This is a genomic window from Lacinutrix sp. Bg11-31 (assembly GCF_002831665.1).
In the GTDB taxonomy this organism is placed as follows: domain Bacteria; phylum Bacteroidota; class Bacteroidia; order Flavobacteriales; family Flavobacteriaceae; genus Lacinutrix.
Genome location: NZ_CP025118.1, coordinates 2,768,231 through 2,825,901, shown reverse-complemented (window position 1 = coordinate 2,825,901; position 57,671 = coordinate 2,768,231). Strand labels below are relative to the sequence as shown.

Here is a 57,671-nt window from a genome sequence, read left to right as displayed (position 1 = left end):
GATTTAGCAAAAAAGATAATTCGCCTCGCAGGATTTACACCTTATAAAGAAATAGATATTGAAGTTATTGGCCTAAGACCAGGAGAAAAGTTATATGAAGAATTGCTTAACGACAAGTCTGAGACACTACCAACATACAACGAAAAAATAATGATAGCTAAAATAGAATGCTATGATTATAACCTTATAAATAAACTGATTCTAGATTTAGAATCAATAGCAAAAGAAGGAACCAAAAATGAAATAGTACTAAAAATGAAAGACATCGTGCCTGAGTTTTTAAGTATGAATTCAGATTTTGAAAGATTAGATAAAAAAATAGTTTAGAAAAAATAAAAGTATTTTAAACGTTTCATTAATCTGAAGCGTTTTTTTTAATATAAAAAGCATACATTTTTAAATGAAAATAGCAGTAATTGGTACAGGATATGTTGGTTTAGTTACAGGAACTTGCCTCGCAGAAACGGGCAACGATGTACTTTGTATAGATATAGACGAAAATAAAGTAAAACAAATGCAGCAAGGCCAAGTGCCAATCTACGAGCCGCATTTAGATGTTTTATTCGAAAGGAACATAAAGGCAAACCGTTTAAAATTTTCAACCAGTTTGGCTGAAGGTTTAGAACATGGAGATATTATATTTTTAGCTTTACCAACACCAGAAGGCGAAGATGGTTCTGCCGATTTAAAATATATTTTAGGTGTCGCAAACGATATAGGGAAACTTATAAAAGACTATAAAGTTATAGTAGATAAAAGTACGGTTCCCGTAGGCACATCAGAAAAAGTAGAAGCAGCAATCGCAAAAAATGCAACTGTAGATTTCGATGTAGTTTCAAATCCAGAGTTTTTAAGAGAAGGTTTTGCTGTAGACGATTTTTTAAAACCAGAACGTATTGTTGTTGGAGCAAGTAGCGATAGAGCAATTAAGCTAATGGAAAAATTATACAAACCTTACGTACGTTCAGGAAACCCAATAATTGTAATGGACGAGAAGTCTGCAGAACTTACTAAATATGCCTCAAATGCCTTTTTAGCAGCTAAAATTACATTTATGAATGAGATTGCCAACTTTTGCGAAAAAGTAGGAGCAGATGTCGATAAAGTTAGAATAGGAATGGGAACCGATTCTAGAATCGGTAAACGTTTCCTTTTCCCAGGAATAGGTTATGGAGGTTCTTGCTTTCCAAAAGATGTAAAAGCACTTTATAAGTCAGGAAAAGACAATAATTATAATTTTCAAATTCTTGATGCAGTTATTAATGTAAACGCAAGACAAAAACTAGTTTTAATTCCTAAAATTGAAACGCACTTTAATAATGATTTAAAAGGAAAAAACATCACTATTTGGGGCTTAGCATTTAAACCAGAAACTGATGATATTCGTGAAGCACCTGCACTTTACATGATAGATAGTTTATTAGAATCTGGCGCAAACATTACAGCCTTCGACCCAGAAGCGATGCCAAATATAAAAAAGAATCTTGGAGATAAAATAACCTATGCAGAAGGTATGTACGAAGCTTTAGACAATGCAGATGCATTAGTAATTTGTACAGAATGGAGTATTTTTAGAACTCCAGATATAGATAAAATGAAAGCAGCAATGCAAGGACATATTATTTTTGATGGTAGAAACTTGTACGATGTTAAAGATATTGAAAACGAAGGATTTAAATATGTATCAATAGGAAGATAATGAGCTTAAAAACAGTATTAATAACAGGAGCCGCAGGATTTTTAGGATCTCATTTATGCGATCGGTTTATTAAAGAAGGCTACCAAGTTATTGGTATGGATAACTTTATAACTGGTGATAAAAAAAACCTAGCACACCTTCAAGAACATGCCAATTTTAGTTTTATTGAGCACGATGTCACAGAATTTATAAAAATTGATGGAAAAGTAGATTACATTTTGCATTTTGCATCGCCTGCTAGCCCAATAGATTACCTTAAAATACCAATTCAAACACTAAAAGTGGGTTCTTTAGGGACGCATAATTTATTAGGTTTAGCAAAAGCAAAAGGCTCTAGACTACTAATAGCCTCTACATCAGAAGTTTATGGAGATCCTTTAGTGCACCCTCAAACCGAAGAGTATTACGGTAATGTAAATACTATTGGTCCAAGAGGAGTTTACGATGAAGCTAAACGTTTTCAAGAGTCTATAACAATGGCTTATCATCGGTTTCATGGCATAGAGACGCGTATCGTTCGTATATTTAATACTTATGGACCAAGAATGAGACTTAACGATGGTCGTGTTATTCCAGCTTTTATGGGACAAGCACTGCGAGGAGAAGACTTAACTGTTTTTGGTGATGGTATGCAAACACGTTCTTTTTGTTACGTAGATGATCAAGTAGAAGGTATTTATAGACTATTACTAAGTGATTATAGTAATCCTGTTAATATTGGTAATCCACACGAGATAACAATTAGTGATTTTGCTGAAGAAATAATAAAACTTACAGGGACTACACAAAAAGTAATTTATAAAGACCTGCCTGTAGATGACCCAATGCAAAGACAACCAGATATCTCACTAGCCAAAAAACTTTTAGGTTGGGAGCCAAAAATAGGAAGAGAAGAAGGTATGAAAATTACATTCGATTATTTTAAAAACCTAAGTGAAGAAGAACTTTATAAAAGTGAACATAAAGATTTTTCAAGCTATAATAATAAGTAGCAAATGGAATATACGCGTGGAAGATTTTCATGGTTAATAAGGCCACTTTTGGTGTTTTTCGACCTGTTTATTATTAATCTTTTAGCGTATTATTTTTTCAATTTTAATGCTGAAAATCTTCACTTTTTTTCTTCAGCATTTTTCAATAATAAACATCTATTATATATAGTATATTCTGTTGTTTTTTGGATGTTTTCAACATCTTTTATTAGTTTTTATAACGTTTATAGGTATACTTCTGCTATAAATATTTTATCTCTTTTAATAAAACAGTTTCTAATTTTTTCAATTCTTGTTTATGCTTTTATTGGTGCGTTTAGAAGTGTTAATGTTCAAGCTTTTGTAACCTTTAAGTATTTAATTTCAACTTTTGTATTTATTAGTCTTGTAAAGTTTTTAAGCTATTACTTACTTAGAGCTTATCGATTAAAATTAAAAGGAAATGTACGTCGTGTCGTTATTATTGGTGATACTGAAGGAGCAAATGAATTGAAATCCATATTTAATCAAAAAAAAGAATTAGGATATAGATTATTAGCGCGTTTTAGTAATAGTAAAGCAGAAGATATTACCGGAAGCATAAAAGAAAGTTTTTCGTTTTTAGAAGACACTAGTGGTATCGACGAAATTTACTGTGCAATGGATGAACTCACAGAAAATCAAGTAAACGAATTCGTGAAGTATGCTAACATTCACCATTGTAATATTAAATTTATTCCAGAAACCAAAAAGCTCTTTTCTAAACGATTGAAAACGGATTTTTACAATTACCTTCCAGTATTATCTATACAAGAAGTAGCACTAAATCATGATTTTAATAAATTGATTAAACGTACATTTGATGTTATATTTTCTTTATTTATCATCGTTTTTATCTTGTCTTGGGTTTCTGTTATTTTATTCATTTTAATAAAATTTGAATCTAAAGGACCACTGTTTTATAAACATAAACGAAACGGGATAAACTATAAAGAATTCAACTGCTATAAGTTTAGATCCTTAAAGACAATAAAAGAAGTTCAAGGAACTTATGTGCAACAAAACGATACACGAGTGACTAAAATTGGTAAGTTTTTACGCCAAACAAGTATAGATGAAGTACCACAATTTATTAATGTACTCTTAGGTGATATGTCTGTAGTAGGACCAAGACCACACATGTTATCTTATACAGAAGAGTATTCGAAAAAAATTGATAAATACAATTTTATCTTTCGTCACCATGTAAAACCAGGTATCACTGGTTTAGCCCAAATAAAGGGTTATAGAGGAGAGATTAAAAGTGATGAAGACATTATTAATCGTATTAAATTCGATAATTTTTACATCGAAAATTGGTCAATATTATTAGATATTAGAATTATAATTCAAACCACTTTAAACATCTTTAAAGGAGAAGAAAAAGCCTATTAATTGTGAAACGAGTATGTTAAAAACGGTAGCACTCAAAGAGATGATTAATAGCGAACAGCATGTGACAATTAAAAATAATAATATATACACATGAAAGCACTCGTTTCTATAATTACACCACTTTATAATGCGGAAGCATTTATTAGCGAAACCATTCGGTCTATATTAAACCAAACTTATACCAATTGGGAGCTGCTTTTAATAGATGATTGTTCCACAGACAATACAATAAGTATAATCAATGATTTCATTTTTGAAAACCAGAATATTACCGTTGTTAAAAATGAAACTAATCAAGGAACAGCAATTTCTAGAAACAAAGGTATAATGGCTGCAAAAGGCGACTATATAGCTTTTTTAGATGCAGACGATCTTTGGAAACCCCAAAAGCTAGAGAAGCAAATAGCCTTTATGGAAAACGAAAATTGTGATGTCTGTTTTAGTAGCTACGAGCAAATAGATGAAAACGGAAAACCTTTAAACAAGTTGGTGAATGCATTACCTAGTTTAACCTACAAAAAATATTTAAAAAGTAATTATATTGGTAATTTAACAGGAGTCTATAATGCAAAAACGCTAGGCAAAATAACATCGCCTAACTTACGTAAACGTCAAGATTGGTTATTATGGTTAAGTGCTATAAAAACCTCTGGAAAACCAGCTAGAAGTGTTCAAGAATCACTAGCTTTTTATCGTGTTCGCAACAATTCAATATCTTCTAATAAAATAGAATTATTGAAACACAATTATTGGGTTTATAAAAAAGGCTTAGGTTTCTCTGCAGTTAAATCAATGTATTGTATGCTTGTATTTCTTTGGGAACATTTTTTTGTAAAAAGTAAACAAACCGTTACTCTACATAAGAAATAAACTGCTTCACTTTACCGCTTTTAGCACGTTCTAAGCTTACTTTTCTTTCAAAACTAACCGTTAAACCAGGCTCTAAATAATTATCCAAGGCTTTTTTTATGGCTAATTTTTGAACTTCAGTAAGTACATCTTCAGCAACATAGCTCATTTTAAACGTATCAAGTTTAAATTGCTCAAGCATAAACTCTTTTATTTTTGCAGCATCTTCGATAACCGTTTTTGTAACGTAATACATAGTAAGACCAGCAGCTGTTTTTCCACTTGGTAAGTTTAAAGTATCGTTAGTTCTTCCTGTTAAAGATTCTAATATCGGTTTACTTAAAGTGCTGTTTTTTGAAAGCGTGCCAATATCACCTAAATCGTAGCGAATAAAAGGATGTGCCTTGTTGTAGAGAGAAGTAATAACAATCCTTCCTTTTTCTCCATGTTTCAAAATGTTATCGTTATCGTCTAAAATTTCAACATATAAATCGTCACAATTAATAAGCCATTCGTTTTTTTTATTTTGAAAGGCAATTAATCCTAATTCCGCGCAACCATATTCATTAATTACAGGAATACCAAATTGAGTCTCTAGCATTTTTTTATCCCTTTCAAACAAAGTTTCTGCAGTTGTAATACACAATTTTAGGCTTTTGCATTTATCTTTTAAAACAATATGTTCTCGCTCTAAATATTTTCCAAAAAGTATTAATGCATTCGAGTAACCATAGAGATGTTCATAATTAGATTTACTAAATAAATTAACATTTCTTGAGAGTTGATCATCACTCATATCAAAAACCGAAAACCGAAAACGGTTACCTAACTTATCTTTTAGCCTTTCCTTATAGTAGCTCATCTTATCTAGAGGAATCCCATAAAAACGAGCTTGTTTAGAAGTGTTTAAATTTATATCATACCAACTGTATCTATCCATAAAAACTGCCCAAGAAAGCGCGTGACAAAATTTATCTTTAGCAAAAGAAAGCGGATAACCAGAAGAGCCAGAAGTGTTATTAACCTGACAGTTTTTAGCCGAATAACCTTTTGATAGTCTATTTTTTAAGGGTTGCTGTAGATCTCGTTTAGTTAAAACAGGAATATCACTCCAATTTTTTACATTAGCATTAGCTATAAACGATTTGTAAAATGAATTATGTTTTAAATGGTAATCTACAATCGTTGCTCTTTTCTTAAAAATATAATCTTCTTTTTCATTAATATTTAATGACGTAATTTTTTCCAATGCAAGCTTGGCTTTTCTTATAGGAAAGCCTTTTAATTTTAAAGAAAGGTTAAATAGATTCAAAAGAAAAAATTATAAATATGAATTTGTAAAGTAAATAATTATTTTTGCGCAAACAATCACAACTATGAATATTTTAATACTAGGTTCTGGAGGAAGAGAACATACCATCGCTTGGAAACTTGCACAAAGTAACAACTGTAGCAACTTATATGTGGCTCCAGGGAACTCTGGAACAGCAGCAATTGCAACTAATGTACCTGTTAGTGTAACAGATTTTCAAGCCATAAAAGAAATAGTATTAAATAACCATATAACTATGGTTATTGTTGGTCCAGAAGACCCTTTGGTATTAGGTATTCATGATTTCTTTTTAGAAGACGAAATGCTTAAAAACGTTGCCGTTATTGGGCCTCAAAAAGCTGCGGCAGAACTAGAAGGAAGTAAAGAGTTTGCAAAAGAGTTTTTATTTAGGCACAATATTCCAACTGCTGCTTACCAAAGTTTTAATGTAAACACAGTAGAAGATGGTTATGCCTTTTTAGAAACGCTAAACCCACCTTATGTATTAAAAGCCGATGGTCTAGCTGCAGGAAAAGGAGTAGTTATTTTAGAAGATATAGACGAAGCGAAAGCAGAATTAAAAGCCATGCTTGTTGATGCTAAATTTGGTAGTGCAAGCACCAAAGTAGTTATCGAAGAGTTTTTAGATGGTATAGAGTTGAGTTGTTTTGTGTTAACAGATGGTAAAAATTATAAGATTTTGCCAACTGCGAAAGATTATAAGCGTATTGGTGAAGGCGATACAGGTTTAAATACTGGCGGAATGGGAGCTATTTCTCCTGTACCTTTTGCAGACGACGTTTTTATGTCTAAAATAAAGGAGCGCGTTGTTATCCCAACCATTAATGGGTTTCAAAAAGATAACCTTCCTTACAAAGGTTTTGTTTTTATAGGTTTAATAAAAGTAGGAGACGATCCTTTTGTTATAGAGTATAATGTACGTTTAGGTGACCCAGAAACAGAGGTGGTTTTGCCACGTTTAAAAAATGATTTAGTTGAAGTTTTTCAAGCTGTTGCTAACCAAACTTTAGACAAAATAAATATTGAAATAGACGAGCGCGCTGCTACAACAGTTATGCTAGTATCTGGTGGTTATCCTGAAGCATACGAGAAAGGAAAAGAGATTTCTGGTATAGAAAATATTGAGGGTTCTATTGTTTTTCATGCTGGAGCTCAACTTAAAGACAATAAAGTTGTAACTTCTGGAGGACGCGTTATGGCTATTACTAGTTATGGTAAAACGTACCAAGAGGCCATAAAAAAATCTTATCAAAATATAGAAAAACTACATTTTGATAAGATGAATTACCGAAAAGATATTGGTTTCGATTTATAAGTAAGAATGCGAAGAGATGCTTTTGTCCTCTTCGTTATTGCTGTCAAATTTCTTTAATTGTAACATCCAGTAAACCATTGCTACTCCTGCAATAATTACAAATAGCCAATTAAGACTGTTTGCTGCAAACCAGTTTTCTAATTCTAATGCTCTAAGCATATCTAAAGGTGCAAATGCAACATTTACAAAAAAGTCTTGTATAGCGTAAAATAAATCTTTCATAAGAATAGTAGTGTGTTTAAAAGACAAAAATACAAAAACCGATAATGATTACAAGTATTTTTAGTAAATCTAGGCCAATTAATTTTTTAATTGTCTTTTCGCTGTCCTTATTTGCGTTACTTGTAGCTATTTATAAGCACAACGATTTTACTTTTACGCTAGTTACAGCTGCTAAATTAGCAGCTGTTTTTCTATGTTGTTTTTCATCTGTTTTGTTGGTAGACTTTATAGTTGCTAAAAACTCACTATCTGCAAAAGGTAATACAGAACTACTACTGTTTAGTGTGTTCTTACTCGCTATTCCACAAGTGTTTTTAGATTGGGAAATTGTATTATCTAATTTTTTAGTACTTCTAGCTTTAAGGAGAATTATTAGTTTAAGAACACAAAATGAGCATATAAAAAAGTTGTTTGATGCAGGTTTTTTAATTGGCTTGGCAAGCCTGTTTTACTTTTGGACGCTCCTTTTTTTTATATTAATTTTTGTTGCACTTTTATTTTATGCAGAGTCTGAAATAAAAAAATGGATTGCACCATTTCTTGGTTTACTAGCAATAGCCATGATATCGATTGGTCTTTCTATAATAATAAACGACGACTTTGTTTCTTTATTAAACATAAGTCCAGCAGTTGGCTTTAATTTTACGGCTTATAATTCTGTTCAGTTTATTGTTGTAATAACCATGTTGTTATCTTTTGGTTTATGGGCTTCAATTTTTTATTTAAAAGATATTAAAAAGAAAATGAAAACCTTTAGGCCAGCTTACAAGGTTGTATTTGTGGCCTTTGTTATTTCGACAATTTTAATTATTATCGCACCAAAAAAAGATGGAAGTGAATTCTTGTTTTTATTCGCTCCTTTGTCTATTATTATTTCAAACTATATTGAAACCATTGAAGAAAAATGGTTTAAAATAATCTTTGTTCTTTTGTTATTAGTCATTCCGTTTGTGTTATTAATGCTGTAGTTTTACACCAAAAGCCAAATCTCCTGCATCACCTAAACCAGGTACAATGTAACCTTTGCTATTAAGGCCTTTATCTATAGTTGCAATCCATAAATGTGTGTTCTCTGGAAAATTTTTAGCAACAAAATCTACACCTTCTTGCGCTCCAATTACAGCAGCTAAATGTATTTCTTTTGGAGTTCCAAATGGTTTTAAAGCTTGAAAAGTAGCAAGTAGAGATTGTCCTGTGGCAATCATAGGATCTGCAAGAATTAAAGTTTTGCCTTCTAAACTTGGACAAGCAAGATATTCTACAATAATTTCAAATGTTTCTGGATTTTCTAAATGATGTCTGTAAGCAGAAATAAAAGCATTTTCAGCTTTATCAAAATAATTTAATAAACCATTATGTAAAGGTACTCCTGCTCTTAAAATAGAGCACAATACTACATTGTTGTTTATTGCTTGTACTTCAGTTTCAGCTAAAGGAGTCGTGATTTTTTTAGAGTTATAGTCAAAAGACTTACTCATTTCGTAACCTAAAATTTCACCTACACGCTCTATGTTTCGCCTAAAGCGCATACTGTCTTTTTGAATGTTGACGTCTCGTAATTCAGAAATAAATGTATTTAAAATTGAATTTTCTTCAGATAAATTATGAATATGCATTGTTGTGAATCTAAGTATTGAATGGTAAAGTTAAATATTTATCCGTAATTTTACAGTTATAAAAATAAATCAATATGTTTTCAACTAAAGCGAATGCTATTTTTCAAGATGTAATAGCAACATACCACAAGATTAATACTGTAGACCAACCTTTTTCTAATAAGTATGAGAAATCAGATTTGTTAGAACATTTATTATACAGAAAATGTTGGATAGATACTGTGCAGTGGCATTACGAAGATATTATTCGTGATCCACAAATAGATCCAGTTGCTGCCTTAACATTGAAGCGTAAAATAGATGCTTCTAACCAAGACAGAACAGATATGGTAGAGTATATTGATAGTTATTTTTTAGAAAAATACAGTGATGTTTCTTCTAAAGAAGGCGCAACTATAAATACTGAGAGTCCAGCTTGGGGAGTCGATAGGCTTTCTATTCTAGCACTTAAAGTTTACCACATGGAGGAAGAGGCTACAAGAGTAGATGCTACTGATGCACATAGAGCTGCATGCCAAACAAAGTTTGATATTTTGTTAGAGCAACGCGTAGATTTATCTACTGCAATAGATACGTTATTAAAAGACATTAGTAAAGGCGATAAATACATGAAAGTGTATAAGCAAATGAAAATGTATAATGATGATGAGCTTAATCCTGTACTAAGAGGATTAAAGTAATTTTTTTGCTCTCATTAATTTTATAAAATACTCCTTTCCTTTAGTTTAAAGAAAGGAGTATTTTAATTTAAACAACAAAAAGTTTTAACCAAACACAGAAAAGCGATGTCAAAACCAAAACATATTTTAGTAATTAGACTCTCTGCAATGGGAGACGTTGCTATGTCTGTTCCTGTTTTGCGTGCTTTTACGCAAGAACACCCAAATATTAAGCTTACTGTATTAACACGAGAATTTTTTAAACCATTTTTTAGAGATTTAGAAAATGTTACAGTCTTTTCTCCAGATTTAAATGGAAAGCATAAAGGTTTTTTTGGACTCTATAAACTCTCAAAAGAGTTAAAAAGTTTAGGTATTGATCAAGTTGCAGATTTGCACAATGTATTAAGAACAAAGATTTTGAAGTTTTTTTTCTTCGGAAAAACATTCAAGCAAATCGATAAAGGAAGAGACGAAAAGAAGGCTTTAGTTGAAGGACGAAATTTCGAGCAACTTAAAACAACACAAGAGCGTTATGCCGATGTTTTTAGAAGCTTAGGTTATAGTGTCAACCTTTCTAATCCAAGCTTCCCTGAACAAGCAAAGCTAGATCAAAGTACACAAGAAAGCCTAGGGAAAGACAATAAAAACTGGATTGGCATTGCTCCTTTTGCACAGTACCAATCTAAAATGTATCCATTAGATTTATTAGAACGCGTTATTGCTCAATTATCTAAAACCCAAAAAATTGTATTATTTGGTGGTGGAGAAAAAGAGATTAAAACGTTAAATATTTTCCAAAGCAAATATGAGAATGTTATAAATCTAGCAGGAAAGCTATCTTTAAACCAAGAATTAAATGTTATTTCAAACCTTGATGTTATGTTATCTATGGATTCTGGAAATGCACATATTGCAGCAATGCTAGGTAAAAAAGTAATTACTATTTGGAATGTTACGCATCCTTTTGCAGGATTCGCTCCATTTAACCAACCAGAAAGTCACAGTTTACTAGCGAATAGGAGTCAGTTTCCATTAATACCAACCTCTATTTATGGTAATAAATTTCCAGAAAATTATAAGGAAGCTGCAAGAACAATTGCTCCAGAGACTATAATAAATAAGATAGAATCTATTATATAAAAAAAGCCTCACTTAAAAAGTGAGGCCTATCGGTTTTATAACGTTTTAAAATACCTACTGTTTTATCCCTTAAACTAACAAATTTTTAGCGTTACAACCTGTTAGCAAATCTATGCAGTTAATCGTTTTAATTGCGGCAAAAAAGTAGAAATATTAAACAATTCGACGAAAGGATGAAATATTCGATAAAACGTATTTTGTTTAGTTGTTTCTATTTAAACATCATCATAATCCACAACAATTTTAGAGCTTGTAGGTTGTGCTTGGCAAGTTAAAATTAAACCTTCAGCCACTTCGTTGTCTGTTAATATATTGTTTTGCCTCATGGTTGCTTGACCTTCTGTAACCCTTGCAATACAACTACTGCAAATACCACCTTGGCAAGAGTAAGGTGCATCTAAATCTTTATCTAAAGCTGCTTCTAAAATGGTTTGAGATTGAGACATTACAAAGGTTGCTTCTTCATCGTCTACAATTACTTTTATTTCGGTTTCTCCTGTATTTACAGCATTTTCTATTGCTTGTTCAGTTTTCGCCACTTTAAAAAGCTCGAATAATACTTTGTCTTTAGCGACATTGTTTTCTGTTAATACATCTTTTACAGTATGGATCATGGCTTCTGGTCCACAAAGGTAAAAGGAATCAATTGTAGTATGCTTGTATTTGTTTTTTACAATAAGATTAACTGTGCTTTTTTCAATTCTACCAAATAATGCATCTGGTTCTTGAGACTGACTAAACACAAATTTAATATCGAAACGTTCTTTATACTCGAGATGAAGTTTTAGTATTTCATCAAAAAAGATAGTGTCTTTGGTTGTTTTATTACCATAAACCAACACAAATGTGCTGTTTGGTTCTTCTTCTAAAACCGCTTTTGCAATACTTAATACAGGAGTAATACCACTACCTGCAGCAAATGCAGCTATAGTTCTGGTTTTAGAGTTATCTGGAGTAAAGGTAAAGCGACCTTGAGGTGTTGCAACCTCTAAAACATCTCCTTCTTTTAAAGTATTATTTGCGTATTTTGAGAACGTTCCATTTTCAACTTCTTTAACAGCTACAGTAATGTCTCCACTTTTTGGGGATGAACATAAAGAATAGTCTCTACGTATTTCTTTTCCGTCTATTGTAGATTTTAGTGTAATATATTGCCCAGCAGTAAAGCTAAACTTCTGTTTTAAATCTTCTGGAATATTAAAACTTAACGTCACACATTGATCTGTTTGACGTGTTATGTTTTTTATTGATAGTTTATGAAAATGTGACATCTGTTTATTTTTTGTAAAAATAGTGAACAAGAAATTAATTTCATTTTGATTGTAACAAAAACTGTATTAATATTACTAACTATTAAACCAAACCACAAACTATGTTTAAAAAATTCATGAGCCTAGAATGGAAGCAGTTTCGTCGTGCTTCATATTTTCAAAAAGGTCTTGCTATTAAAATTTTAATGGCATTTGTAGTACTTTATTTTGGAGGTATGGCCTTATTTTTTGGTGTAGGTGTCTTCTTTATTGCTAAAAAAGCAATACCAGATGTAGATCCAATAGAAACCGTTAACAAGTTTCTTATATTTTGGTTCCTGTTCGATTTGCTCTTTCGTTACTTTATGCAGCAATTACCAGTAATGAATGTAAAACCATTAATGGTAATTCCTATAAAAAGGAGTACCGTTATTCATTACTTACTTGGTAAAACTAGTCTTTCATTCTTTAATATTTTACCACTCTTTATCTTTATTCCATTTAGTATTGTTTTGTTATTTCATGGTTATCCTGTGCTAAATGTTTTAGGTTGGTTTGTTTCGGTTGTTGCTATTACACTATGTTTAAATTTTACTAATTTTTTAGTGAATAAAAATAATGTTGTGTTTTATAGTATTCTAACCGTTTTAGTAGTGTTTGTTGGTTTAGAATATTACAATATTTTCAAGGTTTCCGAGCCAATAGGTAGTGCTTTTAATTTTTTATACAACAATCCATACATTGCACTTTTACCAATAGGGATTTTAGTTTTATTATATAAAGCAACATTTAGTTTTATAAAAAAAGGATTTTATTTAGACGATGCTGTTTCTAAAAAAGTAAAAGAAGTAAATGCAACAGATTTGTCTTGGATGAATCGTTTTGGAAGCGTTGCACCTTTTATTAAAAACGATGTTAAATTAATTTGGAGAAATGTGAGACCAAAACAAGTCATGATGATGTCGTTTATGTTCTTATTCTACGGTTTGTTTTTCTTTACACAAGAAACCTATAAAGAAATGCCTGCTCTTTTGGCTTTTGCAGCTATGTTTATAACTGGTGGGTTTTTAATATCATTTGGGCAATTAGTACCATCTTGGGATAGTGAGTATTATAAAATGCTAATGAGCCAAAATATACCATACAAACAGTATTTAGAATCTAAATGGTACCTCATGGTTTTTGCTGTAATTATCTCTTTTATATTAGCAACGCCTTACATTTATTTTGGATGGGATATTTATGCCATGATTGCTGCAGGAGCAGTATTTAATGTTGGTCTAAACTCATTTATAACGTTATTTGGAGGCGCACTTAACAGAGTGCCAATAGAACTTAATGTTAAAGCTAAAGCGTTTAGTAATACAAATGGGTTTAATCCTGTTCAGTTATTAATTAGTTTACCAAAAATATTTTTACCAATGATTTTGTTTTACATTCCATACAAGCTTATTGGTTTCAACGCAGGACTTATTTCAATTGCTTTAAGTGGTGTTTTAGGCATTGTATTTAGAAAGTATATTTTCAATTTTATTGTAAATGTCTATAAAAAAGGAAAATATAAAACCATAGCAGCTTTTTCAGAAAAAAAATAACCAACAGTTAAACGTATTACAATTATGATAACAACATCGAACCTTACAAAAGCATACAACGAAGTAACCGTTTTAAAGATAGAAAATCTTGAGATTCCAAAAGGGCAAAGCTTTGGTTTAGTAGGAAATAATGGTGCAGGAAAAACAACTTATTTTAGTTTGCTATTAGACCTAATTGAACCTACAACTGGATCCATAAAAAGCAACGGTGTTTTGGTTAATGAGAGTGAAGATTGGAAACCATTTACGTCAGCTTTTATAGATGAAAGCTTTTTAATTGGATACCTAACAGCCGAAGAGTATTTCTATTTTATTGGCGAGCTTAGAGGACAAAACAAAGAAGATGTTGATGCGCTTTTAGCTCAATTTGAAGACTTTTTTCACGACGAAATTTTAAACAAGAATAAATATCTAAGAGATTTAAGTAAAGGAAACCAAAAGAAAGCAGGTATTGTTGCTGCACTTATTGGCAATCCAGAAGTAATAATTTTAGACGAACCTTTTGCAAACTTAGATCCAACAACACAAATTAGATTAAAAGGGATTATTAAAGATTTAGCACAAACTAAAGGTGTTACTGTTTTGGTGTCAAGTCATGATTTAATGCATGTTACAGATGTTTGCGAACGTATTGTAGTTTTAGAAAAAGGCGAAGTAATAAAAGATTTGGAAACAAGTGAAGCAACCTTAAAGGAGTTAGAAGCACATTTTTCGGGAGTGGCTGAGGTTTAATTTTCTTGTTGGATTATTGCTAATATTTAGTAAATTCAAAAAAGATGCTTATTTTTACGTGCTTATCTAATAGCTAACAATATTCGTATAAGTTTAAAGTTATCTAATTAGACTAAATACAACACCGTTGAAAACAGTAAAAAAACACATACTACTTATAGCAGTTTCTGCCTTAATAATAACAAGTTGCTCGCGTAAAAACGATAGTTTTATTAGTAGAAATTACCATGCTGTAACTACAGAATATAACACATTATATAATGGTTTTATTGCCTTAGAAAAAGGTCGTGAAACATTAAACGAAGCTTATAAAGACAACTATTGGGACATTTTACCAGTAGAGCGTATGCAAATTCTTGACGAAATTGTAATGCCAGGTCAATCTAAAAACGCAAACTTTACCACTGCAGAAGAGAAAGCTGTAAAAGCCATTCAAAAACATGGCATGAATATTCAAGGTAAAGAGCACAATCCGCAAATAGACGAAGCTTATCTTTTGTTAGGGAAATCGCGTTACTTCGATCAGCGTTTTGTACCAGCCTTAGAAGCTTTCAACTATATTTTATATAAATACCCAGCAAGTAGTAACATTAATCAAGCTCGAATTTGGAGAGAAAAAACCAATATGCGCTTAGAGAATGATGAGTTGGCTATTAAAAATATTAAAACACTTCTAAAGCAAGAAGAATTAGAAGGTCAAGATTTAGCAGATGCATCTTCCACATTATCTCAAGCTTTTATAAATACAAAACTTTTAGACAGTGCGTTAGCGCATATTAAAATAGCTGCACAATCTACAAAGAAACGTAACGAAGAAGGTAGATACTACTTTATAGAGGGTCAGATATACAATGCATTGCAAGATAAAGACAGTGCAAATATTGCTTTTGATAAAGTAATAGATTTACACCGAAAAATCCCACGTAAATACCTAGTAAGTGCTCACGTAGAAAAAGCTAAAAATTTCGATTACGAGAAAGGCAATAAGCTAGAGTTTATTAAGCATTTAACTAAGCTTGAAGAAGACAGAGAAAACAGACCTTTTTTAGATCAGATTTATCATCAAGTAGCACAATATCATATTAACCAGAAGCAGGATTCTTTAGGAATCGCTTATTATAACAAGTCTATACGTACAAACTCTCAGGATAAAATTCTTATGGCAAGAAACTACGAGATTCTTGGCGATATGAGTTTCGATGTTAATAACTACAAAGTAGCAGGTGCTTATTATGATAGTACAATGACCAAAATGGTTGAAAACAGTAAGCCTTATAGAACCATTAAACGTAAAAGAGAAAACTTGGACGATGTTATCTATTATGAAGGCGTAGCCGAAGTAAACGATAGTATTATGCGTTTGGTGAAAATGAACGATAATGCAAGGCATCAATTTTTTGAAGACTATGTTGCTAAATTAACATTAGAAAGAGAAGCAGAGGCAGAACGTTTAGCTATAGAAGAACAGAAAAAAGGATTGGCGCAAAATAATGCTGGGCAAACACAAAGTAGCGCCTTTAAGCCAAAAGGAGGCCTTCCAACAGCTACAGCATCAAGTTTTTATTTCTATAACGACCAAACGGTTGCTTATGGTAAAAACGAGTTTCAGCGTATTTGGGGAGAAAGAGAAAACGCAGATAATTGGAGATGGTCAGGCGGTTCTAGAGCGGCTCAAATTGTAACGAGTTCTAATTCAACTACAGAGAATACAGAAGCCGATAAATTATTAGATGTAGATTATTATATAGCACAAATCCCTTCAGAAGAGAAAGCAATCGATAGCATATCTAAAGAACGTAATTTTGCATATTATCAATTAGGGTTAATATATAAGGAAAAATTTAAAGAATACGATTTAGCAAAATCTAGGTTTACAGACTTGTTAAATAACAATCCAGAAGAACGTTTAATTCTTCCTGCAAAGTATAATTTACTTAAAATGTATGAAACTTTAGGTAGAACTGCGGAAATGAATATTCTTAAAAATGAAATAATCTCTAACTACCCAGACTCTCGCTACGCAAAAATATTAAGTAATCCAGAAGCTGCATTAACAAAAGACGATAGTAGCCCAGAAAGCATTTACGAAGACACTTATAAGCAGTTTGAAGCACAAGAATTCGAGGCTGTTATAAAAAAATGTGTAAAATACATTGGCGTTTTCGAAGGTGATGCTATGGTGCCTAAATTCGAATTGCTAAAAGCTTTTGCAAAAGGAAGGTTACATGGTTTTGAAGCTTATAAAAAAGCAATTAACGATGTTGCAGTAAACTATGCAAATACCCAAGAAGGTATACAGGCTCAGGCTATTTTAAACACCTCGATAAAAGGATTAGAAAAATCTAAATTTGAAGACGACATTAGTGCAACAAGATGTAAGGTGGTTTATAAATTCTCTAGTGCTGCGAAAGCAGAAATAGAAGCTTTTAAAAAGACTTTAGATAAAACGCTAAATGATGCAAAATATAACAACATGACAACATCTATAGATGTTTATAGTAAAGATCAAACCTTTGTTGTTGTGCATGGATTAAGAAGTATAGAAACAGCAAAAGGATTTACAAATTTATTTCCTTCAGAATTGAAGTATAAAATTGATCGTCCGTTTTTTGGAATTTCAACTAACAATTATAGAATTCTTCAAATTCATAAAAATTTACAAGCTTACACTACTAAACAATAGTATCGTCGCATAACCCTAAAATTAATAGCAATGTTTTCTGATAATAAAAAAGGCAAACAAAACGAAAGTTCTTCAATTCAAAATTTAATAGCCAAAGGCACTAAAATAGTTGGTACGTTTTCAAGCGAAGGCGATATTAGAATAGATGGTATAATAGAAGGTGATGTTATTACGCCTGGAAAAGTTGTAGTTGGCGTAACAGGTGAGATTCATGGCTCTTTAGAGAGTAGCAACGCTCATTTTGAAGGCAAATTTACAGGAAAATTAAAACTTACAGGAACACTAACTTTAAAGGCTTCTGCTCACATTGAAGGTGAAGTAATAACAGAGAAGTTAGCAGTAGAGCCAGGAGCAACATTTAACGTATCGTGCGTTATGAAATCTACAGTAAAAGATATTAAAGGTGAGCAAAAAACCAAGAAAACCGCTTAACAATTACATAAGGTTTACCACTATAGCTTTTCAAATGATTGCTACTATTGGTTTACTTACTCTTTTTGGATTATGGCTTGATTCTAAATTCCCAAATAACTATAGCCTCCACACAGTTATATTTTCTTTATTAGGAGTATTCGTTTCTATGTATCAAGTTATTAAACAAGTGACCTCAATGAACAATGAAAAATAAACTAATAGCATTCTTAACAATATTAATTCCCTTTTCTTTAATATTATTTGCACTTCAATATTTTATAGTCAATAAACTAGGTAACGACTTCTCGTTGTTTTATAGCACATGGAGTGTATATCTCTTTCATTTTACTGCTACTTTGTTGGTTTACATAGCTGTACTATTTGTAAACAAAACATTCTCAGATAAAACTGGATTTGCTTTTATGGCGTGTGGTTTAATTAAAATGATGGCTGCATTAGTGTTTTTATTGCCATTAATTCAAAACAAAGAAATAGATGCCATAAACGATGTTTTAGCATTCTTTATTCCATACTTTCTTTTTCTGCTGTTAGAAACAGTATATGTTGTAAAGATTCTTAACAAAGAAGGGCTTTTTAAAGCTTAAGAATTAATGAGTTGCATTCAAAATATTTTTTTTAAAGAATAGTTACAAAGTTTAAAGAAAAACCATACCTTTGCACCGAATTTTTAGAACTATAATTTTTTATTATAAAAGGTATGACGATAGCACAAAATCCTATCAAATTAATCGCAACGCTTGTTATAGCTATGCTTCCATTTTTTGCTTTGGCATTCGATGGAGATCAACATGGTGATGATAAAGAATTTAACGCAAGTGAATTAATTAATGGACATATTGGTGATTCTCACGAATTTCACGTAGCAGATTGGAATGGACACCCTATTTCTTTTTATTTACCTGTAATTCTTTGGTCAGACAATGGGTTAACTATATTCTCTTCATCAAAATTTCACCACGATAATAGTGGAGAACATGTTGTTGAAGCTAATGGACAAGAGTTTGTACGTCACAATGAAAGAATTTATTATAAAGATAAATTCGAAACTATGTCTCTTGAGCAAAAAGAAGCAATGGTTCCTGTTGATTTATCAGTAAGACCTCTAGATTTTTCAATTACGAAATTAGTATTCTCAATGTTAATTTCTGTAATTTTATTATTCATCTTATTTAGTGCGGTTGCACGTTCTTATAAGAAAAACGATAAAGCCCCTAAAGGGTTAGCTGGTTTCTTAGAGCCACTAGTGTTATTTGTAAGAGATGATATTGCTATTCCTAATATTGGTGAGAAAAAATACGCTAAGTATATGCCTTACCTTTTAACAATATTTTTCTTTATTTGGATAAATAATATCTTTGGATTAATTCCTTTTTTTCCATTTAGTTCAAACTTAACAGGTAACATCTTTTTTACATTTGTACTATCTTTTATCACATTCTTAATAACTACATTTAGTGGTAATAAAGACTACTGGAAACATATTTTAACACCTCCAGTGCCAAAAGCATTATATCCTATTATGGTACCAATAGAAATTATTGGAATAATTACAAAGCCATTCGCATTAATGATTCGTTTATTCGCAAACATTACTGCAGGTCACATTATTATATTAAGTTTAATATCTTTAATATTTATATTTAAAAGCATCTTTATAGCACCAGTTTCTGGAGCGTTTGTTTTATTTATGAGTGTGTTAGAGATGTTAGTTGCTGCATTACAAGCGTATGTATTTACATTGTTATCAGCATTATTTATTGGTCAGGCAGTTGCCGAACATGACCATCATTAATTTGAGTTTTTTAATTATTAACTAAATAAATTTTATTATTATGGTATTAGCTGGAATCGGAGCTGGTTTAGCTGCAATTGGTGCAGGAATCGGTATTGGAAAAATTGGTGGATCTGCAATGGATGCTATTGCACGTCAACCAGAAGCTACTTCAAAAATTCAAACTGCAATGATTATTGCTGCTGCACTTATTGAAGGTGTTGCACTTTTCGCAGTTGTAGTTGCATTAATTGCATAAGCTTAATTTTTGAAAAGAAATTAAATAGTTCCAGAACGGTTGGTTCTGGAACTATTTTAAAATTAAAGAATTAATTAAATAATATAGATATGAATCTTACTGCACCAGAAAGTTTAATTTTTTGGACAACTATAATCTTTGTAGTATTCTTTTTCTTAATGAAAAAGTTTGCTTGGAAACCTATTTTAGGAGCCGTTAAAAGTCGTGAAGAGTCTATTAATAATGCATTAGAATCTGCTGAGAAAGCGAAGCTTGAAATGCAGAATTTACAAGCAGATAACGAAAACCTTTTAAAAGAAGCACGTGCAGAGCGCGAAGCAATGTTAAAAGATGCTCGTGAGATTAAAAACAAAATGATTGACGACGCTAAAGAAGAAGCACAAACGCAAGCAAACAAAATGATTGCTCAAGCGCAAGCTGCTATCGAAAGCGAAAAGAAATCTGCAATGGCAGAATTAAAAAGCCATGTTGCTGGTTTATCTGTAGATATAGCAGAGAAAGTAGTACGTCAAGAATTAGCTAACAAAGACAAACAATTAGCATTAGTTGAGTCTTTATTAGGCGAAGCAAAACTTAACTAATAAATAGATGGGAAGAGCAGCATTACGTTATGCGAAAGCAGTTTTAAGTTTAGCAAAAGATCAAAAAACAACAGATGTTGTTAATAATGATATGAAGCTAATAGTAAATACTGTAGCGCAAAGCAAAGACTTAAGCGATGTGCTTGAGAGTCCTGTAGTTAGTGATACAATTAAAAAATCTGCTTTACTGGAAATTTTTAAAGGCATCAACCCTTTATCAGTAAATGCTATAGATACATTAATTACGAATAAAAGAATTGCAATACTTCCAGAAGTAGCTAAGCAATATACAGTTTTATTCGATCAATTAAATGGAACTGAGGTTGCAACAGTAACAACAGCATTACCATTAACAGACGATTTAAAAGTAAAAGTTTTAGCGAAAGTTAAAGAACTTACTGGAAAAGAAGTAGCTGTAGAAAATATTATAGATGAAACTATCCTTGGAGGTTTCATATTACGTGTAGGAGATTTACAATACGACGCAAGTATTACAAATCAACTAAACAAACTAAGAAGAGAATTTACATTAAACTAAGATATTTATATATCTAAATAAAGAATAAGATGGCAGAAGTAAAACCAGCTGAAGTATCAGCAATCTTAAAACAACAACTTGCAGGATTCGAAGCTAGCGCTTCATTAGACGAAGTTGGAACAGTATTAACTGTAGGTGATGGTATCGTTCGTGCATACGGATTAGCTAACGCTCAATATGGAGAATTAGTTGAATTTGATGGAGGATTAGAAGGTATTGTACTTAATCTTGAAGAAGATAATGTTGGTATTGTACTTTTAGGAACATCAGTAGGAGTTAGAGAAGGATCTACAGTAAAACGTACAGAACGTATTGCATCTATTAAAGTAGGTGAAGGTATTGTTGGACGTGTAGTAGATACTTTAGGAAACCCTATCGATGGAAAAGGACCTATTACTGGAACAACTTACGAGATGCCTCTAGAGCGTAAAGCACCTGGTGTTATCTACAGAGAGCCAGTAACAGAGCCTTTACAAACAGGAATTAAAGCTATTGATGCAATGATTCCAGTTGGTAGAGGACAACGTGAGCTAGTAATTGGTGACAGACAAACAGGTAAAACTGCAGTTTGTATTGATGCTATCTTAAATCAAAAAGAATTTTACGATGCAGGTGAGCCTGTATATTGTATATACGTTGCTGTAGGCCAAAAGGCTGCAACAGTAGCACTTATTGCTAAAACTTTAGAAGAAAAAGGAGCTTTAGCATACACAACAATAGTAGCTGCAAATGCATCAGATCCTGCTGCAATGCAAGTTTACGCACCTTTTACAGGAGCATCTATTGGAGAGTATTTTAGAGATACTGGTAGACCAGCTTTAATTGTTTTTGATGATTTATCGAAGCAAGCAGTTGCATACCGTGAGGTATCTTTATTATTAAGACGTCCACCAGGACGTGAAGCGTACCCTGGAGATGTATTTTATTTACACTCAAGATTATTAGAGCGTTCTGCAAAAATCATTAATAATGATGCTATCGCTAGAGAAATGAATGACTTACCAGATTCGCTTAAGCCAATCGTTAAAGGTGGTGGTTCGTTAACAGCTTTACCAATTATTGAAACTCAAGCAGGAGATGTTTCGGCATATATTCCAACAAACGTAATTTCAATTACAGACGGACAAATTTTCTTAGATGGAGATTTATTTAATTCTGGTGTACGTCCAGCAATTAACGTAGGTATTTCTGTATCTCGTGTTGGTGGTAATGCACAGATTAAATCTATGAAAAAAGTATCTGGTACTTTAAAATTAGATCAAGCACAATACCGTGAGCTAGAAGCTTTCGCTAAGTTTGGTTCAGATTTGGATGCAGTAACTTTAAACGTAATTAATAAAGGTAAACGTAACGTAGAGATCTTAAAGCAAGGTCAAAACGATCCATTTACAGTAGAAGATCAAGTAGCAATTATTTATGCTGGATCTAAAAACTTATTAAAAGACGTTCCTGTAAATAAAATTAAAGAATTCGAAAGAGATTACCTTGAATTCTTAAACGCTAAACACAGAGATGTTTTAGATACATTAAAAGCAGGAAAATTAACTGACGAGGTTACAGATACATTAATAACTGTATGTAAAGACCTTTCAGCTAAATATAGAGCATAATCCCATCCCAACCTTCCCAAAAGGAAGGAGTAATTGGAACGGAAATTTTTTATTACACTAATCAATCCCTCTCCTTTGGAGAGGTTAGGAGAGGAAAAAAATGGCAAATTTAAAAGAAATACGTAATAGAATAGCTTCAGTATCTTCAACGATGCAGATTACTAGTGCTATGAAAATGGTATCTGCTGCAAAGTTAAAGAAAGCACAAGATGCTATTACAGCAATGCGTCCTTATGCAGATAAGTTAACAGAGCTTTTACAAAGCTTAAGTGCAACTCTAGATGCAGATACTGGAAGTCAGTATTCAGATCAAAGAGAAGTAAAGAATGTGCTTATTGTTTCAATTTCTTCAAACAGAGGTTTAGCAGGAGCTTTTAACTCGAATATTATCAAGCAAACTAAAAATTTAATTGATAATGTACATTCAGGTAAAAACGTTTCTGTAATTGCAATTGGAAAGAAATCAAACGATGCTTTTACTAAAATGGGTATTGTTGTTGGAAATCATAGTGAGATTTATGATGACTTAACATTCGATAACGTTGCAACTATAGCAGAAATGTTAATGGATAAATTTGTTAAAGGTGAATTTGATAAAATCGAAATTGTTTATAACAAGTTTAAAAATGCTGCAACTCAAATTATAATGACTGAGCAGTTTTTACCAATTGTGCCTATTGAAGGAGAAGTAGCTGCTAAAGCAGATTATATTTTCGAACCTTCTAAATTAGAAATTGTTGAAGCTCTTATTCCTAAATCATTAAAAACTCAATTATACAAAGGTATAAGAGATAGTTTTGCAAGTGAGCATGGTGCACGTATGACAGCAATGCACAAAGCAACAGATAATGCAACTGAACTTAGAGATCAGTTAAAATTAACATATAACAAAGCACGTCAAGCATCTATTACCAATGAAATCTTAGAGATTGTTGGTGGAGCAGAAGCGCTTAACAATTAATTTATACTTCTTATAGAGATATAGGAATCTATAATACCAAAAACCTCTTCAATTGAAGAGGTTTTTTTTGTTTTTAAATAAAACTTCATAACTTATATAAAAATAATTTTAAGTACTATGAGGCTGTTTTACTATTTTTTTTTAATACTGTTTTTTGTTTCTTGTTCAAGTAATGACTCAGTAGTACAAAAACAATCAACTACAGAAGGTAATAATCTTAAAATTACATACAGAGGTTATTATCAAGTTTATTTTGATGAGCCTTATCAAAGTAACACATATAAAAACATAACTATAACGCCAATAACAGAACAAATCTCTTCAACAGAAACAATAAACTTATTAAAGGTTAATGCTTATTCAGGTAATAGTACCGAAGATTACATTAGCTTTAAAGTATTAACAAATACTATTGGAAATAATGTATTATTTAATAATGAATTTCTTTTTCAATCTCATGGTGCCGCATACTTTCCTTCAAATTTCAACCTAGAAGTATTAAAAAATAATGATATAGAATTTAAAGCAAATTTTTCTGGTGAGTTAGAACATTGGTATCAGGGTGAGTTGAGACATGTGTATTTAGATGTTACTTCTGCATCAATTTATATCTTACATTAATGATAAACACTCAAAACACTTGTTATAACTAGTATTTGTTATTTTTTTTATCTTAAAATGGTAATAATTTAAAACAGTTAAAAAAGTGTTTAACTAGGCTATTTTTTTTGTTTAAGATGTAAAATTTATATATAAAAAGCTATTTTGCAACCTTTTAAAATAATAATAAACATTACATTTTACTTATGAAAAAACTTATCCCATTTCTACTATTATTAATTTGTTCAACAGTCTCAGCACAACTAAAAGTTGGTAATATCGACCTTGATTTTGGAGAAACAATCACATCTAAAGATGGAGATGTTATTAAAATTGCAGGCGAAAAAGACAATACTGTTTATACGTTGGCAAGAAAAAAGAAAAAATTCTTTTTACAAACATTCGATGCTTCTACTAAAGCTTTTAAAAGCAGTACGTTACTAAAGTTCGAGAAAATGAATGGAGGTAAATTACTAATAGAAGATCTAGCTATTGTTGGAGAAAAAGTATTTCTAATGCTATCTTATTATAATAAAAAGGCGAAAACTTATAATTTTTTAGCGAAAGAAATAGCTGGTAATAAAATAGTAAAAACAACAACAGTTTTATCGGTTCCTGTAGAAAGTAAGAAAAAGAAAGGAAGCTTTGTGTTTACACCATCTTTTGATGAATTTAATTACCTTATTGCACATGTTGGTATTAACTCTAGAAAAGAACAATTAAAATACACAGTAAGTTTACTTGACGATAATTTAACTGAAGTATTAAAAGATAGCTACGAAATTGTTTTTGAAGAAAAGAATAGGCAATTATTCGATTTTTCTGATGTACAAGTAAACGAACATGGTGATGTTTTAATAGCAACAACAGAAAGCTACAGAGACAAGAAAAAGAAAACAAGTGTTAACAATATTACTATTCATTCTTATTTAGCTAATAGTAGCTATAAAAAACAAGTTACAAAAGTAAGTTTATCTGGTAAAAGAGCATTAAACTGTAACTTAATGGAAACTAAAGATAATACTTTACATGCTATAGGTTTTTACTCAGATATAAAGAAAAGTGGTAAAGCAGAATCTACTGTCGAAGGTATTTATGATGTTACTTTTAACTATAGTACAGGAGAGGTTACAAAGAAAACATTTAACGATTTTACTTTCGATGTTAAAAAACAACTTATTGGAGAAAGAAGAGCAAAAAAAGGAAAAGACTTAAAACCATATTATAGAAATATTGCTTTTGTAGAAAGAGAAAATGGAGGTGTTATTGTGCTTTCAGAATTTAATCTTATTGTTCAAGGAAAATCGCAAGGTTTCGGACCATTATCTATAACTCCATACACTTATGTTACTAACGAAATTATTGTTACAGCTTTAAAAAAAGACGGAACATTAGATTGGAGTAATGTAATACCAAAAGAGCAGCAAGTATCTGTTGCAGAATTAGGTTTCTCATTTGGATTTTTAGGAGGTTCAGGAGGAGTTTCAGTTTCTGCTGGTTTATATTTTCCATTAGCTATTTTAGGAAATGGACCAGAGTTTTTAAGTGCAATTCCAATATATCACAATGGACAACTAACAGTTATTGTTAATGATGATCCTAAAAATATTGGAATAACAAAAATGGATGATGTTAAAAAAGTAAGAAACATTAATAAAATGATACCTGTTGCATTCGCGTTTAATGAGCAAACAGGAGAGCTTACAAGAACAGATCCTACAGAATTTGAAAAGAAACAAATTGTTGTAAGACCAGCTACAAAATATAGTAAAAGCTCTAATAACTTTCTTATTTATGGAGGTAGTAAAGACGGAAATTCTTTAGGAGAGTTAATTCTTAATTAAAGACCCACATTAATTAAATTTAAAAGCCTTATTCTATTTTAGAGTAAGGCTTTTTTGTTTAAACCTTAAAAAGGTTTGCATTCAGCATTTGTAACCTTTAACCCATCCTTTTTTCATGATAAAATTCCAATCATTTATTAAATCATTTTTAAAACTCAAGATTAATAATGTTCAATCAAATAACGGAATGAAATTTGTTTTACTATATTTAGAATCAAATAATAATTATCATGAAACTATATAAAACACTTGTCCTTTTAATGCTATCTGTTGTAGTACTAACAAGTTTTACGCAATGCTCAAGCTCGAAAAAAACAAGTAATTTGAAAAACAACAAACAAACCCTAAAATTAGAAGACAAAGGATCTTTTACTTTAGAAAACATCTATTTTCAAAGCTGGATTGCAGGAGTTCGAGGAGGAGGTTCTGGAATTCATATGTATATTACGGTAAAAAGTAATAAAAACAATGTAGCGTTTGATAGTGTATATTTTAAAGGTCTTAAATCTAAAATAGAAATTAGTAAAATGGGTTATATAGCTAGTTTTAAAACCGAAGCAAACCAAAAAGACGATATTATTATGAGTAATAATAAAAACGCTGAATTTGGAAACGAAACACAAAAAAAACAAGATTTTCCATTCGAGTTAAATGATAACGAATGTATTATAAGTTATATCGAGAATAATACTACCAAGTACTTGTTAGTAGAAAATCTTCAAGAAAAAAAGAGATTAGAATATCCAAGTGCTCCACCAAAACACTAATAGAATTTAGCTTTGTAAGTCTTTATTATTTGCCGTACATTTAGGCTAATTATTACACATCAATTTGAGCGGATTTAAATCTCTTTTTAAGCAAACATTTATTTATGGTCTAGCAACTGTGTTACCAAGAATGTTGAGCTTTATTTTGGTGCCACTCTACACAGATCCAGAAGTGCTATCTACTGCAGAGTATGGTCGAGTATCTTTTATATTCGCATATTTTGTACTTTTTAATGTGGTTATAGCCTATGGAATGGAAACTGCATTTTTTAGGTTTTTTAATAAAGACGAAAATCAAGAAAAAGTAACAAGTACATCGGCTATTTCATTAATAATAAGTTCATTTGTCTTATTAGGAATCGCTTTTTTCTTTAGAAATCAAATTTCATCGCTTATAAGTATAGAACTTAAACACCTAAATTTAGTCTTTATAGTTTTGCTGTTAGATGCTTTGGTAATCGTGCCCTTTTCATGGTTACGTGCAACCGGAAAACCAATGCGCTATGCTATTATTAAAATAATTAACGTCGCTATTAATCTAGGATTGAACGTTTTCTTGTTATTATATTTAAAGGATTTAGCAGAAGGTAATGCTCTTTTTAACAGCATTTATAGACAAGATTTTGAGATTAGTTATATTTTTATTTCTCTTGTTGTTGCAAGTGCCATTACATTATTATTGTTACTTCCATTTTACGCTAAAATTAAATTCAAATTTGATACAGAACTATGGAAAAAAATGATGCGTTACGCAATGCCAGTACTAATTGCAGGAATTGCTTATTCAGTTAATGAAACTTTCGACCGTATTCTTTTAGAAAAACTGTTACCAGCTAATATTGCAGACGAGCAAGTAGGAATGTATTCTGCATGTTACAAACTAGCTTTATTTATGACCTTGTTTGCAACTGCTTTCCGTTTAGGTATTGAGCCTTACTTTTTTAGTCATTCTAAATCAGAAAATCCTCAAAAAAATTACGCAAAAATATTAGAGTACTTCGTAGCTTTTGGTTCTATAATTTTTTTAGCAGTTGTTGTATTTGCAGATGTTATAAAACCTTATATTATCAAGAGTGAAGCCTATTACGAAGCCATGTGGATTGTTCCTTTTATTTTGCTCGCTAACTTCTGTTTAGGAATATACCATAACCTTTCTGTCTGGTATAAAATTACAGATCGCACTAAGTTTGGCGCCTATATTTCAATATTTGGAGCTGTAATAACATTGGTTTTAAATTATGTTTTAATTCCTAAAATTGGCTTTAAAGGTTCTGCTATTGCTACACTTTCAGCGTATGCAATAATGATGTTGTTATCTTTTTACTTCGGAAGAAAATACTATCCAATTCCGTATAATTTTAAAAAGATAGTACTTTACTTTGGACTTTCAACACTACTTTCAATGCTGTATTTCTATCAATTTAGAGGCAATTATGTTATTGGAATTGGAGCATTAATTGTATTTTTAGGCATCGTTTTTCAGCTTGAAAAAAAGGAAATCAAACAATTATTAAAAAGTAGCTAATCTGTTATTCAAAGCACAGCGAAGAATCTTATTAAAATGAATATAAAAATAATAAACAAATCCACTCACGCATTACCACATTACGAAACCATTGCTTCTGCAGGAATGGATCTTCGAGCTAATATTCAAGAATCTATTATATTAAAACCTATGGAACGCGCAATCGTACCAACAGGGCTGTTTTTAGAGCTTCCAATTGGCATAGAAGCACAAGTAAGACCAAGAAGCGGTCTAGCTATTAAAAAAGGTGTTACAGTACTTAATGCGCCAGGAACTATAGATGCAGATTACAGAGGAGAAGTAGGTGTAATTTTGATAAATTTATCTTCGGAAGAATTTAGCATAGAAAATGGAGAGCGTATTGCACAATTAGTGATTGCTAAACACGAAAGAGCCCAGTGGCTTCAAGTTGAAACACTTTCTGAAACCAAAAGAGGAGAAGGCGGTTTTGGAAGCACAGGAGTAAAATAAATGAATACAAGTTTCTTACAAGGTTTTTTAAAACCTGATAGGTATAGAAGCATAATGTTTAATTAATAGATTTTCGCTTTTGCAGAAATGAAAATAAAGATTTTAATATGAAAATAATAGTACCAATGGCAGGAAGAGGTTCTCGACTGCGTCCACATAGTTTAACAGTACCAAAACCATTAATTCCAGTAGCAGGACAACCAATTGTACATCGTTTGGTAAAAGATATAGTAAAAGTATTAAACCAACCTATTGAAGAAATAGCCTTTGTTTTAGGTGATCCAGCTTGGTTTGGAGACGATGTTGTTTCAAGTTTAAAAGATTTAGCAAAAGGATTAGGAGCAAAAGCTTCTATTTATAGACAAGATCAACCATTAGGTACTGGTCATGCTATTATGTGTGCAAAAGAATCACTTTCTGGACCAGCAGTTATCGCTTATGCAGATACGTTAATTCGTGCGGATTTTAATTTAGATCCAGAAGCAGATGCTGTTATTTGGGTAAAACAGGTAGATCAACCAGAAGCTTATGGTGTTGTTAAATTAAACGATAACAAAGAAATTGTAGAATTGGTAGAAAAGCCAGAGCAATTTGTTAGCGATTTAGCAGTAATTGGAATTTACTACTTTAAAGAAGTTTCATATTTAAAAGATGAGCTACAAAAAGTACTAGATAATAACATCATTAATGGTGGAGAATACCAAATTAATGATGGTATTAAAGGCATGATGGCAAATGGGAAAGTTTTTAAAACTGGAGAAGTTAGCGAATGGATGGACTGCGGAAATAAAGCAGTAACTCTAGAAACAAACCAACGTATGTTAGGTTTCTTAAAAGCAGATGGCGAAGAGAAATTAATAGCAGATTCTGTAAAAAATGAAAATTCAAATATTATTGAACCTTGCTATATTGGTGAAAATGTTGTTTTAAAAAACACTACAATTGGGCCAAATGTTTCTATTGGGAATAACTGTACTATTGAAGACAGCACAATTAAAAATAGCCTTATTCAGAATGAAACAACAATAAAAAATGCTAATTTAGACGAAGCCATGATTGGTAACCACGTGAAGTACGATGGAAAATTTACTAAAATTAGTATTGGTGATTATTCTATTTTAGAATAACTGAGTTCATGTGAAGGCAGAAATCTTATTGATTTTTTGGAATAATTTTTGAAGTGTCATTTAGAGCGAGAGCGAAGAATCTAACATAAATGAAAAAACTAAGCTATATATTACTTTTTATCTTCGGAATACTGCTATTTCCGGTAGTTGCTTCTGCGCAAGTAGATTTTAATGCAACACCAGATGATGATTTAGGAAATGTATCAGACGAGTTTCAAGAACTTTTTTACGAAGCACTAAAAGAAAAAGCAATAGAAAACTACGATAAAGCCATTACAGCATTACAAAAATGTATTGAAATGGACGACTCGCAATCTATTTTGTATTTCGAATTAGGTAAAAATTACAATAAGCTTAAAAACTTTGGCGCTGCTGAAGATGCACTAAAAAAAGCAGTGAGTAAAGAGCCAGATAACGAGTGGTATTTAGACGAACTGTACGAAAGCTATGCGCAACAAAAAGACTACGATAAAGCCATAAAAACAATCAAGCAACTGGTAAAATACCATCCAGATTACAAGGAGGATTTAGCCATGTTATATGTAAGAACAAAAAACTTTAAAGATGCACTTAAAGTGCTTGATGATTTAGATGAAGAAATAGGTACTTCAGATCAAAGAGATCGTTTACGACATCAGATTTATAATGCTACAGGACAAAAAAAGCAGCAAATTAAAAACCTTGAAGAGCGTGTAGACGATAATCCAGATGCCGAAAAAAACTACCTAGCTTTAATATTTAGATATAGCGAAAGTAACGAGATAAAGAAAGCGTTTGAAACTGCTAAGAAATTATTAAAAGTACATCCAGAATCGCAATTAGTGCACTTAGCATTATATAAATTTTATTTAGATGATGATGAAGCAGAAATGGCTATAAAGTCTATGAAAGTAGTTTTAGGCAGTAGGCAAATTAAACCAGAAGCGAAACTAAAAGTACTAGCAGATTTTGTAAACTATGTGAGTAAGAACCCACAATACGAAAAAGATTTAGTAGACATTACATCTTTGGTTAGTGAAAGTGCTGCAGATGCAAAAACTTTTATTGAAATAGCACAATACTATTTAGCAAAAGACGATAAAATTAAAGCAATAGAATACTACGCAAAAGCACAAGTTATAGAGCCTGACAATTTTGGAATATTAAGAAATATTATTTTACTGCATTTAGATTTAAGTGAGTTCGATAAAGCGGAACAAAAAAGTGCCGAAGGCTTAGAAAAGTATCCTTCTCAACCAGTGCTTTATCTTATTAATGGTGTTGCACTAAACCAATTAACAAAATACAATGATGCTATAGAAATTATTGAAACAGGTTTAGATTATATTATAGAAGATAATAAAATGGAAGCAGATTTTTATAAGCAATTAAGTAAAGCTTATACTGGTTTAAACAATTTAGCTAAAGCAAAGACGTTTAGTGATAAAGCGAAAAAATTAGAAATCCCTAATTAAATGACATTTAAACCTCAAGTAGTATCGCTAATACTTATACTTTGTATTGGTTTTGTAAGTTGTAGATCTGCGAAAACAATCACAGATAATGGTACGTTAAATGCGAATCTTTCAGCACGCCAAATTATAAAAAATAACGCTAAAAGCGAATCCAAGTTTAAGATGCTAAGCGCTAGATTGAAAATTGAATCTAACGATGGTAAAAAGTCGCAATCTGTTTCTGTCTCTTTAAGGATAGAAAAAGGTAAAACCATCTGGATGAGTAAGCTAGGTATTGTAAAAACTTTAATTACACCAACAAGAGTTGCGTTTTACAACAAATTAGATGGCACTTATTTTGATGGTGATTTCACTTATTTAAGCGAGTTGTTAGGAACCCATTTAGACTTTAACAAAATACAAGCTTTACTTTTAGGAGAACCTGTTTTTAAACCAAATACAAAAGACTACGAAGCTTCTGTGTTTGAAAAATCGTATCTGCTACAGCCTAAAAACCAAAACGATTTATTCGAATTGTTTTTGCTTTTTAACCCAACGCATTTTAAAATGGATTCTCAAGAAATTTCGCAATCTAAAGAAAAACGCCTGCTTGAAATAGACTATTTAGCATATCAAGAAGTAGAGAAAGAGATTCTTCCAGAGCGCATAAAAATTCTTGCTTTAGAAAATAAAGATCAATTAATAATAGACCTTGAATATAAGGGCATAGAGTTAAACCAAAAGCTTAGGTTTCCTTTTAGGATTCCTTCAGGTTACGACCAAATAGAATTAAAATAATGACCAAGTTTCAAAATAAAGTGTTAGTTTTTAGTCTCCTGTTTTTTAGCAGTGCATTTGTTTTTGCACAAAGCGGAAAACAAGAGGAGTTAGAAGCTAGACGTAAGGAGTTGTCAAGAGAAATTCAGCAGATAAATAAATTATTATCTTCAAATCAATCGAAAAAAAAGTCAGAGGTTTCTCAAATAGAAGATTTAAACCACAAGGTTAGTGTTCGTGAGAATCTTATAAAAGTTACCAATCAACAAGCCAATTTATTAACACGTGAAATTAATACCAATCAAAAACAAATAACTACCAATCGCGATGAGTTAACCCTTTTAAAAGAAGGTTATGCTAAAATGCTTCAGAAAGCATATAAAAATAAAAACAAGCAAAGTCGTGTAATGTTTTTATTGTCTGCAACTAATTTTAAACAAGCTTACAAACGTGTTCAGTATTTAAATCAATATGCAGATTACCAAAAAGAACAAGCCGATAAAATAAAGATTAAAACAATAGCGCTTCAAGAGGCAAACACCAATTTGTTGGTTCAAAAAGAAGCAAAGAGTAAACTTATTTCGGAAAATAAAAAAGAACAAAAGACTTTAGAAATAGAGCGTAAGCAGCACGAAACTATTATGAAGTCTATTAAAAAAGACTTAAATAAATATACTGCTCAAATTAAATCAAAGCAAAAAGAAGCGAGACGTATAGATGGTCAAATAGATAAATTAATTAGAGATGCCATTGCAGCTTCAAACAAAAAAGCTGGTGTAAAGAAATCTACAAAATCTAAGGGCTTTGCATTAACAGCAGAAGCTAGAGCGCTCGCTGCAGACTTTTTAGGTAATAAAGGTAAATTACCTTGGCCAGTAGAAAAAGGTGTTGTAAAACTACGTTATGGTAAGCAACCATCTCCTGTAGATCGTAATTTAACTATTAACAGTAATGGTGTAAGAATTTCGACAGAAAAAGGTGCAAAAGTTCGTGCTGTGTTTAATGGAGAAGTTATGGGAATTTTAAAGCCTAAACGTAGCAATCCTATTGTAATGATAAAGCATGGTAATTATATTACTACTTATCAGAATCTTGGTAAAATATTCGTAAAAACAGGAGATAAGGTTAAAACCAAACAAGAAATAGGTGAGGTTTTTACTAATCCTACAACAGGCGAAACTGTTTTAAAATTTAGAATAGATAAGGATAATAAAACTCAGAATCCTTCTAGTTGGATTTTTAAGATGTGATGCAAAGTGTCATCCTGAAATTGCTTCAGGATTCTTAGTTAAATTTCTACTCAAAGAGCGCCTTCAACTCTGTAGCATCATTAGGTTTTATTTTACCAGCTAGTAACAAACTTAATTGCTTTCGTCTTAAAGCACCTTCAAAACGTTTAATTTCTTCTTCGGTTTCAGGAGTTAATTCTGGTACACGAACAGGTCTTCCCGTTTCGTCTACAGCAACAAAAGTATAAATAGCTTCATTAGCTTTGGCTTTTACGCCAGACTCTCTGTCTTCTATCCAAACGTCTATATAAATTTCCATAGAGCTTTTAAAAGCACGAGACACTTTAGCATCTACAGTTACAACACTCCCTAAAGGAATAGCACGATTAAAAGCAACGTGATTAACAGATGCTGTTACTACAACACGTCTAGAATGACGACGCGCACTAATACCTGCAGCACGATCCATTCTAGCCAATAATTCACCACCAAAAAGGTTGTTAATTGGGTTGGTTTCACCAGGTAAAACCATATCTGTCATTATTGTTCTTGATTCTTTTGCTGTTCTTGCTTCCATAATATTTCCTGCGAAAGCAGGAATCTGTTTAATGAGTTTCTCTTAATTTACACTTCATTATTTTTAGCTGAAATATATTTCAATCTCAATAATACTTAGTGTAAAATTTAGAAATGCAAAGGTAAGCCGATTTAGAAGCTCAGCCTTAAGTTTTAGAAAATATTAAGAGAAAATTAGTCTAAGTTTTTAACCAATAACCAAGCAGCTTCATTGTTGCTTTTACGAATAGAATTTAACTCGCGAAGCGCTTCGTTTCTATCAGTAAAACTAGAGTAAGCAACTTGATGTAAACCGTATTTATTAGCACCAATTTTTCGAGCTTTAAAACCTTGCTCTTTTAATTGTGTTACTTTTTTATCACAGTTTTCTTCCATTCTAAAAGCGCCAGCAACTATATGATAGTTTCCAGATTGCTTACTTACATTTAATGTTGCAGCAGGCAATGGATTACTAATAATAAAAGTAGCTTCTTGAATTTTAGTTTCTAATTGTGTGTTAGCTTCTTCTTGTGCAATTTGGTTTTGAGATTCAATCTCATTTATATAATTATTACCAGAAACCAAACCACTTATAGTTAGTGCAATTAAAGCAATAGCAGCATATTTAAGATAAGGTCTAGTTTTACGTTTTTCTGGAGTAATTGTTAACGGAATTACTTTTTCAATCGCGTCAACTTCTTCTTTGTAAACTTCGCGTGTTACAGCAGGAGAAACTAATTGAGACAATCCAAAAGCATTAGTTAAATAGTTTAAGTGATAGCTTGGGTTAAACTCTATTTTTCCTTCGCTATTAAGCTTTAAATCACCAATATTTTCAAGAGAAAGTGTTTCACCTTCAGTTAAATTAGACTTAAGAGATTTTACACGTTTTGCAATTTTTTCGGTAGCAGCTTCAAAAGGTATTTTTTCTACATCAGCAATATAACGTGCTAATAAGCCATCGTTAGTTTGTATTTGCTCGTTAAACGATAATCGTTTTTTTGGCGGATAAAAAGCATTTGTAGTTTCGTGAACAGTTGCAGATACGCGTTGTGATAAAAAAGCACCAAACTCAGGTACAGTAACACATTCGTAACGGTATAATAAATCGCTTATGTAAGTCTCTAATTGCATAGAAACAAAGTTAAGATTTTTTATTAGGGAATAAAATGTAGGCCCTATTAGTTATTAACACCATTAAAATTCTTTTATTGTAGTCTCAAAATCAATTAGATAAAATGACGGAAAACGACTTGCTTTACACTTTAGCGCTACAAAATGTCATTAAAATTGGTGATGTAACAGCAAAAAAACTCATTTCCCACTGTGGTTCTGCCGAAGCTGTGCTTAAAGAGAAGAGGCAAAACCTCTTAAAAATTGATGGAATTGGAAGTGTTACTATTTCCGATTTATTTAGCCGAAATCACCTTGAAGCAGCAGAAGCCGAACTTAAATTTATTAAAGATGAAGGCCTAAAAACACATTATTTTAATTCTGATTCCTATCCTGAAAGACTAAAACATTGTATCGACAGTCCTATTTTGCTTTTTGAAGCTGGAAATATAAACTTGAATAAAAAGCACATTATTAGTATTGTGGGTGCGCGTAAAATTACCACTTCTGGTATTGCGTTTTGCGAAAAGCTAGTTGAAGAACTCGCTATTTACGATCCGGTTATAGTTTCTGGTTTTGCTTATGGTACAGATATTACTGCACAAAAAGCAGCTATAAAACATAATTTGCAAACTATTGGTTGTTTGGCGCATGGTTTAAACCAAATATATCCTAAAACACATAAAAAATATATGGCTGAGGTTGAGGGTAATGGCGGTTTCTATACCGATTTTTGGAGCACTGCTAAATTTGATCGTAATAACTTTTTAAAACGTAATCGCATTATTGCAGGTATTAGTGAAGCAACTATAGTTATAGAATCTGCTGTTAAAGGAGGTAGTTTAGTAACTGCTGATATTGCAAATTCTTATAATCGCGATGTATTTGCTGTTCCTGGTCGTACTACAGATTCTCAAAGTGTTGGTTGTAATAATTTAATTAAACACCAAAAAGCACATTTGTTGTCTACACCCTTAGATGTGCCTTACATACTTAATTGGCAATTAGAAGACGATAAAAAAACGGTAATACAAAAGCAATTATTTATAGAGCTTGACGATAACGAAAAAGTAATTTATAATTACTTAAAAGACAAGGATAAGGTAATGCTAGATATTATAGCCTTAAACTGTAATATGCCAACCTTTAAAATTGCTGGCTTGTTATTAAATATGGAATTAAAAGGTGTTGTAAGACCTTTGCCAGGGAAATTGTTTGAGGTTATTTAGTGTTGTCATTCCTGCGAAGGCAGGAATCTATTTTATAATATTTATTTCGCTATCTGTGGATTTCTGCCTTCGCAGGAATGACAGAATTCAATTTTCAAAATAATTTATACTTTCATGTGTTTTCTCCCATTCAGTTTTTCGATAAAAGTACGCTTCTAAATAACTGTTTTTAAATGCGTTTTTTTCTTCATTTGTAAAATTAGGATTGTATTCTGTAGCAAGTTTTTCGAGCTTTACTGTGTTGTCTAAAATTCTCTTATAAGTAATAGTTTTTCCTTCGTCACTTATAAAATAGAAAGTGTTTTTATCAATACTTAAAATTTGACCAATTTTGAGTTTAGTGTTATCTAGGTCGACTAAATGAAATGTATTATTCTTTTGGGTGTAACCATAGCTATAGCTCATTCCTGCAGGATCACTGTATTTATAAATGACTCCTGGTTAATAAAAATTAAGTATGGCATAATGCTTTTCCGGAGTTTGTAGCTTCAAGATACCAATTACCAGTAATATCAATTTCTTTCTCTTGTGCATTGCAAGAAAAAATAAAAAGCATTAATAATAGTGAAAGAGAATATTTCATAATTAACTAATTAGTATAAATAGTACGTCGTTTGCTTCCGAAAGTATGGAGTAGTTAATCTCTAGGTGAAATTATTTCGTTCCCTCTTATTTTTATTGTGTTAGCTTCTGCTATATTTTCTTTCGTTTTAGTTATCAATTTTATATGATTGATCTCAATATTATTTGACGTTTTAACCTTGCTTACTAGTATTTTTAAAATATAGTCTTCGTCTATTAAGTACGTATTATAATTTGTATTAATAATATTATCATTTATTTGATATAGTACTGGGCTATCATCTAAATTAAGAAACTTTTTAGAAAGTGCTTTAAGTGATATTTGGCTGTGTTTGTAGTTAGAATTCATTTTTATTAAAACCTTTCCATAGTACTGTTTGTTGTTTATAGTAAAATTTCCTTTTTCAATATTAAAACTTTCTATTTTCTTAGGACTAATACTATTTAATAAATATTGGTCATCAGTAAAATCATCGTTTATATAATATGCAACTGGTTTAGATTTTTGTTTCTGCTTAATACTATCTCTGTAAGAGATTACTATTTCTGAATTCTCAGAATATTTTGGGTTTTTAAAAGCTTTCTTTTCTGGTGATGTTTGACCAAAGGATAAAGAGGAGATCAATAAGACTATTAATAATGTAGTATTCTTCATTGCATTAATTTTCAACAAAGATTCAATTTTAATATACCTAAAACAAGTATCAATGAGTGAACGCTGCTTTTGGTTGAGTGAAGCTATAAGAGCTTAATTGTTTGTAGTGGTTTGTTATAGAAGAGTTTACTCCATAAAAAAAGCCACTATTTCTAGTGGCTTCTGTAAACTTGCTCCTCTTCTTAGGCTCGAACTAAGGACCCTCTGATTAACAGTCAGATGCTCTAACCAACTGAGCTAAAGAGGAGTGTTTTTCGCTGTTGCGAGCGCAAATATAATCTGTTTTTTAGATACTGCAAAACAATTTTTAATTTTTTATTTAAAAATTGCTTTAAAAATGTCGTTTCCGTTGGCAAAGAGCACTAAACCTATTAAAATAAAGAAGCCTACAGTTTGTGCATACTCCATAAATTTATCGCTTGGCTTACGTCCAGAAACCATTTCATATAGTAAAAACATTACATGTCCACCATCTAAAGCAGGAATTGGTAATAGGTTAAGCACACCTAACATTATAGAAAGGAAAGCTGTAATACTCCAAAAAACAGGCCAACTCCAGGTGTCTGGAAAAACATTTAATATTGCGTAAAAACCTCCAACACCTTTATAAGCTCCAGTTTCAGGATTTCCTATTTCTTTAAGCTGTCCAAAGTATTTACCTACTTGCCCAGTAAATTTATTATAACCACCACCAAAACTTTCTCCAAAAGAGTATTCTTTAGTTGTCATTGTAAAATAGCCTAGATCTTGCATCATTTGGTGCGTTAATCCAGAGCTAATACCAAACTTTGCATTGTTGTCAACTTTTAGTGTTTCAGTAATTAGTTCCTGGTCTCTTAGTAATGTAACACTAACCTCTTTTCCTTTTGATTCGTTTAGTATTGGGGTTAATTCATCAAAATATTTTAATGCCTTACCATTAACAGCCTTAATTAAATCACCATCTTTAAGATTTGCTCCTTTATTTAAAGAAGAATCTTGAATAGCTCCAATAACAAAAGGACGACGCATTTCAAATAAATCTCTACGTTTACTATCAGAAAACTGACCTAAAAAATCTACAGGCATTGTAATGGTTTGCTCTACACCATTTCTTGTAAAAGTTATTGTTTTTGCGCCAATAAAATTTCCTTTAATGTCTGATACATATTTAACATCATGATCTCCAACCTTAGTAATATTATCACCAGTTTTAAAACCTAAATCTGTTAACAATGGATTCTCAACTAAATAACCATCTTGAATACTTGTAGCATCTATGTTTTTATCTCCATAAATAAAAGACAAGAAAAAATAAATAACATAAGCCAATACAAAGTTTACAATTACACCACCAAGCATAATAATTAAACGTTGCCAAGCTGGTTTAGATCTAAATTCCCAAGGTTTTGGTTCTTCTTTCATGGCTTCGGTGTCCATGCTTTCGTCTATCATTCCAGAAATTTTTACATAACCACCAAGCGGTAACCAACCAATTCCGTATACAGTTTCACCAATTTTTTTCTTAAAAAGGGAAAACTTAACATCAAAAAACAAGTAGAATTTTTCTACTCTAGTTCCAAATAATTTTGCTGGTATAAAATGTCCAAGCTCGTGAAGTATGATTAATAGTGAAAGACCCAGTAGAAACTGAGAGATTTGTATAATAATTCCCATGTAATTTATCTATTCATTTTTATAACGCCCAAAAGTAAGTATTTAGGCTTAGTTTAAAAAGCTATTGCTTAATTGCTTTGCTATTTAACATCAATTTATGAGCCAAAAAAGTGGTTTAAGAATCGTTTGGGTTGTATTTTTGTAGGATATTGACTTAATTCTTCTTTTATGCTTTCTTTTTTTAAAGATTATAAAAAATTTGCGATTGGATTTTTTATCCTTTCAACTATAATAGTTTTCATTATATATAACATTTTAAATGTTGAAAAACCCTTACCAATCTACCAGCCTAATAATGTTGAATCCACCTTGGTTGATAGTACGATTCAACATGTAAAAAAGTATCATAAAATAGCCGATTTTAGCCTAACTAACCAAAACGGAAAAACCATCACCCAAAACGATTACAAAGATAAAATCTATGTAGCCGATTTCTTTTTTACTACTTGCCAGACTATTTGTCCGATAATGACAGATCACATGGGTGTAATTCAAAAAGAAATATTAAATGATGATGCTATTATGTTGTTATCGCATTCTGTAACTCCAGTTATTGATAGTGTTGCACAGCTTAAAAAGTATGCAATACAAAAAGGAGTAAACGATGCTAAGTGGAACCTTGTAACAGGTGATAAAAAGAAAATTTACGAGCTTGCAAGAAAAAGCTATTTAGCTGTAAAATCTGTAGGTAATGGAGATAAATACGATATGATCCATACCGAAAACTTCATGCTTATCGATAAAAAACGTCAAATTCGTGGTTTTTATGATGGTACAGACCCAGAAGCTATTTCTCAGCTCTTAAATGATATAGAAAAGTTAAAACGTATGGAAAAGCAATAGTTTTTAGGTTTTAAATTTTTAGCTTAAGTTTTTTCTCTTACTTTTGCTTCTTTAAAATCAATCTAAATAAGCTTGCAACATACAATAGCACATTTAAAACGCGGAGAAAAAGGAATAATTACTGATGTTTCGTCAGAACTAATCCCTTTAAAACTTCTTGAAATGGGATGCCTTCCTGGTAACCTTGTAGAGTTAGTACAAGTTGCACCTTTTTCGGACCCATTATATCTAAATATTAATGGAAGCCATTTAGCAATTAGAAAAGAAACGGCTATTCACATTTTAATAGATAGAATAGATGAGTAAGCAAATAAATGTAGCCTTAATAGGGAATCCTAATACTGGAAAAACATCTGTTTTTAACGCACTTACAGGTTTAAACCAACAAGTTGGTAACTATCCAGGTATTACTGTAGAGAAAAAAGAAGGTATTTGTAAACTACCTCGTGGAGTAAAAGCTCATATTATAGATTTACCAGGTACGTATAGTTTAAATGCATCGTCTTTAGACGAAAACGTAGTTATAGAATTACTTTTAAATAGAAACGATAAAGATTTTCCAGACGTAGCTGTTGTAGTTAGTGATGTCGAAAACCTAAAACGTAACCTATTACTTTTTACACAAATTAAAGATCTTGAAATTCCTTGTTTACTTGTTGTAAACATGGCAGATAGAATGCGTAGAAAAGGTATTACGCTAGATGTTGAGTATCTAGAGCAGCAATTAGAAACCAAAATAGCTGTTATTAGTACACGTAAAAACGAAGGTATAGAGAATCTAAAACAACAAATCGCTAATTATAAAGAGTTATCTCTTAAGCCTTGTTTAAGTGCATCAGAAATTGATGTTGAATACTTTAATAGATTACGTAAAGCTTTTCCTAATCAACTATTATATAAATTATGGTTAGTTATTACTCAAGATGTAAATTTTGGAAAAACAGATAGAAAAGATATTGATGCTATTGCTAGTTTTAAAACAAAGTCTAAAGGCGATTTAAAAAGGCTTCAGCAAAAGGAAACCATAAAACGTTACCAGTTTATTAATAATGTTCTTAAAAAAGGACAAACCATAGATGCGTCTCAAGCTACAGATGTTCGTGCTAAATTAGACCGTATCCTAACTCATAAAGTTTGGGGATATGTTATTTTCTTTTTTATTCTTTTAACCATTTTTCAAGCCATTTACGATTGGTCAAGTATCCCAATGGAATGGATAGATTCGTCTTTTGCTTCACTAAGTAATTGGGTGAAATCTACATTTCCCGGAGGCGGAAAAGTGACAGATTTAATTGCCGAAGGTATTATTTCTGGACTTGGTGGAATCGTTATTTTTATTCCGCAAATAGCATTCTTATTCCTTTTTATTGCCATACTGGAAGAAAGTGGCTATATGAGTCGTGTCGTGTTTTTAATGGACAGAGTCATGCGTCGTTTTGGCCTAAGCGGTAAAAGTATTGTGCCTTTAATCTCTGGAACAGCTTGTGCAATTCCAGCAATTATGGCAACTCGAAATATAGAAAGTTGGAAAGAACGTTTAATTACTATTTTAGTTACACCCTTTACAACCTGTTCGGCACGTTTACCTGTGTATTTAATTATTATCTCGTTGGTTATTCCAGAAGGAAGAATACTAGGTTTAAGCTATCAAGCATTAACTCTAATGTTATTGTATCTTATTGGTTTTGGAGCAGCAGTTGGATCGGCTTGGATTTTAAATAAAATTCTAAAAATAAAGAGTAAGTCGTTTTTCGTGGTCGAAATGCCAAACTATAAAGTGCCACTTTTAAAAAACGTAGCATTAACGGTTTTAGAAAAAACAAAATCTTTCATCTTTGGTGCAGGAAAAATAATTTTAGCAATTTCAATTGTTCTTTGGGTATTGGCGTCTTATGGTCCAGGCGAACAATTTAATAATGCCGAGAATATTATAACAGAACAGTACGCACAAGATAATTTAAGCGAAGACGAATTAGCACATAAAATAGACTCACACAAACTAGAGCATTCTTTTATAGGGATTGCTGGGCATGCTATCGAGCCAGCCATTAGACCTTTAGGTTACGATTGGAAAATTGGTATTGCCATTGTAAGTTCTTTCGCAGCTCGTGAGGTTTTTGTAGGAACTCTAGCAACTATTTATAGTGTTGGTAGTGATGACGAAGAAACCATTAAAAACCGCATGGCAGGCGAAGTAAATCCAATTCTTGGAGGACCATTGTTTAATTTTGCTTCCGGAATTTCACTACTGTTATTTTACGCTTTTGCTATGCAATGCATGAGTACTTTAGCGATTGTTAAAAAAGAAACCAATAGCTGGAAATGGCCAGTATATCAATTTACAATAATGACTGCAATTGCGTATATTGTAGCTTTAATTGCCTATCAATTTTTGAAATAAAATGAATATTATACTTCAAAATATTATCGTTTTTATAATCCTAAGCTTTGCTGTAGGATTTCTTGTAAAGAAATATTTCTGGAAAAAGAAATCCAAGAAAGCCTGCGGAACAGACGACTGTGGTTGCCACTAAATCTAAAGCTTATTTTTTTTGGGCGTTTTAACAGGCTATCACTACTCGCTTTTTTTGAGAAAAATAAAAAAGAGCTCAAACATACCGTTCCATCCTTAACGCACTTACTCAAATAGAGTTAGATGGTTTTTAAAACTAATGTCTAATTTGAAGCTGAATATAATAATCTTCAGCATTAATTTTATTATCATACTTAGGATAAGGAGCAATATTTAAACTTGAGACATTAAATGCTTCAGAAGAAAAGACATTACCAATCTTATTAATTAAAGAAATTTTAGGAGAAAAAACAACGCGTTTTTGTTCTATTTTTTCTCCGTTTTTAAAGACATCTAAAAGTACTACAGCTTCTCCAGCCCAAATACATTGTACGCCTTTTGGACAACGCGAATCACTTTCTATAGCCACAAATTTGAATTCTAAATCTTCAATGCTAATGGTTTTTCCATACATTAATTTCGAAACAATCTTAGGTGTGTCAACTTTAACTTTTGTGGAATCTTGAGCCAATCCAGCAGTTGTAAATAATATTACGAGTATAAATAGTATGTTTTTCATTAGCAAGTGTGTCTTAGATACTAAATATAACTTAAATCATACCAAAGTCATTAATTTTGAATTTTTTAGTTACATTTGTTTAATATTTAAGTAAGCTTAAAAATTAATTAAAGTAATTAGAAATGTCTGTAGCTATAGAGAATTTTGTAAAAGCCATTTACAAAAATAATAATAATGCAAGTAACGATACGAAGCCAGGTAATATCGCTAAAAAATTAGGTATTAGTAATGCTGCAGCAACAGATATGGCTAAAAAATTAGCCATTAAAGACTTATTGCACTACGAAAAATACAAAGCCTTAAAACTAACAGAGAAAGGAGAGAAGATGGCTCTAAATGTTGTTAGAAAACACAGGTTATGGGAAGCTTTTTTGCATAAAACCTTCGATATGTCTTTGCATGATATTCATCGTGAAGCAGAGCTTTTAGAGCATGAAACCTCTAATTTTTTAGCTAATAAAATTAGCGAATACCTAGGGAGTCCTAAGTTCGATCCGCATGGTGATCCAATTCCAAATGAAGATGGAGAAATTACAACTATCGATACTTCTGTGAGTTTAGCAGATACCCAAGAGGGTAAAACGTATACTATTTCTCGCTTAATGAGTGACGATAAAGAATTCTTCGACTTTTGTGCGCAAAACGGCCTTAAATATGGTAATACTATTGTTGTTTCAAAGCAATTAAGTAATAATAAAATGACTCAAATATTAATTAGTAACAACACTATTCTTCTAAACGAAGATTTTACTAAAATTATCTATGTTAATGAAGTTAATTAAACAACTAAGAAACTCAATATTAGTTTTAATACTTACAGGTTCTACTATGGTCTTTGCTCAAGAAAACAATACTCTTGAAGCGTTAATTACAGACAGACCAGATGCTACAGAATCTCCAACAGCTATGCCTAAAGGTTTCTTGCAAGTAGAAAGTGGTGCGTTTTACGAGAGTTTTGAGGAGAACAATATAAAAAACGAAGATTTTACATACAATACTATGCTTGTTCGTTATGGTTTACTAGATAATTTAGAACTTAGATTGGGTTACGATTATACAGATAGTAAAACAAAATTTAATGGTAACGAAGTGGCTTCTATAAATAGTTTTTCTCCAATGCTTTTAGGTTTTAAAGTAGGTATAGCAGAAGAAAAAAGAACAATGCCAGAAATTGGTTTTTTAGTACATTTGTACTTGCCTTTTTCTGTTAATAAAGATATTAGACCAGAAAATACTGGTGTAGACTTTAGATTTTCTTTTGCACATACTTTAAATGAGAGATCTAGTCTATCTTATAATTTAGGTGCTGCTTGGGAAAACGATAGCCCAGAAGCTGCTTACTTATATACAATTGCTTATGGTTATAGTTTAACCGAAAAGCTTGTTGCTTATGTTGAGTTTTACGGCGATTTTCTAGAAAACAATAAAGCTAATCATTTTTGGGATGCTGGATTGTCTTATTTGCTGTCTAACAATGTGCAATTAGATGCTACTGTTGGGTCAAGCATAACAAAAGGTCAAGATATATTAATAAGTGCTGGAATTAGTTTTAGAATTCCTAAATCATAATAAAAACGGTCACTTCGAGTGATTTTGAAATATGAAAAATTGTATCGAGAAGCCATTAATAAAAATAGTAAACATGAAAAAAAACATACTTATAATTGCAATTACAGTACTCTTGTTTAACTGTAAAAATGATATAAAACAAGAGAATGGAAAATTAAATATTGTAACAACTACAACCATGATAACTGATTTGGTTAATAACATTGGTGGCGATTTAGTGAACACTCAAGGTTTAATGGGAAGTGGAGTAGATCCACATTTATTTAAAGCTAGTGAAGGAGATGTTTCTAAGCTAGTAAACGCAGACATCATTTTCTATAACGGTTTACATTTAGAAGGAAAACTAGTTGAGGTTTTCGAGAAAATGGGAAGTAAAACTAAAAACACTGTAGAACTTGGTGCAGCTCTAGATAAGTCTCAATTAATAGGGTCGGAGTATTTTGCTTCAAATTACGATCCACATGTGTGGTTTAATATTGCTTTTTTTAAGCAATTTGCTAAAAATGTAACGGTAGTTTTATCTGAAAAGGATCCTAAAAATGCAACTAGTTTTTTAGAAAATGAAAAACTATTCCTTCAGAAATTAGAAGTTTTAGAGCAAAAGGTTTTAGCTACAATAGAAACACTTCCAAAGAAAAAAAGAATATTAGTTACAGCACACGATGCCTTTAATTACTTCGGAAAAAACTATGGTTTTAATGTTGTTGGATTACAAGGATTAAGTACAGCAACGGAAGCTGGAGTTCAAGATGTTCAAAAATTGGCTACCTTTATAATAGAAAATAAAGTAAAAGCCATTTTTGTAGAAAGTTCTGTGCCTAAACGTACTATTGAAGCATTGCAAGCAGCTGTAAAATCTAAAGGACACGATGTTGTTATTGGTGGCACTTTGTTTTCTGATGCATTAGGAAATGCAGGAACTGTAGAAGGAACTTATTTAGGAATGTTTGAGTATAATGTAAATACTATTGTAAATGCATTGAAATAATGAGCAAAAAAATAGCAGTAAAAGTAGACGATTTAACAGTGGCTTACAACTACAAGCCAGTGCTTTGGGATATTGATTTAGAAATTCCAGAAGGTGTTCTAATGGCTATTGTTGGACCAAATGGTGCTGGAAAATCAACACTTATAAAATCGATTCTCGGTATTTTAAAACCTATTGCAGGAAGTGTTTCTATTTATGGAAAACCTTACGAGAAACAAAGACAGTTAGTTGCTTACGTACCGCAAAAAGGAAGTGTAGATTGGGATTTCCCAACAACTGCTTTAGATGTGGTAATGATGGGAACTTATGGTAGTTTAGGTTGGATTAAAAGACCAAGACAAAAAGAGAAAAAAGCATCTTTAGAGGCTTTAGAGAAAGTTGGTATGTTGGCTTTTAAAAGTAGGCAAATAAGTCAGTTGTCTGGCGGACAGCAACAACGTATTTTCTTAGCACGTGCTTTAGTGCAAAACGCATCTATTTACTTTATGGATGAACCTTTTCAAGGTGTAGATGCTACAACCGAAATTGCAATTATCAATATTTTAAAAGAATTGAGAAAAGCTGGTAAAACAGTAATTGTTGTACATCACGATTTACAAACTGTTCCAGAATATTTTGACTGGGTAACGTTTTTAAATGTAAAGAAAATTGCCACAGGACCAGTTAAAGATATATTTAACGACGATAATTTAACAAAAACCTATGGTATTAATTTTAAAGTAAGTGTTCAAGAATAATGGATATCCAAGAATATTTTTCATTAGTCTTTAGCGACTACACATTAAGAACAATAACGCTTGGTACAGCTATATTAGGAGCAGTAACTGGTATGTTAGGTAGTTTTGCTGTGCTTAGAAAACAAAGCTTACTTGGTGATGCTATTTCGCATGCTGCTTTGCCTGGAATTGCTATTGCTTTTTTAATTACAGGAGCAAAAGACTCCAACACTTTACTTTTAGGTGCTTTAGTTAGTGGTCTAATTGGTACGTTTTGGATTCGTAGTATTGTAAAGAAAACACATCTAAAAAGTGATACAGCCTTAGGTTTAATTTTATCTCTGTTTTTTGGTTTTGGTATGTTATTATTAACGTTTATTCAAAAACAGCCTAATGCAAATCAAGCAGGATTAGATAAATATCTCTTTGGTCAGGCAGCTACTTTAGTAGAAAGTGATGTTTGGTTAATGGCAATTGTAGCTGGCTTATGTTTATTCGTTTTATTGCTATTTTGGAAAGAATTTAAACTCCTACTTTTTGATGCCGATTATACTAAAACACTAGGATTCAATACAAGGTTTATAGATGTATTAATTACCAGTTTTATTGTACTGGCTATTGTTTTAGGCTTACAAACCGTTGGTGTTGTTTTAATGAGTGCCATGCTTTTAGCACCTGCTGCTGCTGCAAGACAATGGACAAATAGCTTGTCGACCATGGTTTTTTTAGCCGCTATTTTTGGTGCATTTTCTGGTGTTTTTGGTACAGCTATTAGCGCAAGCCAAACAAACCTTTCAACAGGACCAGTAATTGTTTTGGTGGCTTCAGTTTTTGTGCTTTTTTCGTTTGTGTTTTCACCTAGTCGTGGTTTGTTGTTTAAGCAAATAAGATTTATAAAAAACCGGCGTGATTTAGAACAGCATAAAACGTTAGCATTTATGCATCATATTGCAGAAACACACGAGAATATTTCGCATCCTCATGCTATTAAATTATTAAATAATTTTCAAGGTTATACACGTTCTACGCTTCAAAAATTAGTAGAAAAAGATTATGTAGAGCTGCAAGGAAATATGTGGAGTTTAACTAAAGTTGGTTTTGAAACTGCAGCAAATTTATATACTAAGCAATCTACAGAAGATGAATAGCGCTCAAATTGAAATACAGCTTATTGCGAGTTTAGTTGCCATTGCTTGCGCAATTCCAGGTACATTTTTAGTGCTACGTAAAATGGCGATGATAAGTGATGCTATAAGTCATTCTATTCTTCCGGGAATTGTAATTGGTTTTTTTATTACTCAAGATCTTAATTCACCATTATTAATTTTGTTTGCTGCCTTTACAGGTATTATTACTGTTGTTTTGGTTGAGTATATTCAAAAAACAGGACTTGTAAAAGAAGACACTGCTATTGGTTTAGTGTTTCCTGCTTTGTTTAGTATTGGAGTTATTTTAATTGCAAAAAATGCTAACGATGTGCATTTAGATGTAGATGCTGTACTTTTGGGAGAATTAGCATTTGCTCCTTTTGATAGATTATTAATTTCCGGAATAGATGTTGGTCCAAAAGCTTTGTGGATTATTGGTGTTATTTTACTAATTACAGTTATACTTTTAATTGCTTTTTTCAAGGAATTAAAAATAAGTACATTTGATGCTGGCCTAGCAGCTTCTTTAGGTTTTTCGCCTGCGATTATTCATTATGGACTAATGAGTGTCGCTTCGGTTACAACAGTTGGTGCTTTTGACGCCGTTGGAGCCATTTTAGTAGTCGCTCTAATGATTACTCCTGCCGCGACTGCCTATTTGCTAACTACGGATTTAAAGAAGATGTTAGGGCTCGCTATCACTTTTGGTGTTATGAGTGCTATTTCTGGTTATTGGTTTGCACATTGGTTAGATGCTTCAATTGCTGGCTCTATTACAACTATGTTAGGTTTGCTATTTTTACTTGTGTATTTGTTTGCACCAAGCAAAGGTATAATTGCAGTTATGTACCGTGAAAAGCAACAACGTACAGAGGTCTCTTTATTAACTTTTTTACTGCATTTAAAAAACCATAGTGAGTTAGAAGAAAGGCATGTTAATCATTTACGCGAACATATTAATTGGCAAAAAGTGCGTGCTAAAACAGTTTTAGAATTAGCGCTGAAAAATAATATGATTGTGGTAGATAAAAATATTGTTTCACTTACCGAAAAAGGTGATACGTTTACCTCTAAAGCAATAGATTATATTATTACCAATGAAGATACACAGATTGAAGACATGAAAGATGATTTCTTTTTATTTAGAGGATAATTTGTCATTCAGAGCATAGCGAAGAATCTTTCTCTTTTTTTTGCCATAATTGAAGTTTTCGTTATATTTATTACGCATTACATCAAAACCAATAAAGATGAAAAAAACACTTATTCTTTTCGTTTTCGCTTTAATTTTTTCATGTAATAGAAATGAAAACTATACTGGGATTTGGATTCTTGATGAATCAACAATTACTTCGTTTATAGATACACCTATTAGATTAATATATACTCAAGATTCTCTAGAAATAGAAAGATACGATTTCAATCCAACACTTAAATATGCTTTACACCCAAATAGGCAAATACTTATTATTGAAAATGATACAATAAACACAAGTATTATTGATGATACATTGAAGGTTAATAATAGACTAAAATATTATAGAGATAATGGAACAATGAGTAATCAAATGGGTCTTAATTTTTCGAAAATTGAAATAAATCTTCCTAAAATCAATGATGAAAAACTTATAAATTATCCCAAAATAAGACCATCAACTTCTATTAGATACGGGAAAAGGTATGATAATAGAAATCTCTCATTACAGTTAAATGATAAATACGTTGATATTAATAGTCTTAAAGAATTTGTAATAGATAGAAAAGAAGAGTCTGAAGGATATAATAATAGACAAAAGCACTTTTTATATATCGACAAGAGTTCTAAGATGAAAGCGCTAGAGAAAATATTTTTAACTATGGCGAGTGTTAATGAATATAATGTTTTGTTTGTAAATGATTCAAAATTACAAACTAGAGATTCGTTAGCTTTTAGTTTTAAAGAGTCTCTTTTTGGTACTAGAATATCTCATCTAGAAAATTGGAATTATTTTAACACTATAACAAGTTTTGATGATACTATTCCGATAGTAAAAGATTATCAAGATTATCAGTTTTACGGTAAAATAAATCACTATCCAAACATAATATCTTTAGTAAGGAATAGATTTTATTTTAACGGAAAAGAAATCAATAAAGTTGAACTTCCTTTATTGCTTAATAAAGATATTGAAAATAATAATAACATATTTTCTTTCTATGATTTAGAATCTGATTATTATCATTTTTTAGAATTACAAATTGCAATTAGATCAACGTATAATTCTGTGAGACAGAAAAAGGCATTAAAGAGGTATAATTCTATTTTAAATAATTTAACAAAAGAACAGTTAGATTCTATAAAATCTGAAACTCCTATTAAGCATATTTGGAGTTATTCGATACCACATTTTAAGTCTATTATTAAAGATAATTATGGTTTTTATGGAATGCAATTTAAGCCTTTGGATTATATTTTTCCTAAAACACAATTGAATTAAATTCATGTTTTTTTTATTATTAATACAAACAAAAAACCAGCTACATTTCTGTAACTGGTTCTAATTTATGTTTACTATCCTTAGTCCGCGTTAGTGATTGTAGCGGCATCCTTTTGCTTTTTTTGCAAAAGATATAGTGGAAAGCGCGACCTTTAGGTAACGCCCAAATGATTTTATATTTCTGTAATACGTAAAGTATTCACCATTCCTTTTTCTTGAATTGGCATGGCTGCTAAACTTACTAGCATGTCTCCTTTTTCTAAATAACCCATTTCTTGAGCCATTTTATTTACGTCTTCTATAGTTTCGTCTGTGCTTACAAACTTATCGTAAAAGAAAGCTTTAACTCCCCAAAGCAGATTAAGTTGTGTTAAAATACGTTTGTTAGATGTGAATACTAATATATTAGATTTTGGTCTCCAAGCCGAAATTTGAAATGCTGTATAACCACTATTTGTTAGTGTAGAGATTCCTTTTGCATCGATCTCGTTTGCCATTTGTGCCGCATGATAACATATGGATTTTGTTATGTAACGCTTTGTTCTAATTGTTGGTGGCTCGTGTGGGACTTTAATTAAATCACTGTCCTCAACACTACGAATAATGTCTGCCATTTGCTTGATTACTTGCACAGGATATTTACCAACGCTAGTTTCACCAGATAACATTACTGCATCTGCTCCATCCATTATTGAGTTTGCGACATCGTTAACTTCTGCACGTGTTGGCGTTAAGCTATCGATCATTGTTTCCATCATTTGTGTAGCAATAATTACTGGTATTCTAGCACGTTTAGCGCGTAATACTAATTGCTTTTGTACTAATGGTACTTCTTCTGCTGGAATTTCTACTCCTAAATCGCCACGAGCTACCATTAATCCATCGCAATAGGCAACAATTTTATCGATGTTTGCAACACCTTCTGGTTTTTCAATTTTAGCAATAATTGGAATTTTATGATCACTATGCTCTTTTATAAGCTCTTGTAATATCATTAAATCTTCGGCATGACGCACGAAAGATAATGCTAGCCAATCGACTTTTAATTCGCATGCGAATTTTGCGTCTTTAATATCTTTTTCTGTTAAAGCTGGCTGAGAAATATTTGTATTAGGAAGGTTTACACCTTTTTTAGAACGTAATGGTCCACCTTGTATAACTCTAGCTTTTACTTCTGATACTTTATCTGAAGAGATAACTTCGAAAATTAGTTTACCATCGTCTAAAAGAATACGTTCTCCTGCTTTAGCGTCTTGAGGAAACTTATCGTAGGTCATGTAAACACGTTCTTTTGTGCCTTCAAAACGCTCTCCAGTTGCGAAAATAATCTCGTCTCCTGGTTGCACATATACTTCACCTTTCATTACTCCAACACGTAATTTAGGGCCTTGTAAATCTGCTAAAATAGAAGCGTTGTAACCAAATTCATCATTAAGTTCACGTATCATTTGTACGCGTTCTTTTACATCGTCGTAATCTGCATGCGAAAAATTAATTCTAAAAACATTAGCACCTTCGTCTAACATGCCTTTTAAAACTTTTTTTGTACTTGTTGCAGGACCTAAGGTTGCTACTATTTTGGTTTTTTTTCTTAACATTAGTTGAATATTAGTTGATCTTTAGATTTTAAACTTTCAGGAGCTATACTGTAAGCGGTAATAACTTGATCTATTTTTAGTATTTTTTCTAAAATGAGTTTTTCTTTTTTAGAATGTAACTCATTATCAATTTTTAACAGGTAATTAGCCTTGCTAAATTCTGGCACCAAATGATGCGTTTTTGTTACTGCTGGATTAAAACTAAATAGAGAATCTAAATTATTATCTGTTTGGCTTGTAACTACTTTACAGGTATTAGATACTAAATTCCAAGTTTTAAATTGTGTGTCGTCTTCCCATTCGAAAATAGAAAAAGCCGTTTTATTGTTGTTGTTATCTAGATCGTTGTCTTGCCTTACGAGCTTTAATTCTAAAGCTTTATTAAGTAAGTAAGCTAAGCGATAATCTTCAATAGTACAATGAATACCAATAAGCGAGAAGTTTTCTTCTTCTAAAAAATCATCTAAAACGAGTTTTTTAATTGCCATGTTAATACCAACTTTTCTTTGACAGAATTGTAAATATAGTATTTAAAATGGTTTGAAGTGCCTTGTTTTACTTAATCTTAACAAGAAGGTAACACGAAAACGTTGTAGTTTGCTTTTAATTTATTTTGAATTAGAAAAAGGAGTCAAAGCTTATAAAAAAGCCTTCGATATTTGGTTTTGAAATACAAAAAAAGCGCGTTTTGATGCTTTTTCTTCTGCTTTCTTTTTTGAAGTTGCTCTGCCTTTAGAGACTATTTTATCGTTTATAGATAGTTTTACAGAAAAATGACGAATATTATCGTTACCAGTATCTTCGTAAACATTATAATCGAAAGTCTTTTTTTCTTTTTGACACCATTCAATTAATAAAGATTTATAGCTAATAACTTTTCCTTCAAGTTGCTCTATATCCACAAAAGGTGTAATAACACGTTTGTAAATAAATTTCTCGCAAGCTTTATAGTTGCCATCTAAGTAAATGGCTCCTACTAAAGATTCGAATAAATTACCATGAATATTATCGCCAAATTGCCCTTTCGGAATTTTGCTTTCTACAAGGTTTATAAGTTTTAAATCGCGTCCTAGTTCGTTTAAATGCTCTCTACTTACTATTTTAGAGCGCATTTTAGTTAAATAACCTTCGTCTCCACTAGGGACTTCTATATATAGATGATGAGCAATTATAGAACTTAGCATAGCATCTCCTAAAAACTCTAAACGCTCATAATTTATAATATGACCATTATCGTTTTTAATATTCATAGAACGATGTGTAAACGCTGTTTTAAAGTGTTTAATCGTTTTTGGCTTGTAGCCTATAATTTCTGAAATGGTTGTAAAGAATTCTCCTTTTTCTTTTTTAGATTTTGAGAATATGTTTCGAATTCTTTTCATTAAAGTTTTAATCTAACTTTTTAAATAATACACAAGCATTATGTCCGCCAAAACCAAAAGTATTACTCATCGCGACTTTAATTTCGCGCTTTTGTGGATGGTTAAGCGTTAAGTTTAGATTAGGATCAATTCTTTCGTCAATAGTATTATGATTAATTGTTGGAGGCACAATACCATGTTCCATTGCTAAAATACAAGCAATAGATTCAATAGCACCAGCAGCACCCAATAAGTGACCAGTCATTGATTTTGTAGAATTAATATTGATGTTTTTAGCATGATCGCCAAAAACCATTGAAATTGCTTTAAGTTCGGCAACATCACCAAGCGGTGTCGATGTTCCGTGTGTGTTAATGTGATCTACATCTTCGGGTTTTAAACCAGCGTTTTCTAAACAGTTTTTCATAACTGCAATAACACCTATTCCTTCAGGATGTGGAGCTGTCATATGGTACGCGTCGCTAGACATTCCTCCACCTAATACTTCAGCATAAATTTTTGCTCCTCTTGCTTTTGCATGTTCGTATTCTTCAAGAATAATTGCTCCTGCACCTTCACCTAAAACAAAACCATCTCTAGTTCCATCAAAAGGCCTTGAGGCTGTTTTTGGGCTTTCATTTCTTGTTGATAATGCGTGCATAGCGTTAAAGCCACCCATTCCAGCAATAGTTACAGCGGCTTCACTTCCTCCTGTAACAATAACATCGCATTGTCCTAAACGAATATAATTTAAAGCATCTATCATTGCGTTAGCAGATGATGCGCAAGCAGATACAGTTGTATAATTAGGTCCCATAAATCCATTTTTAATAGATATGTTTCCTGGTGCAATATCTGCAATCATTTTTGGGATAAAGAAAGGATTAAACCTTGGTGTTCCATCTCCAGCGGCAAAGTTTAGCACTTCGTTCTGGAAGGTTTCCAAGCCTCCAATTCCTGCTCCCCAAATAACACCAACTCTTAATTTGTTGATGGTGTCTAAATTTAGGTTCGAGTCCGCAATAGCCTCATCAGATGCGACCATTGCGTACTGCGTGAACCTGTCCATTTTTCGCGCCTCTTTTCTATCTAGAAAATCGGTGGCGACAAAGTTTTTTAACTCACAAGCGAATTTTGTTTTAAACTTTTCAGTATCAAAATACGTAATAGGTGCGGCACCACTTTCACCTTTTAAGAGGGCGTTCCAATATTCATCTTTGGTATTCCCAATAGGTGTAAGTGCTCCAAGACCTGTAACTACAACTCGCTTTAGTTCCATAAATATTAGTGCTTATTTTGCAGCTTCAATGTATGATACAGCTTGACCAACTGTTGCAATGTTTTCTGCTTGATCGTCTGGAATCTGGATATCGAATTCTTTTTCGAATTCCATAATTAATTCAACTGTGTCTAATGAATCTGCTCCTAGGTCGTTCGTGAAGCTAGCTTCAGTTACAACTTCGTTTTCATCAACACCTAATTTGTCTACGATTATCGCTTTTACTCTTGATGCAATGTCTGACATAATTTTAATTTTTTTTAGTTTTAATTAAGAGGCAAAAATAAAAAACTTTATTTTAAAACTCATCTTTCTATTAAAAAAGACTTCGAAAGTTAATAATTTATTTCGAGGAATTTCTGTTTTAGCCCTTAATTGTTAATAATTATTCTTTTTTTTGTTTGAAGATTTAACATTGAATTCTAGAAAATGAAACGTGTAGTAATTTTTGCGTCCGGAAGCGGAAGTAATGCTGAAAATTTAATAAGGTTTTTTCAAAATAGCGACAATGCGTCTGTTATTCAGGTATTAACTAACAATCCTCGTGCCAAAGTTTTGGACCGATGTAACAAACTGAAAATTAGCGCATTGTCATTCAATAAAATAGCATTTATTGAAACAGAGGATGTGCTTAATATACTGAAATCTGCAAATCCAGACCTCATAGTTCTTGCTGGTTTTCTTTGGAAATTCCCAGAGAACATCCTGAAGCATTTTCCTAATAAAGTCATAAATGTGCATCCTGCTTTGCTGCCCAAATTTGGAGGAAAAGGTATGTATGGAATGAATGTTCATGAAGCTGTAATTGCTAAAAAAGAAATTGAAACTGGCATAACAATTCACTACGTAAATGAGCATTATGATGATGGAGCAGTCATTTTTCAAGCAAAATGTAAGGTTTTAGCTACGGATGATGCAGAAGATGTGGCGAGTAAGATTCATGAATTGGAGATGGAATATTTTCCTAAAGTGGTTGAAAAACTATTATCATGACAGAAATTATAGATCTAAGTCAGGATATTTATGAAGGCATGCCTGTTTATAAGGATTTGCCGGAAGTAAAAATGTCTGTTCACAACACGCATGAAGAATGGAATGACGAATTGGATTCTAAAACTAGAACACCTGCTGTGCATAAACTTGAATTAGGGGAGCATACAGGAATATGGCTAAACAATATAAAGGCCAGTCGATAGATACGATGCCTTTGAGCATGTTTTATACAGAAGGGATCTGTCTTGATTTTTCTAATAAAGGTTTTCAAGAGTTAATAGGTGTGGATGATATTGTTAACGCTTGTAAAAAACAAAACATAACCATTAAAGAAAAAGATACAGTCTTATTATATACTAACCATTATAAAAATGCCTTTGGAATAAAGGCCCAGGTATTACAACAGATGCAGCGAGATGGTTAGGAAATAAGGGAATATCAGCTTTTGGAGTAGAAACGATGTCTCCAGGTGTTCCAGGGATATCTAATAAATAAGTACATTATATTTGTGGAGCGCTTAATTTTACACATTATGAGAATATGATTAATTTAAATCAGTTAATTGGTCGTGGGAGGTTTCGCTTTATAGCTTTTCCTCTTAAAATAAAAGGAGGAACAGGTTCACCTGTTCGTGCAGTTGCTATTTTTGAATAGTTTAGATAATACTAAAATGAGTAAAAATAAAAAATATTATACCGTCTGGAAAGGACATAAAACAGGCGTTTTTAAATCTTGGAAAGACTGTAAAACACAAATAAAAAACTACGAAGGTGCGCAGTATAAATCTTTCGCTACTGAAGATGCTGCCAATGAGGCTTTAAACGGAAACTATTTCGATTTTATAGGAAAAAATAAAAACTTTAAAACAGAATTGTCTGCAGAGCAGCTTAAGAAAATAGGTAAACCCAATTATAATTCTATTGCTGTAGATGCTGCTTCTAGTGGGAATCCTGGTATTATGGAATACCGTGGAGTTGATACGAAATCGAAAAAACAACTTTTTATTCAAGGTCCATTTGCACAAGGCACTAATAATATTGGTGAGTTTTTAGCATTGGTTCATGGTTTAAGCTTTCTTAAAAAGCACGATAGCGATCGCATTTTATACACAGATTCTAGAACAGCTATGAGTTGGGTTCGTAAAAAAACATGCAATTCTAAATTACAACGTACTGCTAAAAATAAACCTGTTTATGATTTAGTAGACAGAGCAGTGATTTGGTTAAAAGAAAATAACTACAAGACTACTATTGTAAAATGGGAAACTAAAGCTTGGGGAGAAATACCTGCAGATTTTGGTAGGAAGTAAATAGTCGTATTTTTTTTTAAAATTTTTAAAATCTACTTTGTATACACTATTACAATAGATTAAAAATAATTTTTATTCAACTTTATTCCGAAAGTAAATAGTAAAAACAGCGACTAAAAAACCTATATTTGCACTTTAATTTTAAGAACGCTTTATGAGCAAATTAGTAATAGTTGGTACGGTAGCTTTTGATGCTATTGAGACACCATTTGGTAAAACCGATAAAATTCTTGGTGGAGCAGCAACCTATATTGGTTTATCTGCATCAAATTTTGATAATGTAGACTCTGCTGCAGTATCTGTAGTTGGAGGCGATTTTCCGCAAGAATATTTAGACCTTTTAACCGATAGGAAAATAGATATTGAAGGTATAGAAATTGTAAAAGATGGTAAAACTTTCTTTTGGAGTGGAAAATACCATAACGATATGAATTCTCGAGATACCTTAGCTACAGAGCTAAACGTGCTAGAGCATTTTACACCTGTAGTACCAGAAACGTATAGGGATGCGGATATTGTAATGCTTGGAAATTTACATCCATTAACACAACAAAGTGTTCTGGATCAAATGTCTAAAAAACCTAAATTGGCTATTTTAGATACCATGAATTTCTGGATGGATATTGCTATGGATGATTTAAAAGTAGTATTAAAAAACGTTGATGTTATTACCATAAACGATGAAGAAGCTCGTCAATTATCTGGAGAATACTCTTTAGTGAGTGCTGCAAAGAAAATTCACGAAATGGGACCAAAATATGTAGTTATTAAAAAAGGAGAGCATGGTGCTTTACTATTTAATAAAGGCGATATGTTTTACGCGCCAGCTTTACCTTTAGCAGAAGTCTTTGATCCAACAGGAGCTGGAGACACTTTTGCAGGTGGTTTTTCTGGATATCTTGCTAAAACAGGAAACATATCTTTTGAGAATATGAAAAACGCAGTAATATACGGTTCTGCTCTTGCATCCTTTTGCGTAGAGAAGTTTGGCACAGAACGTATGCTAACTTTAACGGATGAAGAAATCTTCGAGCGCTTACAGCAATTCAAGGATTTAACGCAATTCGAAATAGAATTAA

General features: G+C 31.7%; 64 protein-coding genes and 1 tRNA gene (2 of these 65 running past the window's edge). 48 read left to right on the top strand and 17 right to left on the bottom strand.

Annotated features, from left to right (window positions below; translation table 11 throughout):
* From CW733_RS12720 to CW733_RS12700, 5 genes are all read left to right on the top strand, one after another.
* A protein-coding gene (locus CW733_RS12720) for a nucleoside-diphosphate sugar epimerase/dehydratase (protein ID WP_100997535.1) crosses the window boundary here: on the top strand, window positions 1-327 show its end. The gene continues 1,638 nt to the left of window position 1, outside the view; the window shows 327 of its 1,965 coding nt (coding positions 1,639-1,965); its start codon lies beyond the left edge, outside the window; it ends in the stop codon at window positions 325-327.
* A gap of 73 nt (window positions 328-400) precedes the next feature.
* On the top strand, window positions 401-1,699 hold the full coding sequence (locus CW733_RS12715) for a UDP-glucose/GDP-mannose dehydrogenase family protein (protein ID WP_100997534.1): 1,299 nt from the start codon (window positions 401-403) through the stop codon (window positions 1,697-1,699).
* The gene (locus CW733_RS12710; RefSeq protein ID WP_100997533.1) at window positions 1,699-2,691 is read left to right on the top strand and encodes a UDP-glucuronic acid decarboxylase family protein; all 993 of its coding nucleotides are present in this window, start codon (window positions 1,699-1,701) and stop codon (window positions 2,689-2,691) included. The genes CW733_RS12715 and CW733_RS12710 overlap by 1 nt, the downstream gene beginning before the upstream one ends.
* Window positions 2,692-2,694: 3 nt before the next feature.
* The gene (locus CW733_RS12705; protein ID WP_100997532.1) at window positions 2,695-4,104 is read left to right on the top strand and encodes an exopolysaccharide biosynthesis polyprenyl glycosylphosphotransferase; all 1,410 of its coding nucleotides are present in this window, start codon (window positions 2,695-2,697) and stop codon (window positions 4,102-4,104) included.
* A gap of 90 nt (window positions 4,105-4,194) precedes the next feature.
* Complete coding sequence (locus CW733_RS12700) at window positions 4,195-4,974, top strand: glycosyltransferase family 2 protein (RefSeq protein WP_100997531.1); 780 nt, start codon at window positions 4,195-4,197, stop codon at window positions 4,972-4,974.
* Here the strand turns inward: CW733_RS12700 and CW733_RS12695 are convergent.
* Complete coding sequence (locus CW733_RS12695; RefSeq protein ID WP_369806612.1) at window positions 4,955-6,202, bottom strand: phenylacetate--CoA ligase family protein; 1,248 nt, start codon at window positions 6,200-6,202, stop codon at window positions 4,955-4,957. The genes CW733_RS12700 and CW733_RS12695 overlap by 20 nt on opposite strands.
* Window positions 6,203-6,329: 127 nt before the next feature.
* On the opposite strand from CW733_RS12695, the gene purD reads away from it, so the two are divergent.
* The gene (gene purD / locus CW733_RS12690) at window positions 6,330-7,601 is read left to right on the top strand and encodes a phosphoribosylamine--glycine ligase (protein WP_100997529.1); all 1,272 of its coding nucleotides are present in this window, start codon (window positions 6,330-6,332) and stop codon (window positions 7,599-7,601) included.
* Here purD and CW733_RS12685 read toward each other — a convergent pair.
* Entirely contained in the window at window positions 7,596-7,823 is a 228-nt protein-coding gene (locus CW733_RS12685; protein WP_100997528.1) for a uracil phosphoribosyltransferase, read from the bottom strand. The genes purD and CW733_RS12685 overlap by 6 nt on opposite strands.
* Before the next feature lie 44 nt (window positions 7,824-7,867).
* Between CW733_RS12685 and CW733_RS12680 the strand changes: the two genes are divergently transcribed.
* Entirely contained in the window at window positions 7,868-8,791 is a 924-nt protein-coding gene (locus CW733_RS12680; protein ID WP_100997527.1) for a DUF6427 family protein, read from the top strand.
* Here CW733_RS12680 and upp read toward each other — a convergent pair.
* Window positions 8,780-9,439, bottom strand: coding sequence for a uracil phosphoribosyltransferase (gene upp / locus CW733_RS12675; protein WP_100997526.1), 660 nt, complete (start codon window positions 9,437-9,439; stop codon window positions 8,780-8,782). The genes CW733_RS12680 and upp overlap by 12 nt on opposite strands.
* A gap of 74 nt (window positions 9,440-9,513) precedes the next feature.
* Between upp and CW733_RS12670 the strand changes: the two genes are divergently transcribed.
* Together CW733_RS12670 and CW733_RS12665 are read left to right on the top strand one after the other, a co-directional pair.
* Window positions 9,514-10,119, top strand: a complete 606-nt coding sequence (locus CW733_RS12670) for a DUF4254 domain-containing protein (RefSeq protein WP_100997525.1) — start codon at window positions 9,514-9,516, stop codon at window positions 10,117-10,119.
* A 105-nt stretch (window positions 10,120-10,224) separates the two neighbouring features.
* Window positions 10,225-11,241 carry a glycosyltransferase family 9 protein gene (locus CW733_RS12665; protein ID WP_100997524.1) on the top strand — a complete coding sequence of 339 codons (1,017 nt, stop codon included), beginning with the start codon at window positions 10,225-10,227 and terminating at the stop codon, window positions 11,239-11,241.
* A 215-nt stretch (window positions 11,242-11,456) separates the two neighbouring features.
* Here the strand turns inward: CW733_RS12665 and CW733_RS12660 are convergent, their stop codons facing one another.
* Window positions 11,457-12,512 (bottom strand): ferredoxin--NADP reductase, encoded by a 1,056-nt coding sequence (locus CW733_RS12660; protein WP_100997523.1) that lies wholly within the window; start codon window positions 12,510-12,512, stop codon window positions 11,457-11,459.
* A gap of 101 nt (window positions 12,513-12,613) precedes the next feature.
* Here CW733_RS12660 and CW733_RS12655 point away from each other — a divergent pair, with 101 nt between their 5' ends.
* The 21 genes from CW733_RS12655 to CW733_RS12555 all read left to right on the top strand — a co-directional run bounded on the left by CW733_RS12655 (window position 12,614) and on the right by CW733_RS12555 (window position 33,450).
* Window positions 12,614-14,086 carry a DUF5687 family protein gene (locus tag CW733_RS12655; protein ID WP_100997522.1) on the top strand — a complete coding sequence of 491 codons (1,473 nt, stop codon included), beginning with the start codon at window positions 12,614-12,616 and terminating at the stop codon, window positions 14,084-14,086.
* A gap of 24 nt (window positions 14,087-14,110) precedes the next feature.
* Window positions 14,111-14,818: an ABC transporter ATP-binding protein gene (locus tag CW733_RS12650; protein ID WP_100997521.1), complete on the top strand. Its 708-nt coding sequence runs from the start codon at window positions 14,111-14,113 to the stop codon at window positions 14,816-14,818.
* A gap of 127 nt (window positions 14,819-14,945) precedes the next feature.
* Entirely contained in the window at window positions 14,946-17,501 is a 2,556-nt protein-coding gene (locus CW733_RS12645; protein WP_100997520.1) for a tetratricopeptide repeat protein, read from the top strand.
* A gap of 30 nt (window positions 17,502-17,531) precedes the next feature.
* Window positions 17,532-17,933, top strand: a complete 402-nt coding sequence (locus CW733_RS12640) for a polymer-forming cytoskeletal protein (RefSeq protein ID WP_100997519.1) — start codon at window positions 17,532-17,534, stop codon at window positions 17,931-17,933.
* A complete protein-coding gene (locus CW733_RS12635; RefSeq protein WP_100997518.1) occupies window positions 17,905-18,129 on the top strand; it encodes an AtpZ/AtpI family protein in 225 nt (74 codons plus the stop codon). Before CW733_RS12640 ends, CW733_RS12635 begins: the two co-directional genes overlap by 29 nt.
* Window positions 18,119-18,520: a DUF6168 family protein gene (locus CW733_RS12630; protein WP_100997517.1), complete on the top strand. Its 402-nt coding sequence runs from the start codon at window positions 18,119-18,121 to the stop codon at window positions 18,518-18,520. The genes CW733_RS12635 and CW733_RS12630 overlap by 11 nt, the downstream gene beginning before the upstream one ends.
* Window positions 18,521-18,633: 113 nt before the next feature.
* Window positions 18,634-19,728, top strand: coding sequence for a F0F1 ATP synthase subunit A (gene atpB, locus CW733_RS12625; RefSeq protein ID WP_100997516.1), 1,095 nt, complete (start codon window positions 18,634-18,636; stop codon window positions 19,726-19,728).
* A gap of 40 nt (window positions 19,729-19,768) precedes the next feature.
* Window positions 19,769-19,966 (top strand): ATP synthase F0 subunit C, encoded by a 198-nt coding sequence (gene atpE / locus CW733_RS12620; RefSeq protein ID WP_100997515.1) that lies wholly within the window; start codon window positions 19,769-19,771, stop codon window positions 19,964-19,966.
* An 89-nt stretch (window positions 19,967-20,055) separates the two neighbouring features.
* Window positions 20,056-20,547 (top strand): F0F1 ATP synthase subunit B, encoded by a 492-nt coding sequence (locus CW733_RS12615; protein ID WP_100997514.1) that lies wholly within the window; start codon window positions 20,056-20,058, stop codon window positions 20,545-20,547.
* 7 nt (window positions 20,548-20,554) lie between these two features.
* Window positions 20,555-21,085: an ATP synthase F1 subunit delta gene (gene atpH, locus CW733_RS12610; RefSeq protein ID WP_100997513.1), complete on the top strand. Its 531-nt coding sequence runs from the start codon at window positions 20,555-20,557 to the stop codon at window positions 21,083-21,085.
* A 29-nt stretch (window positions 21,086-21,114) separates the two neighbouring features.
* Window positions 21,115-22,695 carry a F0F1 ATP synthase subunit alpha gene (gene atpA, locus CW733_RS12605; RefSeq protein ID WP_100997512.1) on the top strand — a complete coding sequence of 527 codons (1,581 nt, stop codon included), beginning with the start codon at window positions 21,115-21,117 and terminating at the stop codon, window positions 22,693-22,695.
* Window positions 22,696-22,795: 100 nt separating this feature from the next.
* Window positions 22,796-23,656, top strand: coding sequence for an ATP synthase F1 subunit gamma (gene atpG, locus CW733_RS12600; RefSeq protein WP_100997511.1), 861 nt, complete (start codon window positions 22,796-22,798; stop codon window positions 23,654-23,656).
* Window positions 23,657-23,773: 117 nt separating this feature from the next.
* Complete coding sequence (locus tag CW733_RS12595; RefSeq protein ID WP_100997510.1) at window positions 23,774-24,277, top strand: hypothetical protein; 504 nt, start codon at window positions 23,774-23,776, stop codon at window positions 24,275-24,277.
* A gap of 185 nt (window positions 24,278-24,462) precedes the next feature.
* Window positions 24,463-26,100, top strand: coding sequence for a hypothetical protein (locus CW733_RS12590; RefSeq protein ID WP_100997509.1), 1,638 nt, complete (start codon window positions 24,463-24,465; stop codon window positions 26,098-26,100).
* Window positions 26,101-26,423: 323 nt separating this feature from the next.
* Entirely contained in the window at window positions 26,424-26,867 is a 444-nt protein-coding gene (locus CW733_RS12585; RefSeq protein ID WP_157811574.1) for a hypothetical protein, read from the top strand.
* 64 nt (window positions 26,868-26,931) lie between these two features.
* On the top strand, window positions 26,932-28,392 hold the full coding sequence (locus CW733_RS12580; protein WP_100997507.1) for an oligosaccharide flippase family protein: 1,461 nt from the start codon (window positions 26,932-26,934) through the stop codon (window positions 28,390-28,392).
* Between the two features lie 36 nt (window positions 28,393-28,428).
* On the top strand, window positions 28,429-28,863 hold the full coding sequence (dut, locus tag CW733_RS12575; RefSeq protein ID WP_100997506.1) for a dUTP diphosphatase: 435 nt from the start codon (window positions 28,429-28,431) through the stop codon (window positions 28,861-28,863).
* Between the two features lie 107 nt (window positions 28,864-28,970).
* Complete coding sequence (locus CW733_RS12570; RefSeq protein WP_100997505.1) at window positions 28,971-29,990, top strand: sugar nucleotidyltransferase; 1,020 nt, start codon at window positions 28,971-28,973, stop codon at window positions 29,988-29,990.
* Window positions 29,991-30,079: 89 nt separating this feature from the next.
* Entirely contained in the window at window positions 30,080-31,444 is a 1,365-nt protein-coding gene (locus CW733_RS12565) for a lipopolysaccharide assembly protein LapB (protein WP_100997504.1), read from the top strand.
* Complete coding sequence (locus CW733_RS12560) at window positions 31,445-32,221, top strand: DUF4292 domain-containing protein (protein WP_100997503.1); 777 nt, start codon at window positions 31,445-31,447, stop codon at window positions 32,219-32,221.
* Window positions 32,221-33,450: a murein hydrolase activator EnvC gene (locus tag CW733_RS12555; protein WP_100997502.1), complete on the top strand. Its 1,230-nt coding sequence runs from the start codon at window positions 32,221-32,223 to the stop codon at window positions 33,448-33,450. The genes CW733_RS12560 and CW733_RS12555 overlap by 1 nt, the downstream gene beginning before the upstream one ends.
* Before the next feature lie 46 nt (window positions 33,451-33,496).
* Here CW733_RS12555 and CW733_RS12550 read toward each other — a convergent pair whose 3' ends face one another.
* The gene (locus CW733_RS12550) at window positions 33,497-34,006 is read right to left on the bottom strand and encodes an acyl-CoA thioesterase (RefSeq protein WP_100997501.1); all 510 of its coding nucleotides are present in this window, start codon (window positions 34,004-34,006) and stop codon (window positions 33,497-33,499) included.
* Window positions 34,007-34,179: 173 nt separating this feature from the next.
* Entirely contained in the window at window positions 34,180-35,118 is a 939-nt protein-coding gene (locus tag CW733_RS12545; protein ID WP_100997500.1) for an SPOR domain-containing protein, read from the bottom strand.
* Between the two features lie 104 nt (window positions 35,119-35,222).
* Between CW733_RS12545 and dprA the strand changes: the two genes are divergently transcribed.
* Complete coding sequence (gene dprA, locus CW733_RS12540; RefSeq protein ID WP_100997499.1) at window positions 35,223-36,326, top strand: DNA-processing protein DprA; 1,104 nt, start codon at window positions 35,223-35,225, stop codon at window positions 36,324-36,326.
* An 87-nt stretch (window positions 36,327-36,413) separates the two neighbouring features.
* Here the strand turns inward: dprA and CW733_RS12535 are convergent, their stop codons facing one another.
* The 5 genes from CW733_RS12535 to rseP form a co-directional block, all read right to left on the bottom strand.
* Window positions 36,414-36,731: a hypothetical protein gene (locus CW733_RS12535; protein WP_100997498.1), complete on the bottom strand. Its 318-nt coding sequence runs from the start codon at window positions 36,729-36,731 to the stop codon at window positions 36,414-36,416.
* 46 nt (window positions 36,732-36,777) lie between these two features.
* On the bottom strand, window positions 36,778-36,909 hold the full coding sequence (locus CW733_RS16735) for a hypothetical protein (RefSeq protein ID WP_255411462.1): 132 nt from the start codon (window positions 36,907-36,909) through the stop codon (window positions 36,778-36,780).
* 54 nt (window positions 36,910-36,963) lie between these two features.
* A complete protein-coding gene (locus tag CW733_RS12530) occupies window positions 36,964-37,563 on the bottom strand; it encodes a hypothetical protein (RefSeq protein WP_100997497.1) in 600 nt (199 codons plus the stop codon).
* Window positions 37,564-37,736: 173 nt separating this feature from the next.
* Window positions 37,737-37,810 (bottom strand) — tRNA-Asn (locus CW733_RS12525).
* A 68-nt stretch (window positions 37,811-37,878) separates the two neighbouring features.
* On the bottom strand, window positions 37,879-39,219 hold the full coding sequence (gene rseP, locus CW733_RS12520; RefSeq protein WP_100997496.1) for an RIP metalloprotease RseP: 1,341 nt from the start codon (window positions 39,217-39,219) through the stop codon (window positions 37,879-37,881).
* Between the two features lie 168 nt (window positions 39,220-39,387).
* On the opposite strand from rseP, the gene CW733_RS12515 reads away from it, so the two are divergent.
* From CW733_RS12515 to CW733_RS12500, 4 genes are all read left to right on the top strand, one after another.
* Window positions 39,388-40,062 (top strand): SCO family protein, encoded by a 675-nt coding sequence (locus CW733_RS12515; RefSeq protein WP_100997495.1) that lies wholly within the window; start codon window positions 39,388-39,390, stop codon window positions 40,060-40,062.
* Between the two features lie 72 nt (window positions 40,063-40,134).
* Complete coding sequence (locus tag CW733_RS12510) at window positions 40,135-40,368, top strand: FeoA family protein (RefSeq protein ID WP_100997494.1); 234 nt, start codon at window positions 40,135-40,137, stop codon at window positions 40,366-40,368.
* Window positions 40,361-42,463 (top strand): ferrous iron transport protein B, encoded by a 2,103-nt coding sequence (gene feoB, locus CW733_RS12505; RefSeq protein ID WP_100997493.1) that lies wholly within the window; start codon window positions 40,361-40,363, stop codon window positions 42,461-42,463. Before CW733_RS12510 ends, feoB begins: the two co-directional genes overlap by 8 nt.
* Window position 42,464: 1 nt before the next feature.
* A complete protein-coding gene (locus CW733_RS12500) occupies window positions 42,465-42,596 on the top strand; it encodes a FeoB-associated Cys-rich membrane protein (RefSeq protein WP_100997492.1) in 132 nt (43 codons plus the stop codon).
* 135 nt (window positions 42,597-42,731) lie between these two features.
* Here CW733_RS12500 and CW733_RS12495 read toward each other — a convergent pair whose 3' ends face one another.
* Complete coding sequence (locus tag CW733_RS12495; RefSeq protein WP_100997491.1) at window positions 42,732-43,154, bottom strand: hypothetical protein; 423 nt, start codon at window positions 43,152-43,154, stop codon at window positions 42,732-42,734.
* A 122-nt stretch (window positions 43,155-43,276) separates the two neighbouring features.
* Here CW733_RS12495 and CW733_RS12490 point away from each other — a divergent pair, with 122 nt between their 5' ends.
* The 7 genes from CW733_RS12490 to CW733_RS12460 all read left to right on the top strand — a co-directional run bounded on the left by CW733_RS12490 (window position 43,277) and on the right by CW733_RS12460 (window position 50,052).
* Entirely contained in the window at window positions 43,277-43,936 is a 660-nt protein-coding gene (locus tag CW733_RS12490) for a metal-dependent transcriptional regulator (RefSeq protein ID WP_100997490.1), read from the top strand.
* On the top strand, window positions 43,923-44,723 hold the full coding sequence (locus CW733_RS12485; protein WP_100998831.1) for a transporter: 801 nt from the start codon (window positions 43,923-43,925) through the stop codon (window positions 44,721-44,723). The genes CW733_RS12490 and CW733_RS12485 overlap by 14 nt, the downstream gene beginning before the upstream one ends.
* A 73-nt stretch (window positions 44,724-44,796) precedes the next feature.
* Window positions 44,797-45,711 carry a metal ABC transporter solute-binding protein, Zn/Mn family gene (locus CW733_RS12480; RefSeq protein ID WP_100998829.1) on the top strand — a complete coding sequence of 305 codons (915 nt, stop codon included), beginning with the start codon at window positions 44,797-44,799 and terminating at the stop codon, window positions 45,709-45,711.
* Window positions 45,711-46,448 (top strand): metal ABC transporter ATP-binding protein, encoded by a 738-nt coding sequence (locus CW733_RS12475; protein WP_100997489.1) that lies wholly within the window; start codon window positions 45,711-45,713, stop codon window positions 46,446-46,448. Before CW733_RS12480 ends, CW733_RS12475 begins: the two co-directional genes overlap by 1 nt.
* Complete coding sequence (locus CW733_RS12470; protein WP_100997488.1) at window positions 46,448-47,575, top strand: metal ABC transporter permease; 1,128 nt, start codon at window positions 46,448-46,450, stop codon at window positions 47,573-47,575. Before CW733_RS12475 ends, CW733_RS12470 begins: the two co-directional genes overlap by 1 nt.
* The gene (locus CW733_RS12465; protein WP_100997487.1) at window positions 47,568-48,728 is read left to right on the top strand and encodes a metal ABC transporter permease; all 1,161 of its coding nucleotides are present in this window, start codon (window positions 47,568-47,570) and stop codon (window positions 48,726-48,728) included. The genes CW733_RS12470 and CW733_RS12465 overlap by 8 nt, the downstream gene beginning before the upstream one ends.
* Window positions 48,729-48,825: 97 nt before the next feature.
* Window positions 48,826-50,052 carry a hypothetical protein gene (locus tag CW733_RS12460; RefSeq protein WP_100997486.1) on the top strand — a complete coding sequence of 409 codons (1,227 nt, stop codon included), beginning with the start codon at window positions 48,826-48,828 and terminating at the stop codon, window positions 50,050-50,052.
* Window positions 50,053-50,225: 173 nt separating this feature from the next.
* Here CW733_RS12460 and pyk read toward each other — a convergent pair whose 3' ends face one another.
* The 5 genes from pyk to CW733_RS12435 form a co-directional block, all read right to left on the bottom strand.
* Window positions 50,226-51,650 (bottom strand): pyruvate kinase, encoded by a 1,425-nt coding sequence (gene pyk / locus CW733_RS12455; protein ID WP_100997485.1) that lies wholly within the window; start codon window positions 51,648-51,650, stop codon window positions 50,226-50,228.
* Window positions 51,650-52,138 carry an IPExxxVDY family protein gene (locus tag CW733_RS12450; protein WP_100997484.1) on the bottom strand — a complete coding sequence of 163 codons (489 nt, stop codon included), beginning with the start codon at window positions 52,136-52,138 and terminating at the stop codon, window positions 51,650-51,652. The genes pyk and CW733_RS12450 overlap by 1 nt, the downstream gene beginning before the upstream one ends.
* A gap of 150 nt (window positions 52,139-52,288) precedes the next feature.
* The gene (gene rnc / locus CW733_RS12445; protein WP_100997483.1) at window positions 52,289-53,032 is read right to left on the bottom strand and encodes a ribonuclease III; all 744 of its coding nucleotides are present in this window, start codon (window positions 53,030-53,032) and stop codon (window positions 52,289-52,291) included.
* Between the two features lie 7 nt (window positions 53,033-53,039).
* Window positions 53,040-54,290, bottom strand: coding sequence for a beta-ketoacyl-ACP synthase II (gene fabF, locus CW733_RS12440; protein WP_100997482.1), 1,251 nt, complete (start codon window positions 54,288-54,290; stop codon window positions 53,040-53,042).
* Between the two features lie 12 nt (window positions 54,291-54,302).
* Window positions 54,303-54,536, bottom strand: a complete 234-nt coding sequence (locus CW733_RS12435) for an acyl carrier protein (protein WP_013869581.1) — start codon at window positions 54,534-54,536, stop codon at window positions 54,303-54,305.
* A 183-nt stretch (window positions 54,537-54,719) separates the two neighbouring features.
* Between CW733_RS12435 and CW733_RS12430 the strand changes: the two genes are divergently transcribed.
* The 6 genes from CW733_RS12430 to CW733_RS12415 form a co-directional block, all read left to right on the top strand.
* A complete protein-coding gene (locus tag CW733_RS12430) occupies window positions 54,720-55,283 on the top strand; it encodes a phosphoribosylglycinamide formyltransferase (RefSeq protein ID WP_100997481.1) in 564 nt (187 codons plus the stop codon).
* Entirely contained in the window at window positions 55,280-55,486 is a 207-nt protein-coding gene (locus CW733_RS16665; RefSeq protein ID WP_232730365.1) for a hypothetical protein, read from the top strand. The genes CW733_RS12430 and CW733_RS16665 overlap by 4 nt, the downstream gene beginning before the upstream one ends.
* Window positions 55,456-55,707 (top strand): cyclase family protein, encoded by a 252-nt coding sequence (locus CW733_RS16730; RefSeq protein WP_255411461.1) that lies wholly within the window; start codon window positions 55,456-55,458, stop codon window positions 55,705-55,707. Before CW733_RS16665 ends, CW733_RS16730 begins: the two co-directional genes overlap by 31 nt.
* Window positions 55,680-55,778, top strand: coding sequence for a cyclase family protein (locus CW733_RS16725; RefSeq protein ID WP_255411497.1), 99 nt, complete (start codon window positions 55,680-55,682; stop codon window positions 55,776-55,778). The genes CW733_RS16730 and CW733_RS16725 overlap by 28 nt, the downstream gene beginning before the upstream one ends.
* Window positions 55,779-55,953: 175 nt before the next feature.
* A complete protein-coding gene (locus CW733_RS12420) occupies window positions 55,954-56,592 on the top strand; it encodes a viroplasmin family protein (RefSeq protein WP_100997480.1) in 639 nt (212 codons plus the stop codon).
* 154 nt (window positions 56,593-56,746) lie between these two features.
* Window positions 56,747-57,671, top strand: partial view of a PfkB family carbohydrate kinase gene (locus CW733_RS12415; protein ID WP_100997479.1) — the 5' portion only. It continues 5 nt past the right edge of the window; the window shows 925 of its 930 coding nt (coding positions 1-925); the start codon lies at window positions 56,747-56,749; the stop codon falls past the right edge of the window.

Coding starts and splice junctions, on each gene's coding strand:
- CW733_RS12715 (WP_100997534.1), top strand. CDS start 401: ATGAAAATAGCAGTAATTGGTACAGGATATGTTGGTTTAGTTACAGGA.
- CW733_RS12710 (WP_100997533.1), top strand. CDS start 1,699: ATGAGCTTAAAAACAGTATTAATAACAGGAGCCGCAGGATTTTTAGGA.
- CW733_RS12705 (WP_100997532.1), top strand. CDS start 2,695: ATGGAATATACGCGTGGAAGATTTTCATGGTTAATAAGGCCACTTTTG.
- CW733_RS12700 (WP_100997531.1), top strand. CDS start 4,195: ATGAAAGCACTCGTTTCTATAATTACACCACTTTATAATGCGGAAGCA.
- purD (WP_100997529.1), top strand. CDS start 6,330: ATGAATATTTTAATACTAGGTTCTGGAGGAAGAGAACATACCATCGCT.
- CW733_RS12685 (WP_100997528.1), bottom strand. CDS start 7,823: ATGAAAGATTTATTTTACGCTATACAAGACTTTTTTGTAAATGTTGCA.
- CW733_RS12680 (WP_100997527.1), top strand. CDS start 7,868: ATGATTACAAGTATTTTTAGTAAATCTAGGCCAATTAATTTTTTAATT.
- upp (WP_100997526.1), bottom strand. CDS start 9,439: ATGCATATTCATAATTTATCTGAAGAAAATTCAATTTTAAATACATTT.
- CW733_RS12670 (WP_100997525.1), top strand. CDS start 9,514: ATGTTTTCAACTAAAGCGAATGCTATTTTTCAAGATGTAATAGCAACA.
- CW733_RS12665 (WP_100997524.1), top strand. CDS start 10,225: ATGTCAAAACCAAAACATATTTTAGTAATTAGACTCTCTGCAATGGGA.
- CW733_RS12660 (WP_100997523.1), bottom strand. CDS start 12,512: ATGTCACATTTTCATAAACTATCAATAAAAAACATAACACGTCAAACA.
- CW733_RS12655 (WP_100997522.1), top strand. CDS start 12,614: ATGTTTAAAAAATTCATGAGCCTAGAATGGAAGCAGTTTCGTCGTGCT.
- CW733_RS12650 (WP_100997521.1), top strand. CDS start 14,111: ATGATAACAACATCGAACCTTACAAAAGCATACAACGAAGTAACCGTT.
- CW733_RS12640 (WP_100997519.1), top strand. CDS start 17,532: ATGTTTTCTGATAATAAAAAAGGCAAACAAAACGAAAGTTCTTCAATT.
- CW733_RS12630 (WP_100997517.1), top strand. CDS start 18,119: ATGAAAAATAAACTAATAGCATTCTTAACAATATTAATTCCCTTTTCT.
- atpB (WP_100997516.1), top strand. CDS start 18,634: ATGACGATAGCACAAAATCCTATCAAATTAATCGCAACGCTTGTTATA.
- atpE (WP_100997515.1), top strand. CDS start 19,769: ATGGTATTAGCTGGAATCGGAGCTGGTTTAGCTGCAATTGGTGCAGGA.
- CW733_RS12615 (WP_100997514.1), top strand. CDS start 20,056: ATGAATCTTACTGCACCAGAAAGTTTAATTTTTTGGACAACTATAATC.
- atpH (WP_100997513.1), top strand. CDS start 20,555: ATGGGAAGAGCAGCATTACGTTATGCGAAAGCAGTTTTAAGTTTAGCA.
- atpA (WP_100997512.1), top strand. CDS start 21,115: ATGGCAGAAGTAAAACCAGCTGAAGTATCAGCAATCTTAAAACAACAA.
- atpG (WP_100997511.1), top strand. CDS start 22,796: ATGGCAAATTTAAAAGAAATACGTAATAGAATAGCTTCAGTATCTTCA.
- CW733_RS12595 (WP_100997510.1), top strand. CDS start 23,774: ATGAGGCTGTTTTACTATTTTTTTTTAATACTGTTTTTTGTTTCTTGT.
- CW733_RS12590 (WP_100997509.1), top strand. CDS start 24,463: ATGAAAAAACTTATCCCATTTCTACTATTATTAATTTGTTCAACAGTC.
- dut (WP_100997506.1), top strand. CDS start 28,429: ATGAATATAAAAATAATAAACAAATCCACTCACGCATTACCACATTAC.
- CW733_RS12570 (WP_100997505.1), top strand. CDS start 28,971: ATGAAAATAATAGTACCAATGGCAGGAAGAGGTTCTCGACTGCGTCCA.
- CW733_RS12565 (WP_100997504.1), top strand. CDS start 30,080: ATGAAAAAACTAAGCTATATATTACTTTTTATCTTCGGAATACTGCTA.
- CW733_RS12560 (WP_100997503.1), top strand. CDS start 31,445: ATGACATTTAAACCTCAAGTAGTATCGCTAATACTTATACTTTGTATT.
- CW733_RS12555 (WP_100997502.1), top strand. CDS start 32,221: ATGACCAAGTTTCAAAATAAAGTGTTAGTTTTTAGTCTCCTGTTTTTT.
- CW733_RS12550 (WP_100997501.1), bottom strand. CDS start 34,006: ATGGAAGCAAGAACAGCAAAAGAATCAAGAACAATAATGACAGATATG.
- CW733_RS12545 (WP_100997500.1), bottom strand. CDS start 35,118: ATGCAATTAGAGACTTACATAAGCGATTTATTATACCGTTACGAATGT.
- dprA (WP_100997499.1), top strand. CDS start 35,223: ATGACGGAAAACGACTTGCTTTACACTTTAGCGCTACAAAATGTCATT.
- CW733_RS12535 (WP_100997498.1), bottom strand. CDS start 36,731: ATGAGCTATAGCTATGGTTACACCCAAAAGAATAATACATTTCATTTA.
- CW733_RS16735 (WP_255411462.1), bottom strand. CDS start 36,909: ATGAAATATTCTCTTTCACTATTATTAATGCTTTTTATTTTTTCTTGC.
- CW733_RS12530 (WP_100997497.1), bottom strand. CDS start 37,563: ATGAAGAATACTACATTATTAATAGTCTTATTGATCTCCTCTTTATCC.
- rseP (WP_100997496.1), bottom strand. CDS start 39,219: ATGGGAATTATTATACAAATCTCTCAGTTTCTACTGGGTCTTTCACTA.
- CW733_RS12515 (WP_100997495.1), top strand. CDS start 39,388: ATGCTTTCTTTTTTTAAAGATTATAAAAAATTTGCGATTGGATTTTTT.
- feoB (WP_100997493.1), top strand. CDS start 40,361: ATGAGTAAGCAAATAAATGTAGCCTTAATAGGGAATCCTAATACTGGA.
- CW733_RS12500 (WP_100997492.1), top strand. CDS start 42,465: ATGAATATTATACTTCAAAATATTATCGTTTTTATAATCCTAAGCTTT.
- CW733_RS12495 (WP_100997491.1), bottom strand. CDS start 43,154: ATGAAAAACATACTATTTATACTCGTAATATTATTTACAACTGCTGGA.
- CW733_RS12490 (WP_100997490.1), top strand. CDS start 43,277: ATGTCTGTAGCTATAGAGAATTTTGTAAAAGCCATTTACAAAAATAAT.
- CW733_RS12485 (WP_100998831.1), top strand. CDS start 43,923: ATGAAGTTAATTAAACAACTAAGAAACTCAATATTAGTTTTAATACTT.
- CW733_RS12480 (WP_100998829.1), top strand. CDS start 44,797: ATGAAAAAAAACATACTTATAATTGCAATTACAGTACTCTTGTTTAAC.
- CW733_RS12475 (WP_100997489.1), top strand. CDS start 45,711: ATGAGCAAAAAAATAGCAGTAAAAGTAGACGATTTAACAGTGGCTTAC.
- CW733_RS12470 (WP_100997488.1), top strand. CDS start 46,448: ATGGATATCCAAGAATATTTTTCATTAGTCTTTAGCGACTACACATTA.
- CW733_RS12465 (WP_100997487.1), top strand. CDS start 47,568: ATGAATAGCGCTCAAATTGAAATACAGCTTATTGCGAGTTTAGTTGCC.
- CW733_RS12460 (WP_100997486.1), top strand. CDS start 48,826: ATGAAAAAAACACTTATTCTTTTCGTTTTCGCTTTAATTTTTTCATGT.
- pyk (WP_100997485.1), bottom strand. CDS start 51,650: ATGTTAAGAAAAAAAACCAAAATAGTAGCAACCTTAGGTCCTGCAACA.
- CW733_RS12450 (WP_100997484.1), bottom strand. CDS start 52,138: ATGGCAATTAAAAAACTCGTTTTAGATGATTTTTTAGAAGAAGAAAAC.
- rnc (WP_100997483.1), bottom strand. CDS start 53,032: ATGAAAAGAATTCGAAACATATTCTCAAAATCTAAAAAAGAAAAAGGA.
- fabF (WP_100997482.1), bottom strand. CDS start 54,290: ATGGAACTAAAGCGAGTTGTAGTTACAGGTCTTGGAGCACTTACACCT.
- CW733_RS12435 (WP_013869581.1), bottom strand. CDS start 54,536: ATGTCAGACATTGCATCAAGAGTAAAAGCGATAATCGTAGACAAATTA.
- CW733_RS12430 (WP_100997481.1), top strand. CDS start 54,720: ATGAAACGTGTAGTAATTTTTGCGTCCGGAAGCGGAAGTAATGCTGAA.
- CW733_RS16665 (WP_232730365.1), top strand. CDS start 55,280: ATGACAGAAATTATAGATCTAAGTCAGGATATTTATGAAGGCATGCCT.
- CW733_RS16730 (WP_255411461.1), top strand. CDS start 55,456: ATGGCTAAACAATATAAAGGCCAGTCGATAGATACGATGCCTTTGAGC.
- CW733_RS12420 (WP_100997480.1), top strand. CDS start 55,954: ATGAGTAAAAATAAAAAATATTATACCGTCTGGAAAGGACATAAAACA.